43 protein-coding genes (2 of these 43 running past the window's edge) are annotated in these 57,671 nt (G+C 60.8%); 28 read left to right on the forward strand and 15 right to left on the reverse strand.

Going from position 1 to position 57,671, the window contains the following annotated elements:
- Positions 1 to 1,097: the 3' portion of a glycoside hydrolase family 172 protein gene (locus tag ACZ5B4_RS04465; protein ID WP_464913230.1), read on the forward strand. Its footprint begins 271 nt before the window's first position; the window shows 1,097 of its 1,368 coding nt (coding positions 272–1,368); its start codon lies beyond the left edge, outside the window; the stop codon is at positions 1,095 to 1,097.
- 52 nt (positions 1,098 to 1,149) lie between these two features.
- On the opposite strand, the gene ACZ5B4_RS04470 is transcribed toward ACZ5B4_RS04465, so the two are convergent.
- Entirely contained in the window at positions 1,150 to 2,469 is a 1,320-nt protein-coding gene (locus ACZ5B4_RS04470; RefSeq protein WP_464913231.1) for a hypothetical protein, read from the reverse strand.
- 541 nt (positions 2,470 to 3,010) lie between these two features.
- On the opposite strand from ACZ5B4_RS04470, the gene ACZ5B4_RS04475 reads away from it, so the two are divergent.
- The 3 genes from ACZ5B4_RS04475 (at position 3,011) to ACZ5B4_RS04485 (ending at position 7,556) form a co-directional block, all read left to right on the forward strand.
- On the forward strand, positions 3,011 to 5,911 hold the full coding sequence (locus tag ACZ5B4_RS04475) for a glycoside hydrolase family 38 N-terminal domain-containing protein (RefSeq protein ID WP_464913232.1): 2,901 nt from the start codon (positions 3,011 to 3,013) through the stop codon (positions 5,909 to 5,911).
- 68 nt (positions 5,912 to 5,979) lie between these two features.
- On the forward strand, positions 5,980 to 6,711 hold the full coding sequence (cmk, locus tag ACZ5B4_RS04480; protein ID WP_464913233.1) for a (d)CMP kinase: 732 nt from the start codon (positions 5,980 to 5,982) through the stop codon (positions 6,709 to 6,711).
- 137 nt (positions 6,712 to 6,848) lie between these two features.
- Positions 6,849 to 7,556: a lysophospholipid acyltransferase family protein gene (locus tag ACZ5B4_RS04485; protein WP_464913234.1), complete on the forward strand. Its 708-nt coding sequence runs from the start codon at positions 6,849 to 6,851 to the stop codon at positions 7,554 to 7,556.
- A gap of 150 nt (positions 7,557 to 7,706) precedes the next feature.
- Here ACZ5B4_RS04485 and ACZ5B4_RS04490 read toward each other — a convergent pair whose 3' ends face one another.
- The gene (locus tag ACZ5B4_RS04490) at positions 7,707 to 10,304 is read right to left on the reverse strand and encodes a peroxiredoxin family protein (protein ID WP_464913235.1); all 2,598 of its coding nucleotides are present in this window, start codon (positions 10,302 to 10,304) and stop codon (positions 7,707 to 7,709) included.
- Positions 10,305 to 10,834: 530 nt separating this feature from the next.
- On the opposite strand from ACZ5B4_RS04490, the gene ACZ5B4_RS04495 reads away from it, so the two are divergent.
- Entirely contained in the window at positions 10,835 to 12,079 is a 1,245-nt protein-coding gene (locus tag ACZ5B4_RS04495) for a Gfo/Idh/MocA family protein (RefSeq protein ID WP_464913236.1), read from the forward strand.
- Positions 12,080 to 12,271: 192 nt separating this feature from the next.
- On the opposite strand, the gene ACZ5B4_RS04500 is transcribed toward ACZ5B4_RS04495, so the two are convergent.
- Positions 12,272 to 12,826, reverse strand: a complete 555-nt coding sequence (locus ACZ5B4_RS04500; protein ID WP_464913237.1) for a magnetosome magnetite crystal formation protein family — start codon at positions 12,824 to 12,826, stop codon at positions 12,272 to 12,274.
- Positions 12,827 to 13,070: 244 nt separating this feature from the next.
- Here ACZ5B4_RS04500 and ACZ5B4_RS04505 point away from each other — a divergent pair, with 244 nt between their 5' ends.
- The gene (locus ACZ5B4_RS04505) at positions 13,071 to 14,093 is read left to right on the forward strand and encodes an ATP-dependent 6-phosphofructokinase (protein WP_464913997.1); all 1,023 of its coding nucleotides are present in this window, start codon (positions 13,071 to 13,073) and stop codon (positions 14,091 to 14,093) included.
- Between the two features lie 58 nt (positions 14,094 to 14,151).
- Here ACZ5B4_RS04505 and ACZ5B4_RS04510 read toward each other — a convergent pair whose 3' ends face one another.
- Positions 14,152 to 15,147, reverse strand: coding sequence for a magnesium transporter (locus ACZ5B4_RS04510; protein WP_464913238.1), 996 nt, complete (start codon positions 15,145 to 15,147; stop codon positions 14,152 to 14,154).
- Between the two features lie 467 nt (positions 15,148 to 15,614).
- Positions 15,615 to 19,304 (reverse strand): glycosyl hydrolase, encoded by a 3,690-nt coding sequence (locus ACZ5B4_RS04515; protein ID WP_464913239.1) that lies wholly within the window; start codon positions 19,302 to 19,304, stop codon positions 15,615 to 15,617.
- A 468-nt stretch (positions 19,305 to 19,772) separates the two neighbouring features.
- Between ACZ5B4_RS04515 and ACZ5B4_RS04520 the strand changes: the two genes are divergently transcribed.
- Together ACZ5B4_RS04520 and ACZ5B4_RS04525 are read left to right on the forward strand one after the other, a co-directional pair.
- Positions 19,773 to 21,260: a beta-galactosidase gene (locus ACZ5B4_RS04520; RefSeq protein WP_464913240.1), complete on the forward strand. Its 1,488-nt coding sequence runs from the start codon at positions 19,773 to 19,775 to the stop codon at positions 21,258 to 21,260.
- A gap of 159 nt (positions 21,261 to 21,419) precedes the next feature.
- Positions 21,420 to 22,181 carry an SDR family NAD(P)-dependent oxidoreductase gene (locus tag ACZ5B4_RS04525; RefSeq protein WP_464913241.1) on the forward strand — a complete coding sequence of 254 codons (762 nt, stop codon included), beginning with the start codon at positions 21,420 to 21,422 and terminating at the stop codon, positions 22,179 to 22,181.
- A 199-nt stretch (positions 22,182 to 22,380) separates the two neighbouring features.
- Here ACZ5B4_RS04525 and ACZ5B4_RS04530 read toward each other — a convergent pair whose 3' ends face one another.
- Both ACZ5B4_RS04530 and waaF read right to left on the reverse strand, forming a co-directional pair.
- The gene (locus ACZ5B4_RS04530; protein WP_464913242.1) at positions 22,381 to 23,229 is read right to left on the reverse strand and encodes a glycosyltransferase family 2 protein; all 849 of its coding nucleotides are present in this window, start codon (positions 23,227 to 23,229) and stop codon (positions 22,381 to 22,383) included.
- A 13-nt stretch (positions 23,230 to 23,242) separates the two neighbouring features.
- Positions 23,243 to 24,298 (reverse strand): lipopolysaccharide heptosyltransferase II, encoded by a 1,056-nt coding sequence (gene waaF / locus ACZ5B4_RS04535; RefSeq protein WP_464913243.1) that lies wholly within the window; start codon positions 24,296 to 24,298, stop codon positions 23,243 to 23,245.
- Between the two features lie 650 nt (positions 24,299 to 24,948).
- Between waaF and ACZ5B4_RS04540 the strand changes: the two genes are divergently transcribed.
- The 6 genes from ACZ5B4_RS04540 (at position 24,949) to ACZ5B4_RS04565 (ending at position 32,844) form a co-directional block, all read left to right on the forward strand.
- Positions 24,949 to 25,485 carry an NADH-quinone oxidoreductase subunit NuoE family protein gene (locus tag ACZ5B4_RS04540; protein ID WP_464913244.1) on the forward strand — a complete coding sequence of 179 codons (537 nt, stop codon included), beginning with the start codon at positions 24,949 to 24,951 and terminating at the stop codon, positions 25,483 to 25,485.
- Complete coding sequence (locus tag ACZ5B4_RS04545) at positions 25,482 to 28,664, forward strand: NADH-ubiquinone oxidoreductase-F iron-sulfur binding region domain-containing protein (RefSeq protein ID WP_464913245.1); 3,183 nt, start codon at positions 25,482 to 25,484, stop codon at positions 28,662 to 28,664. Before ACZ5B4_RS04540 ends, ACZ5B4_RS04545 begins: the two co-directional genes overlap by 4 nt.
- A gap of 121 nt (positions 28,665 to 28,785) precedes the next feature.
- The gene (locus ACZ5B4_RS04550) at positions 28,786 to 30,558 is read left to right on the forward strand and encodes an NADH-dependent [FeFe] hydrogenase, group A6 (protein WP_464913246.1); all 1,773 of its coding nucleotides are present in this window, start codon (positions 28,786 to 28,788) and stop codon (positions 30,556 to 30,558) included.
- Positions 30,559 to 30,759: 201 nt separating this feature from the next.
- Positions 30,760 to 31,407, forward strand: a complete 648-nt coding sequence (locus ACZ5B4_RS04555) for a hypothetical protein (protein ID WP_464913247.1) — start codon at positions 30,760 to 30,762, stop codon at positions 31,405 to 31,407.
- Between the two features lie 302 nt (positions 31,408 to 31,709).
- On the forward strand, positions 31,710 to 31,931 hold the full coding sequence (locus ACZ5B4_RS04560; RefSeq protein WP_464913248.1) for a carbon storage regulator: 222 nt from the start codon (positions 31,710 to 31,712) through the stop codon (positions 31,929 to 31,931).
- 199 nt (positions 31,932 to 32,130) lie between these two features.
- A complete protein-coding gene (locus ACZ5B4_RS04565; RefSeq protein WP_464913249.1) occupies positions 32,131 to 32,844 on the forward strand; it encodes a phosphatase PAP2 family protein in 714 nt (237 codons plus the stop codon).
- Here the strand turns inward: ACZ5B4_RS04565 and ACZ5B4_RS04570 are convergent.
- A complete protein-coding gene (locus ACZ5B4_RS04570; RefSeq protein ID WP_464913250.1) occupies positions 32,819 to 33,490 on the reverse strand; it encodes a metallophosphoesterase family protein in 672 nt (223 codons plus the stop codon). The genes ACZ5B4_RS04565 and ACZ5B4_RS04570 overlap by 26 nt on opposite strands.
- A gap of 273 nt (positions 33,491 to 33,763) precedes the next feature.
- Here ACZ5B4_RS04570 and ACZ5B4_RS04575 point away from each other — a divergent pair, with 273 nt between their 5' ends.
- From ACZ5B4_RS04575 to ACZ5B4_RS04595, 5 genes are all read left to right on the forward strand, one after another.
- A complete protein-coding gene (locus tag ACZ5B4_RS04575) occupies positions 33,764 to 34,378 on the forward strand; it encodes a class I SAM-dependent methyltransferase (RefSeq protein WP_464913251.1) in 615 nt (204 codons plus the stop codon).
- Between the two features lie 195 nt (positions 34,379 to 34,573).
- Complete coding sequence (locus ACZ5B4_RS04580) at positions 34,574 to 34,855, forward strand: hypothetical protein (protein ID WP_464913252.1); 282 nt, start codon at positions 34,574 to 34,576, stop codon at positions 34,853 to 34,855.
- 611 nt (positions 34,856 to 35,466) lie between these two features.
- Entirely contained in the window at positions 35,467 to 36,453 is a 987-nt protein-coding gene (locus tag ACZ5B4_RS04585) for a BON domain-containing protein (protein WP_464913253.1), read from the forward strand.
- 567 nt (positions 36,454 to 37,020) lie between these two features.
- On the forward strand, positions 37,021 to 38,028 hold the full coding sequence (locus ACZ5B4_RS04590) for a DUF1573 domain-containing protein (RefSeq protein WP_464913254.1): 1,008 nt from the start codon (positions 37,021 to 37,023) through the stop codon (positions 38,026 to 38,028).
- A 49-nt stretch (positions 38,029 to 38,077) separates the two neighbouring features.
- Complete coding sequence (locus ACZ5B4_RS04595; RefSeq protein WP_464913255.1) at positions 38,078 to 40,009, forward strand: hypothetical protein; 1,932 nt, start codon at positions 38,078 to 38,080, stop codon at positions 40,007 to 40,009.
- A gap of 138 nt (positions 40,010 to 40,147) precedes the next feature.
- On the opposite strand, the gene ACZ5B4_RS04600 is transcribed toward ACZ5B4_RS04595, so the two are convergent.
- Positions 40,148 to 40,327 carry a hypothetical protein gene (locus tag ACZ5B4_RS04600; RefSeq protein ID WP_464913256.1) on the reverse strand — a complete coding sequence of 60 codons (180 nt, stop codon included), beginning with the start codon at positions 40,325 to 40,327 and terminating at the stop codon, positions 40,148 to 40,150.
- Between the two features lie 575 nt (positions 40,328 to 40,902).
- Here ACZ5B4_RS04600 and ACZ5B4_RS04605 point away from each other — a divergent pair.
- Complete coding sequence (locus tag ACZ5B4_RS04605) at positions 40,903 to 41,139, forward strand: hypothetical protein (RefSeq protein ID WP_464913257.1); 237 nt, start codon at positions 40,903 to 40,905, stop codon at positions 41,137 to 41,139.
- A 267-nt stretch (positions 41,140 to 41,406) separates the two neighbouring features.
- Positions 41,407 to 42,285 (forward strand): hypothetical protein, encoded by an 879-nt coding sequence (locus ACZ5B4_RS04610; RefSeq protein ID WP_464913258.1) that lies wholly within the window; start codon positions 41,407 to 41,409, stop codon positions 42,283 to 42,285.
- 43 nt (positions 42,286 to 42,328) lie between these two features.
- Here ACZ5B4_RS04610 and ACZ5B4_RS04615 read toward each other — a convergent pair whose 3' ends face one another.
- Together ACZ5B4_RS04615 and ACZ5B4_RS04620 are read right to left on the reverse strand one after the other, a co-directional pair.
- A complete protein-coding gene (locus tag ACZ5B4_RS04615) occupies positions 42,329 to 43,600 on the reverse strand; it encodes an N-acetylglucosamine-6-phosphate deacetylase (protein WP_464913259.1) in 1,272 nt (423 codons plus the stop codon).
- A 114-nt stretch (positions 43,601 to 43,714) separates the two neighbouring features.
- The gene (locus ACZ5B4_RS04620) at positions 43,715 to 44,224 is read right to left on the reverse strand and encodes a nitroreductase family protein (RefSeq protein ID WP_464913260.1); all 510 of its coding nucleotides are present in this window, start codon (positions 44,222 to 44,224) and stop codon (positions 43,715 to 43,717) included.
- Between the two features lie 506 nt (positions 44,225 to 44,730).
- On the opposite strand from ACZ5B4_RS04620, the gene ACZ5B4_RS04625 reads away from it, so the two are divergent.
- The 7 genes from ACZ5B4_RS04625 to ppk1 all read left to right on the forward strand — a co-directional run bounded on the left by ACZ5B4_RS04625 (position 44,731) and on the right by ppk1 (position 53,874).
- Complete coding sequence (locus ACZ5B4_RS04625) at positions 44,731 to 45,498, forward strand: (Fe-S)-binding protein (RefSeq protein ID WP_464913261.1); 768 nt, start codon at positions 44,731 to 44,733, stop codon at positions 45,496 to 45,498.
- Positions 45,499 to 45,583: 85 nt separating this feature from the next.
- Entirely contained in the window at positions 45,584 to 47,050 is a 1,467-nt protein-coding gene (locus ACZ5B4_RS04630; RefSeq protein WP_464913262.1) for a lactate utilization protein B, read from the forward strand.
- Positions 47,047 to 47,700 carry a LutC/YkgG family protein gene (locus tag ACZ5B4_RS04635; protein WP_464913263.1) on the forward strand — a complete coding sequence of 218 codons (654 nt, stop codon included), beginning with the start codon at positions 47,047 to 47,049 and terminating at the stop codon, positions 47,698 to 47,700. The genes ACZ5B4_RS04630 and ACZ5B4_RS04635 overlap by 4 nt, the downstream gene beginning before the upstream one ends.
- Positions 47,701 to 47,750: 50 nt before the next feature.
- Positions 47,751 to 48,440, forward strand: coding sequence for a bacillithiol biosynthesis deacetylase BshB1 (gene bshB1 / locus ACZ5B4_RS04640; protein WP_464913264.1), 690 nt, complete (start codon positions 47,751 to 47,753; stop codon positions 48,438 to 48,440).
- A 425-nt stretch (positions 48,441 to 48,865) separates the two neighbouring features.
- Positions 48,866 to 49,855: a CHAD domain-containing protein gene (locus tag ACZ5B4_RS04645; RefSeq protein ID WP_464913265.1), complete on the forward strand. Its 990-nt coding sequence runs from the start codon at positions 48,866 to 48,868 to the stop codon at positions 49,853 to 49,855.
- 245 nt (positions 49,856 to 50,100) lie between these two features.
- Positions 50,101 to 51,576 (forward strand): Ppx/GppA phosphatase family protein, encoded by a 1,476-nt coding sequence (locus ACZ5B4_RS04650; protein ID WP_464913266.1) that lies wholly within the window; start codon positions 50,101 to 50,103, stop codon positions 51,574 to 51,576.
- A 189-nt stretch (positions 51,577 to 51,765) separates the two neighbouring features.
- Complete coding sequence (gene ppk1, locus ACZ5B4_RS04655) at positions 51,766 to 53,874, forward strand: polyphosphate kinase 1 (protein ID WP_464913267.1); 2,109 nt, start codon at positions 51,766 to 51,768, stop codon at positions 53,872 to 53,874.
- 12 nt (positions 53,875 to 53,886) lie between these two features.
- Here ppk1 and ACZ5B4_RS04660 read toward each other — a convergent pair whose 3' ends face one another.
- The 4 genes from ACZ5B4_RS04660 to rnc form a co-directional block, all read right to left on the reverse strand.
- Positions 53,887 to 55,041 (reverse strand): hypothetical protein, encoded by a 1,155-nt coding sequence (locus tag ACZ5B4_RS04660; RefSeq protein WP_464913268.1) that lies wholly within the window; start codon positions 55,039 to 55,041, stop codon positions 53,887 to 53,889.
- Between the two features lie 131 nt (positions 55,042 to 55,172).
- Entirely contained in the window at positions 55,173 to 56,258 is a 1,086-nt protein-coding gene (locus tag ACZ5B4_RS04665; RefSeq protein ID WP_464913269.1) for an ROK family protein, read from the reverse strand.
- A gap of 184 nt (positions 56,259 to 56,442) precedes the next feature.
- Entirely contained in the window at positions 56,443 to 57,444 is a 1,002-nt protein-coding gene (locus ACZ5B4_RS04670; protein WP_464913270.1) for a hypothetical protein, read from the reverse strand.
- On the reverse strand, positions 57,441 to 57,671 hold the 3' portion of the coding sequence (gene rnc, locus ACZ5B4_RS04675) for a ribonuclease III (RefSeq protein WP_464913271.1). It continues 594 nt past the right edge of the window; 231 of the gene's 825 nt are visible here — the last part of the coding sequence; the start codon falls outside the window, past its right edge — the gene reads right to left on this strand; the stop codon is at positions 57,441 to 57,443. The genes ACZ5B4_RS04670 and rnc overlap by 4 nt, the downstream gene beginning before the upstream one ends.

The following is a 57,671-nucleotide window of genomic DNA, read 5'->3' on the forward strand; positions in this document are numbered from 1 at the left end:
TCCGATCCGCTCGCATTCAAATCACCAATGAGAGCGACAAGCCATTGAACGCCTTTTATTACCAGATCGATTTCACCCGTTTCGAAAGCCTGCCGGAAGACACGTTGTACTTCTGCGCTCAATACCGCCAAGAGTTTCCCACCGCGTCCGGGAGGGATTACCTCATTCTCGATGCGGAAGGCCGTGGGCAATACGTGGGCACAGTCTTGAGCGTCCGCTCACGCAGCCCGGAGTGGTTCGGGGAGGGAGACGAGAAGTTCTACATCGACGGCGAAAAACACCCCAGCATTCAAGGCACGGGAACGGAAGATTACGCTTTGAATGCGTGGGGAATGGGAACGGGGACCTATCCCTATTTCGGCGTTTCCATTCTGGAAGGGGAATGGGGCATGGTCGGATACCGGACGACCGTCTATCGCTGGCACATCCCGGACGCCGTCCGCTTTTCACGCTCCCTGCGCGTGGAAATCGAGGACGCCGGTTGGATCAGCGAGGATGAATTGGCCCCCGACGTGCATCGGGGATTCGTGGAGCGCAACGACGATTTCGCATCCGTCGCATTTTGGTATCAGCAAGGCCAACCCAAGCGATTTGCGAGGCTTCCGAGTGCTCAGGAGCGCAAGCTGCCGGAATTGGACCAAATCACCGAGGGTAAAGAGCTGGCCGCCTCGGCGAAAATGGAGGGTGGGGCGATCCACGTTCAAAAGGGCTATCTCTGGACGGGGGAGGGGCAGTTATTCTTCGACAATCATCAGGGGCAGGGGGCCTGGTTTTCGTGCGCCTTCCACGTGGCGCAGGAAGAATTGACCCAACTCACGCTGCGTGTAACCTACTCCTACGATTTCGGAATCTATCGCATCCTATTGGATGGCGAGGAAGTCCGCGCGCGACAGGACTTCTTTTCCCCCGAAGTGGAGGTCCGGGAGTTGAATCTAGGCCAAAGGAGACTGGCGACGGGCGAACACACGCTTCGCTTCGAGTGCCTGGGAAAGGTCCAGGACTCTCGGGGGACCAAATTGGGAGTCGATTCCGTGAGACTACGCAAGCGATGGCAGAAGTTACGCACCGCCCCTCAGGATCTGACACCGAGGCAATAACGCCGGAACTCAGACCGCAGGAGTTTGCACTTCGGAAGCGTGCCGTCGTTCACTATAAACCGTCGACGTCTTCGACCGTATCCGCTTTCACGCCCGGGATGGGAATCGGCTCATTGCCGAAGGGTTTGTCTTCGTCCTTCGGCGGGGAAGGCGATGACGATTCGCCATCCGGCAGAGCCGGGCCGATACCGCCGACGTCGCCGCTCACGGCTCCACGATCGTTCGGCATCGCGGTTCTTCCCAATCGCTTAGCCAGCTCGGACGGGATGGGCATCTCCACGATATCTTGCGTCGGAATGATGAACTGGAACTGCTTTCCTTGTACTCCGACGGGATCGCCCAAAAGCGTGCAGTAGAGGGTTTCGGCCTGTTCTTTTGGCGGGGTGAACACCAAAACGTCTCGCAAGGTATCCCCCGGGGCCAACCGCGAGGGCCCCACGCTACCCACGACCTCCACGGTCGCCGGAAAGACGCGCAACTGTGCGACCGGCGGCCCGGTCGGCGACACGGAAAAGTAGGCCGTCTCCGGCCCACCCTTCCAACCCCGATAGTTGACGGCCGATGTTTCGCCGACATTGCTGATTGCCAAGGTGACGACGAGCACGGGCGAGGGCGGCCACGCTCGGGCGCCGCCTTGCCGCAACTCAGGATACCCTTGCTCGACCTTCTCGATCACGATTCGGACATTCCCGATCTGATCGGCATGTTTTCGCAACGATTCGCCGAATGCGGCCGCCGTGGCCGCGAGGTCGGCATGCCGGCCGGACCGCTCCGCGGGGCTCGTGCCGGACCGGGGCAGAAGGCTATCCAGGTCACTCGTGTCCAGCGGTTTCAGTTGCTCCGACGCTCGATCGCCCATCGTACGCCGAGGCCCATCGGCCGGCTGAGGCGAGGCACCGCCTCGGGGCCGCAACACCACCGCCAAAAGCACTGCATTGGCGAGGAGGAAGCCCCCCACCAACGCCCGAATGAGCTTTCGGCGACTTCGCTTCTGCAATAGTTTTTTGCGGCGAATGTCGGCCGAAACGGTGGACTGATGGGGATCGTTTTCCGTCTCGACGCCCAAAGGAACGGGAAGCGGAACGGGAGCCGCATGGGCCGGCGGAGAAGCGACCGAAGGCGAACGCTCGACGCTGGGGGCGGGCGGAACGGCCGGTCCCGCGTTCTGCATACCGGTCGGCGAAGCACTGAGCGGCTGGGGAGCTGCAAACAAACCGCGAACGTGAGAGGCGGGATACCATGGGCCCTCCGCTGACTGGGCCACCATGTCATGGGGGCCGACGTGCCCCTGCTCCACCAGATTCTTTAGGTCCCTGCCCGATATCGGACCAATGGCTCGGCCGGTCGAGACTAAACGGCAATACCATTCCACCGGATCGTCCCTCCGTAGTGAAGCCCTTGCCCCAAGCTGCCGCCCTACATATCCTACGAATCATTGTAAAACGGCTTGCCGAGGTTATCAGCCGAGACTACCGGCGGATGCGGCCGCGTGGCGGTGAGAATGGCGTGCTTGCTTCGGCCGCTCCTTCGGCTGCACCGACGCGCGGTAATCGACAGGCCTGATCCGGGGATGGACGCGCCGAGAAGGACTCCCAGCGGGGCCGACGCTCCGTAGAACTGCCGCTCTCGGGACAAAATGGGCTATAGTGAAGACGTGCCTGAGGGCGGTGTCGAACGGCGCGAAGCGGGCACGGAGAACTGGGCCGCTTTCCGCGGAGCAATTCGTCCGACCTGGACCGGCGAGAACGTCTTCCGTCAAGTCGGCCTGCCATTGCCCTTCGGCTTCCGCATGGCAACCGTCCGAATCCCAACGCCCGCATTGTGGGAGCCAGGCACGGTCGCCCGGGAAGTCGCCCCGAATCACATCGTCCACCGCAAGTGACATTGACCTCTTTGCGAAAAAGCCCCCATTCATGACAATTCAACAACTCATCGTGTTACTTCCCTGTTACAGCTTGGAGGATTTCCAACTCGATCGCGGCGATGAAGACGCGGAGCAATTGCTCTCCGCGTGGACGACGCTGTATCACCCCGTACTCCTCCATGCGGTGCGATTCTTGCCTCGCTGGGAGCGGGCATACGACCCGCCGAGTGATCCGGACAACGCCCTGATCACCCTTCCTGCCGTATCGGAGACCTGCCTTCCGCCGAGCTGGATTGAGAATCTCAACCCCGAGAGAGTGATCTTGCTCCGGAATTTCAAAGATCAAGCCGAGCTAAGGCGACAATTGGAAACGGCGTGGGCTGAGCCGTGGCCGCAGCTCGACGAGTCCATCGTGGCTCAGTTTTTCGCCCTGGGTTTCGCCCACCTCCAAGCCGAGCTGATGACCCGGCAGTTGCGCTATATGAGCAATCTGGACGAGATTCGCTTCCGCGAGTCGGCGTTGAAGGCGGCGGAGGCGGCATGTTCCGGAGACCCCGATAAGGTGAAATCGCATTTGCAGCGAGCTTTCGACCTCTTGAGCGAATCCCGCGAATACTTTTATCCGGTTCAGAATCACCTGATCGACTTGACGTTGACGGCCGACACCACGTTGGGGGCGGGACTGTTGCGCGAACTGCGGGAGGGCGGCCGCATCAATCTGGAAATCACCGGTAGCTTGGTGGCAAAGCTTGCGAAAAACCACCCGGACACGCTATCTGAACTAAAGAAGGCCCTCGCGGAAAATCGCGCGACGATTGTTGGGGGCGAGTATCACGAAGGCCCCTCGACATTGCTGCCGCAATCTCTTTGGGTAAGGAATTTCCAACGAGGTCGCGAAGAGTACGAATCGCACCTGCAAACGACTCCGGTGGTGTTCGGCCGGCGTCGATACGGGTTGTCCCCTCATCTTCCCGGCATTCTGGCATCGGGGGGCTTTACCGGCGCCCTCCATTTTGCTCTCGACGACGGCGGCTTTCCCGTAGGCAACCAGAGCAAATTCCGTTGGGAGGGCGAAGACGGTCAAACGGTCGACGCACTTGGCCGCATCCCACTCGACGCATCTCGCGCCGGCACATTTTTGAAATTGGCGGACACCGTGGGGCGAATTCTGGACCTGGACCATGCCGCCACGGCCGTTTTTGCTCATTGGCCCGATGCGGTGAGTCCGTGGTATCGATTGCTGCGTATCACGGCAGGCTACTCTCCCGTTTTAGGGGCTTTCCGGCTTCTGCCCGAGTATTTTCGCGATACGCAATACGTGGGCGCCCGAACGCAACACCCGGCCGAACGCTATAGTTCGCCGTATTTGAAACAATGGGTCGCGGACGGTCTTCCCGATGCGATCAGTCGGTGGACGCAGCTATTGCGTCTTGTCGTCAAAGCGGATTCCGCCGTCAACGTGCTTATCATGCGGGCCCTGGTCACCGGCCGTTGGGACCAAAAAGCTAGCGAAATTCGTTCCGCGGCGATGCGCCTCTTGGAGGAGGCTACGTACGAAGCCGAAACAACGAGCGACCATCAGGTTATGGCCGCCCGAGTTGCGGAATGCGACCGCATACTGGCCGACGCGATCAGCCTTTTTGCGGAGAATCTCTTCCAATCTGCGGCCGCGACGGATACTCGGGGAACCGGCCACATGTTTTTGAATCCGCATCCCTTTTCGCAGCGAGGGCCGGCCTTTCTCCCTGGGACGGAGTTTCCGCCGAAGACCGAAAGGCCCGTCGTGGCGACCGGAGAAAAAGGGAATGATCCCGTGGTCGTCGAAGTGCCGCCCTTCAGTTATTGGGCGGTACCGCGGAACGATGAGCCGCAACAGGCCGAGGTCGAAAAGAGGCGAGGCCTGTTCTCGCGGCGAGCGAGGGACGAGCCTCCCCTTCGAGTGGAGGGCTTGGCCGTTCAGAATGAGTTCTATCGGTTGAAAGTGGACGAGACGTCGGGCGGCATTGCGGCCTTTGCAGCGGCCCCGGTAGGAAGGAACCTTCTCGGCCAGAAGCTGGCCCTGCGATTGCCGATCCCATCGGATCCCGACGGCGGCGAGCTGGATGATCCGGAACGCTTTTACAGCCGGATGATTGCCGAGTCCGTCGAAGTCGTTTTTCCCGGGCCGCCGACGGCCGAAATCGTCTCGCGGGGACGTTTGGTCGACCGCGCGGGTGATCTGGTTGCGCGCTTCGAGCAGCGTGTCATCGTCGTGCAGCGGATCCCGATCGCCAGAATCAAAATTCATTTGCAACCCGAGCGTTTGCCCGACGGCTCCCCCTGGGCCGACTATTATGCATGTCGTTTTGCCTGGAACGATGAGACGGCGGAAGTCCACGGATCGTCCGGGTGGTGCCGCGTCAAGACCGAAGCTTCCCTCTTGGAAAGCCCCTGGTACGTTCATCTGATGACGCAAAAGCACGCCTTGACGTTTCTTACTCCGGGATTGCCGTTTCACCGCCGCATCGGTTTGCGACGATTGGACACCCTGCTGATCGTCAAGGGAGAAACGGCCCGGGAATTCGAAGTGGGAATCGGCTTGGACCTGCGCTACCCGTTACACGCGGCGTTGCAGCTAATCGAGCCGCCGGCGGCCGTGCCGATCGTTTCGACCTTGCCGAACCCGGCTTGCGCGTGGATGATCCATGTAGATGTTCGTAACGTCCTCGTAACGGGAATGTCGCCGCTCATGGAAGGGGATCGGCTTACCGGGCTTCGTTTGGAACTTTGGGAGACCGAAGGCAGGGCGGGAGATGCCGTGATTCGATTCTGTCGTCATGTGCGTTCCGCCTATCGGCTGGATTTGTGGCAGCGCGAAATCGAGCCGCTGGCGGCCGCCGAGGACGCCGTAACGGTCCATTTCGCTCGCTTCCAGCGATGTTCGATCGAGGTCCGCTTTCGAGATGCTTGAGGGCGACGAAGTTTCGCGTGGTGGAAACCGGGAGATCGCTTGTCCCGTCTTGCGACATTCTTGGTGCTATGCGAGTGACGGCCGAATCGCAGCGGGAACTGGGAAACGATGGTGCCATCGATGCCATGATTATCACGATTGACGGTCCCGCCGCGGCCGGAAAAAGCACCGCGGCACGATTGCTCGCCGCGCGGTTGGGATTCCGCTATCTCGATACGGGCGCGATGTATCGGGCGGCCGCCCTGGCCGCCATACGGGAGGGCATCGACTGGAAGGACCCCGCCCAACTCGAATCCTTAGCCGACCGCATTCGGCTGGAGTGGCAAGGCGAGCGTCTCTTTCTCGACGGTGAAGATGTGACCGACGCCATCCGTTCACCGGACGTGACGGAAGTGACGCGGTTCGTCGCGGACAGTCCGAAACTTCGGGAGAAGATGGCTGAATTGCAGCGGGAAATCGGTAGCACGTGCAATTTGGTCACGGAGGGACGCGACCAAGGCTCGCTCGTGTTTCCTCACGCCGAGTGCAAGTTTTTCCTATCGGCGGACCCTCACGAGCGGGCCAAGCGCCGTGTGGCCGACTACGCGGCACAGGGCAAAGCGATGACATGGAACGAAGTCTTGCAGGCCATCCTGGAGCGAGATCGTGCGGATGCGTCTCGCCCCGTGGGGGCCTTGCGATGCCCGCCCGACGCCGTCGTAATCAGCACGGACGGACTGACGGTGGACGAGGTGGTCGCCAAGTTGGAGGCCGTTGTGCGTGAAAGACAGGCGGGGTTGTCGCAAGCCCGGAGCAATTGACGGCCGGTCGCGGGGAACGCGCGGCAAGCCGATTGAAGCGCCGCCCTTGCGAGGGCTCTCGCTTTCAAGGCCGCACCTCCCGGCGGCCTGAGGCAAAGTCCGGCAAGTTAGGTTTCATAGGGAGCAGAGTGACGCAAATGTCGCGAGCGTCGGCAAGCCGTGATGCGGCCCAGCAAGGCGAGAGGCCAAAGAACCGCACGCCCCCGAAGTACGTGAACCGCTGCTGGTACGAGTTCAGTAGGTTCGTGGTGCGAGCGGCGGCCGCGCTGTTTTTCCGCATCCGGTACTCGGGCAGTGAGGGGATTCCGCGAACAGGTCCCGTGCTCATCGTCTCGAATCACCAAAGCCATTTGGACCCGCCGCTGATCGGGGCCGGCGTGCCGCGAACCATCAGTTACTTGGCCCGGCAAAGCCTGTTTCGCTCCCGCTTTTTTTCGGGCTTGATTCGATCCTACGGCGCGATCCCGTTGGATTTGGACGGTAACCCCTTGCCGGGGCTGAAGGAAAGCCTTCGCCGTCTGAAGTGTGGGGACGCGCTCCTGATCTTTCCAGAAGGAACGCGAACTCCGCATGGCGAATTGCAGCCGTTTGAACGCGGCTTTACCGCACTGGCCCGGCGGTCGCAGGCCGTGATCGTACCAGCCGCGATCGAAGGCGCTTTCCGGGCGTGGCCGCGCCGTCGCCGATTCCCTCGACCCGGACGGGTTCGGGTTCACTTCGGGTCGCCCTTGACGCCGGATGACTACCGCGACTGGTCGGAGGATCGCCTGGTTGCGGAAACCGAGGCCCGGGTGAAAGAATGCCTCAATCTGTTACGGCTTGGGAGTGAGATTCCGCCGAAGTAAGCCCGTGCCGGCGTGGCCGGCCCGGCCGTCGCCTTCCGCACGAAAAATATGCGGGGCGAGGCAAGTCCGAGTTCGCACGCACGGGCGACACGGCCGCTTTTCGCAATCCTCAACGCCGACCGGTGTCCGCGGCGGAATGCAAGCTTCGACCTATGGAGCGGCCTCCCAGGACCACGCCTCAACGGCCGTCGGATGTGCCACGAGGATGATCGGCTTTCCGTCTTTGCGCCCGACGGCCAGCCCGGTCAACAGCGCGCCTGAGTTGAAACGATCAACGAGCGTGCCGGTCTTATCCAGGACATGCACCGAACCGTCCGCGGCGGCGAGAACCCACTGCTGCTGATTCTCGCTCTCGAGCGGTCCCCAGGTGATCTGTTCCACAGGGAACTCGGCCATGCCTCGCGGCAAACGGTATTTCCACAGTTCTCGACCTTCCATATCGAAACCGAAGGCTTCGATTTGACCATAATCGGTGACGTCCAAGCCGCAGAGTTCGGATCGGCCGTCGCCGTCCAGGTCGGCGGCCGCCAACCAAGTAATGGTTCGACCGGGGACGACCACCTCTCGCAGCCGTTCGCCTTCCAGGCTCAATTCCACGGCGCTGCCGTTGCTGGTGTTCGTGACGAGGATCGTCTTGCGGCCGTCTTCCCCAAGCACTTCGCTCATGCGAAAGGCGACGGACACGGTTCGGTTTCCCCAGAGCCGTTCACCCCCGAGCGAAATGCCGTGCACACCGCCGATGCCCAGGTAACTGACGGCCAAGTCGGACTTGCCGTCGCCGTCCAGGTCGAGAAGCCGCACATCGGCAAGGCCTTGGTGCGATGGAGCGTCATCCGGCGGAAAACGCAGCACCGGTTGAAAGTTTTCGTCGAACACGAGTAGTTGTCGCCCGCCCATGCCCCACGACGCGAAAAGCCTTTTGCCCGCCTCATCCTTGGCGGTCCGCAGAAAGTCCGCGACGTCCGGCGGGGTCGGCTTCAAAACATAGCGTGCGACGATTTGGCCGTCCCAGCCGATTTCGGTCGCGGTGTTGGCGTCTTCCACTACCAAGACCCGGGAATCCGCCGTGCTTGAGCCGTCGCCGGTCGAATCGAAAACCAGCAAGTTGCCGGGCGACTTGAGGCTCTCACACCGGAAGACCGGCGTCAGTCGATGCCGTTCCGGTTGCGAGACGGGAGCCGCCTGCACCGATGCCTTGCCGACGATCTCCTCCACCGGAAATGTGTATAACCCGTTGCTTTCCGCTTCCCGGATCAATCGCCCCAACTCATCTTTCATCTTCTGGAAGCTGTTCTTTTCTTCCTGGGCCAGGTCGACGCCGGAGAGAATCTTGTCCAGCGTGGCGCCGAGGCGCTCGGCCAAGTCTTGAACCGAACCCAGGTGATAGGTTTGCACGGTTCCATCGGGCCCCAAAACCGCCATGGCGGGAACCGTTCCGCCTTGCGGACGAAACACCGCCGAGAAACATCGCTCGGCGTCGTTCTTGGGATCGCGGGCAAGCGGGATATCGACCTGCCAGCTCTTCAACAGGTCTTGCAATTCCTGGTTGGAAACCGCGCGACTGTCCAGCCCCTCCGTCACGTGATCCACACTGACCGCCCAGAACTGCACGCGATCGCCGTATTCGGGAACGAGCGTTTGAATCTGCTTCAGCGGATATTGCGAGTACGGGTCGTTCCGGGCCCAAAACTCCAACACGGCGGGTTTGCCCGCCAGACGCTGCAAATCAAGCGGTCCGCCCTGCGCATCAACAAACTCGAAGGGTTCCGGCTGTTTTCCCAGGTATTGGTAACCGTGGGGACGCAATTCATCGACGATCTTGGCTTCGGCGGGCACCTCGAATTTGAAGGCCGCCGGATCAATGGTGACGTTCAGGCCGGCACCCACGAATTCCGCGTAAATCACGAAATCTCGCATCTGCCCGGCACCCATCGCCCGTCGAATCTGCTCGACGGGGTATTCCAAACGCATGAGCAAATGCTCCTGGCGATCGATCCAAAAAACGGCATTCCCATCCGGTCGCGTTACGCGAATGCGGTCGCAGGTGAAGCTGCCCAACGTGCCGGGGGGCAGCAATTCCGGCGGCCCGGCTTGGTACAACAGCGTCTTCAAGGGGTCCTGCGCAAGCAGTAGCACGAGCGGTGGGGGAATCAAAGAGAAACCTTGCGTCGGCCCTTGCATCAGTCCGTTGGCCAGGACGGTATCCCGCATCAGTTCTGTCAGCGTCCACTCCGGCGGAGCGGGCAGCCGCAAAACTTGATTGGGCAAAGTCCGCACCGCCGCCAACACTTGCGCGCCGTCGGAAACAAGGGAGCCTTCGTAACAGATCAAGCGGAGCTTATTGGGGCGTTCCCAGGCCGTCACGTATTCCATCTGGCTTTGGACGGGCTGGTCGTTGAACATACCACGGATGATGATCTTGCCGTTATCGGCGTAGCTTTCCGCCTTGCGGTAGGCATCGATCATCGATTGGAGGATTTCCTCGGGAGACTGCGTGCTGACCGGCGGCGAGCTTTCGGCCGCATCAGCCGTTCCGGATTCCTCGCTTTTTGGTGGCGATTGCGTTGTTGCCCCGGACGCACTTCCGTCCGCCGTGGTATCGGAACTCTGTTTCGTTAAAGAGGCATCCTCCTTGGCGGCCTCCGGTTTTTGCGACTTGGCGCAACCGCAAGGAACGGTTGCCAGGACCACAAGCGCGGCCCCCGCCAAAAGCGATCCCAGTCCTTGCATCCTCTTCAATGAATCCATGAGCCTTGTCCTTGCAGGGAGCAATAACAATACCGCTCGGCCATCCTCCATGGGGAAGTCACAGCGCGACGTCGTTGGACACTTGCGGTTCGCTTTTCGGCGGCACAAGCCACACGGCAAAAGTTCCGCGAATAAGCTGAGATGCCAACGTGGCCCTCCCGAAGTCGCACAAAACGCATTATTTGCAATTTGTGGTGAACGGTAAAGCTCAGCTTGCCAAGCGGAGCACCGAAGAAAGGCGAATTGCGAAGTGTGGCGGGGGGGTAGGATTTCCGCTGACTTGCCCCTCGTTGTTGACAGGAATGGTTGCCTTGGGAAAAGAGGAGCGATTACAATCCCGGGCGGTCGGCGAGGATTGCGGCTCTCGTTGAGGTCAGCGCTGTCCGCGACCTCCCCCACGGCGGGCGTGAAGCAGCAATCGCGAGGATTGGGTCGCGGAGCCATGACGCTCGTCGCACGGAAAGCCGGCGGCAGTTTATCGGATGGCGGTCGACGATTTCGGGTGCGATTTCGCAGGAGCAATTGCCACAATGTCACACGAATCGAAACGGTGGAATCGGATCGGCGGCGTAGGGCGACGTGATTTTCTTGCGGCTTCGCTGGGGGCCGCGGCCATGACGGCGGCCGGACGACTTCGGGCGGAAGCCCCGGCCGTGATCGGACGGGCCGTAAAGAAAATCCGCGTGGGAATCGTCGGCAACGGAGGGCGAGGAAGTTGGATCGCCAAGCTATTCCAGCAGCACGGGGGTTACGAGATCGTGGCCACCGGCGACTACTTCCCGGAAGTGGTTCAACAGTGCGGCGAGAACCTTGGAGTCCCGCCGAATCGCCGCTTCTCCGGCTTGAATGCCTACAAGCGCGTGATCGAAAGCGGTATCGACGCCGTCATACTTAAAGTTCCGCCCTGTTTCTTCCCCCAACATGCCGCGGCCGCGGTGGAGGCGGGGTTGCACGTCTACATGGCCAAGCCGGTCGCGAACGATGTGCCGGGCTGCATCACCATCAGCCGGTTGGGGGCGGAGGCGGCCGCCAAAAACCGTGTGTTCTTCGTCGACTACCAAATGCCCACCGATCCCCAAAACCAGATCGTGGCGGAAGCGGTGCGCGCCGGCAAGCTGGGGTCGCTCGCCCGCATCTCGACCGTCGGAATCAACGGGGGAAGGGCGGACCCGCCCAAAGGGCCGACAATTGCCGACCGGCTTCGCAACTTAGTTTGGGATAACGACATGGAGATCGGCGGCGGCTACATCGTCTCGTACGACATTCACGCGATCGACGCCGCCGTATGGGTCTTGGGACGCCGTCCGTCTTCGGCAGTCGGGTTCTCCCGTACCATGCGTCCGGATCCGCATGGAAGCAGCCCCGACGTGTTTTCGGTCATTTTTCGCTACGACGACGGCTTGATCCACGAACATTTCAGTCAGGCCCTTCCGAATCGAGTGGCAGGGGAACTCTCCGTGAAGTTGTACGGCTACAACGCGCACGCCGTGATCAATTATTGGGGGAACTCCTGGTATGAAGTTCGCGGCGAAAAGCGAGTCGAAGGGGAAGTGAAGAATCTGTACGACAACGGCGCGCAGCGAAACATCGCCCAGTTTCACGAGCTTGTCAGTCAAGGTCGATGCGACAATTCAACCGTGGCCCGAGCCGTGGATGGCTGTCTCACCTGCATCCTGGGGCGAGAGGCGGCTCTGCGAGGCAAGGAAGTCACGATGCAGCAGGTCTTGGACGAAAAACGGAGTCTGGCGCCGGATTTGACCGGATTGACGGCCTAGTGGGCACGCAACGTTTACAAGCAAGGGAGTGCTCCTCCGCCGAAACCGGGAAATGCCGCGGCAAAGGACGGGCCGATCGTTCGGCGCGAATCGGCATGGTATAAACGGCCACGGCGAATCCGGCCCCACGCCGGGCGATCATCCTGCCGCCGTCGTTCGACGTCGGCTCGGCACGCTAAGTCGCGAACGGGTTTACCGAAGAAAGCGATAGACCAACGGGTACCGCCACTCTTGCCCGCGATGCGCTTTAACGGCGGCTATAATCGGGAGGACCACCGCCGTCACGGTCAAAATGCCGGCGATGGCTCCCAATACGAGCCGGACCGACAGCGTTCCCAAGGGAAAGATCCAGCCCGCGGCCGTGACGGCTCCGCCAATCACCAGACACAAGCCGAACGCGATTCCCCAGCAGATCAGAAAATTGATCACGTTCTTGCCGTGGCGATCCACTTGAGGGAATTTCTCACGGAGCCAAAGCCAGATCAAGACGGGTGCGGCGAAGCCCAGCGGCATCATCACGAACCCCAACAATAGCGAGAGGTGAACGGCGGTGGTCCAAAACCTCGCTTGCGCCTCGGGCGTCTCCCCCGTCAAGCCGCCAAGTGTCGCGAAAAATCCCCGCGCCGGCCGGGCGTTCGCCTGTTCTCCGGCCAAGACGCGCTGTTTGGCGGCCGCATATTCCTCGTCGGAAAGGGCACCCTCTTGATGCAAACGATGAAGGCGTTCCAACTCTTCCGAAACGGTCATGCTTGCGTCCCTCTCCGAATCAGTTCGCCGGACGAAACTCGGAACACGGCCGTGGTACGACAAACCCGAGCAAGGCGCAAACTTCGAGCACGGCTCGCCGGCTCCGTTAGCATAACGCACCGATTCGCCCGACGCATCATCAACAGCGTTCGGGAGTCTCACCGGGGATTGCCTGCCCGGTTTCCTCGTGCGCCGTCTTCGGATACGCTGAATCGCTGGATGATTCTCCCGGAGTATCGGGGTGATGTTCGCGAGACAATTGGGAGGGCGAGGAGCGATGAGGATCGGCGTGTTTACCAGCGGAGGCGATGCTCCGGGCATGAACGCGTGCATTCGCGCCGTAGTTCGATCGGCCTTGGCGGCCGGACATGAGGTGGTGGGCATTCAACGCGGTTATAGCGGCCTTTTGGCCGAAGATTTTCTGCGGAGCGAAGAGGGCGGCGATTGCATGACGTTGCGCAGCGTGTCCGACATCGCGCGGCGCGGCGGGACCATTCTGCATACAAGCCGTTCTCAAGAGTTCCGCACTGAGGCCGGTTTGCGAACGGCGGCCGACATCCTGCGGAAGCACAAGATCGACGCCTTGATTCCTATCGGCGGCGACGGCACGTTTCGCGGGGCCTCGGCCTTGGCCCGATTCTGGGACGGCCGAATCGTCGGATGTCCCGGCACGATTGACAACGACTTGCTGGGCACCGACTACACGATCGGGTTTGCTACCGCGGTCCAAACCGCGGTGGACGCCGTGGATAAGCTCCGCGACACGGCCGACGCCCATGAGAGGATGTTTCTGGTGGAAGTGATGGGGCGGCACTGCGGGAGCATCGCGTTGTTCTGCGCCATCGCGAGCGGGGCGGAAATTGCTGCCATCCCCGAAACACCTACCCGCACCGAAGACATCGTCCGCTTGCTCCATGAATTCGTGCGGCGTCGCAAGACCTCCGTCATGATGATCGTGGCCGAAGGGGATGAACAAGGCGGCGCTGCGGAGCTTCAACGTCAGCTTCAAGAACTCGGTTGCCCCTACGATACTCGCGTGCTGGCGCTCGGCCATCTTCAGCGCGGCGGTTCCCCCGTCTTTTTCGATCGCATTTTAGCCTCGCGGTTGGGGGATTTCGCGGTGCAAGCCGTTCTCGACGGAAAAACGGGCGTCATGGCGGGAGAGGTCGGCGGGCGACTGATCTTGACGCCGTTCGAAGAAACCTACGCGGCCCACCGACGGATCGATCCCAGGGACGTGCGGCTGCTGGAGATCATGGCAACGTGAGATTTCCCGCCGGGATACACCGCGGCAAGCGGGGAAGACCGGGCGCCGCCGGCTGCCGTCAGGGCATGATCAGCAATCCCACCAGCAAATAGGTCGTGAGGGCCGTGACGTCGGTCAAAGCGAGCACCACCGGCCCCGCGGACGGCCGGGCGTCGCGTTGCGCCAACCAAAACAATAGCGGTACTATGGTGCCGATTACCGTTGCGATCACAAGGCCCAGGGTGATGCCCGCCGCGATCGTCGGGAAAAGCCGCGGTTGCTGATCCCAGAAGGCGGCAAATCCACCCACCATGGCGCCCAGCGTGAGTCCCAACAGGATTCCTGTGAGCAATTCGCGCTGAAGGAAACTCAGGATCCGCCTTCCGGAAAACACACCGAGTTGTTGTCGGTCGAGAGCGAGCGTGAGCGTCTGAATACTTACGCTTTCGGCCAAGGCCAATACCACAGGCAGAAACAAGGCCAGCGCCACGGCCCGGTTCAGCAAATCGCGAAACAACCCGGCCAGCACGGCGCAGAACAAACCTCCGGCCAAATTGCTCATCAAGAGCACGAGTCGTCGTTGAAAAATAGCGAAAGGACTGCCCCGCCGGATCTCGGAGAGCGTGAATCCGATCAGTTGGAACAGTTCTTCGCTCCAATTTTCCTCGGAGGAGTCCGCCAAGCGAAACATCTCATCGCTATAGACGGTGGCCTCCACAACCCCCATCATCCGCTTTTCTTCATCCACCACCGGTATTGCCAGCAGGCGATGCAGAATGAACAATTCGCAGGCATCTTCGAGCGAAGCGCTCTTCGGCACCGCCACGACCCGCCGCTCCATGATTTGCGACACCGGCGTCTGGGGAGGATTCAGCAACATGCGGCGAGTGGGAACGACCCCGACCAAACGCCCCTCTGCGTTCACGACGTAAAAATAAACCGCCCGCGACTTGAATCCCGTTTCACGCAAGCGAGCCAGAGCCGATTCGATGGTCTCCCCTTCCAATAGTCGTGGATATTCCGAATCCATGAACTCCAAAACGCTTCGGCGAAGATGTTCCTCTGAGGGCAGCATTAGGAATATCGGCTCCTTTGGGCTAAGGCATCGGCTCGATCGTCCAAGGTGAAAAGCGAACAGCGCCGAGGTGTCCGCGAAGGCATCGGCTCGCATCCGTACCCGCCCGGTGCCTCAGGAGAAAAAGGCGGACACGACGAACCGCATTCTTCCGGAAGACGGGCACGTCGCACCACAAAATGGGACTCCTCATCGTGATCCCTCGTCGGGAGCCTCGGCCGCATCGTTGGGGGCGAGCTTTTCCGTCCATCCTACGTTGAACGGTGGAAAACGGGAACCCCTTCCCGTTGATTCTCAACAAGAGCCGAGCCCCGCAGAAGAAAGCCCATGCGATCGTTCGATTCTGTCGAAAAAAGACTCTTCCCGACTTGGGTAAGCCCCGAGACGGACGTCGATCGGCGAAGCGAAACCGCCTTCGAAGGCCGCGGACGTCGATTTTGGGCCCGGGACCCCGGAGCGGTAGCACCTCAATCGGCCGGGGTTCGTACCAAGACCTCAAATGGTTCGAACAGTCCGTAGGAAACCGTGTCGTAGGCGGCCCCCGGCGGCGGCCCTTCCTTGGGGCCTTGGGCGAAGGCGTGCGGCCAGGCAGAGCCTCTCATGGTGCCGGCATGATGCGGGCCGAGGAGATTCTTGGGGGTACCGGTGACCACAACTTCGATGACATTCTCGCCGTTTTTCAACGCCGGAGTAATGCGGCATTCCCAAGGTCGCCGATATATGTGGCCGATCGACCGACCATTGACCACGACCTTGGCGACCGCTCCATTCCAGCGATTCAATCGCACGTAATAGTCGCCCGACGCGACCTCCTCCACCAAAACGCGCGTGCGATAGGCGACATCTCCCGCGTAAAACGGGCAGCCTTGCAGGTTCCAGCCGACATCCATCCCCGACCCATCGACGACGTGGGCCGCCCGCCGCCCAAACCCTTCCGCCAACTCGCTGGAGGCGGCGGCGACGGACACTCCGGCGATCTCGCGTTCTTCCGCCGCGGTCGCCTCGAAGAAGCGGACTTCGGACAATCCCACGAAGGCATTGTCGGGGGCTTGCGGCGTAGCCGGGTAAACCACGCCCGCGTGATTGGACCGGACCACCAGCTTCAAAAAGCGGATACCGTCGGCGGCAACGGGCAAGGTTTGAGGAAACGGCGGCTGCTCAGAAGGCCCGGTGTTTCCGCTCACCGCCTGCACCAACGTGAATCGGCCGAGCGAGCGTCCCGCGGCTTCGGGATCTCCGCGGTCCAGGGCGATCAGCTCAAAATCCTTGACGCCGCGTTGAGTCAAGTTCACCTCGTTATAATTCCAGATTCTGACGGACCGTAAATCGACCGGCCGACCGAGATCGAAGAGCAGCCACGGGGCGTAATCGTTCGTGGAATTGGGCCGGAAACCGACACCGGACGAAAGCCACATGGTCCCGTTCGGTTCGCAAACGTGCCCGAAAGGCCGTGCGTCCGTAAACCCCAGCCCCTGCGCAGGTACCACCTCGAAACCCTTGGCGACGGAGACCAGGGAAAAGTCGCCCAGCAGATAGGCGGGAGCAGGTTCGTGCCACATGGTCATGGGCGAGGCGGTGAGCGTTACGATGTTTTCACCCACCTTCGCCGCCCGGCTGATGTCGATCCGATGGAAGGCCCGATCCAACCACCAGTCCTTGCCCGCCGTCAGCGGCTGCCCGTTGCACGCAATCTGATATAGATCGCCGCGTTCCACGACGATCCAAAGCGGATTCGGCACTCGTTCGCGCACCGTGAATCGGTATCCTAACGTGAAACCGCTATCGGCCGGAAACCGCCGCGTGATCAACTCGTCACGAAACTGCACGGCCCGATCCCAGGGATTGCCGGGCAATCCGTGCTGCTTGAAAACCCAATCACAAGCCTCGAAGAAATACACGGAAGGACGGGTTTGCTCGCCGACGGTCACATCCATGTAGTCCAGGGTCAGGACGTTCGGTTGCAGTCGCCGAGCTTCGATTCCTCCATCCGTCGCCACGACGCTTTCCGACCATCGCGGCCTATCGATGCTGGGAAGCTCCCTGGCGCTCAAAAAGAGGACCAAGCTGCCCGCCGGAGCAAGCGTGAATTCGCACTCACTGCCGGAATCGGTCCGAAGGAAGGGATAAGCCGCCGCGTCGCCCGTTTCCAGATCCCAACGCTGAACGCCGAGGTAGCGCGACTCGACGGTGCCGATGGCGGATTGCGTGAGGGAGGTATTGACCAAAAACAGAATCTCACCGTCGGAAAGCTGCCGCCGCTGGTGCAACAAGATACCCTGCCGAGGCTCTCGCCAATGAACGCGCACGCCGGGATCCTGTCGCTTCAGCAGCCGTGCCGACAGTTCCGCGGGCGACAGTGAAATCCAACCCGGCAAGGCCGCTAAGCTCGCAATCTCCGGCGAGGCGGCGCCGTCCGCAAGCTCCGGCACGTCGCCGCAGCAAAGGACCGTTCCGCCGTCTTCCAGAAAGGCTTTGAGAAGCCGCACGGTTTTCGTTTCGAGATTCCGACAGAGGGGCGGGATCACCACCGTATGATACGCTCGATGGCCGACGAGCAAGGCCCCGTTCTGTGCCTCGCCGTGCCGCCCCATGACGTCCTCGCAACCCATGTCGTACTCGACTTGATCGTACTCGAGGGTTTTGACCAAATCGAAGAACTGATCCCCCAGCCGGCGCAGTTCATCGGCGGTCGTGCCGTCGCCTTGATAAAGCCACGCGGTGGAAGTCGGCTCCAGCAAGAGAATCTCGTTGCGTCGCTCTCCCGCCGAGAGGACCAGGGACAAGCGAGTGATGTAACGAGCCATGACGTGATAATCATTCCACCAGGAGGCATGATAGGAGAACGATTGGGGGTGGTCCATTTTCCGAGCGCCGCGGATCGTGATATAAGAGAGATGCTCGTCGAAGGTATTCACACCCAGGACGCCCAGCCAATCCGCGATCCTTTTCATGTCCTCGAACCGCAGATCCCAACCGCCGGCACCGTAGATTTCGCACAGTGTTCGCCGCCTCCCCATTTGGTCGGCGATGCTGGAAAGCTCTCGCACGGCGCGGATATTGCCGAATTGGGCGTGGGTGTTCTCGGCGTATTGATTCATCAAGCAGTCGATCGCCGGACGCTGGTGCCAAGCGTACATCGCCATGTTGTCCGGGACCGCGCCGCAGTTGGGCCATTCGTGTTCCCAGTAATGTCCTGTAAATTCCAGACCGTGATCTTCGCACCACTGGTAATACGGCTGCGCCCAACGCTCGATGAATAATTCCAACAATAATCGGTAATAGTCGTGCCTGACTTTTTGCCAGTCACCCAGGGGATAGCGAAGACTGGGGAGATTGGCGAGCAGGTCGTAGCCCATTCGGCGCTGAAACTCCGCCGCCAAATCTTCCGTCCAGGTCAAGTTTCCGGCGGAGAGCAGCCGCGGTTCATCGGTAAACGAGCCTGGAACACGTTTCCCGAATTGGTCGCCGATCTCGCGTTGGTAGGCATCCAGCGTGATTTCCAGAAACTTTTGAGTTACTCCGGGATAAAGCAGGTCGACGTAAAAACGATTTCCGTACCAGGGTGCGGTGCCCGCCCGCTCCAGCACCGTGGCGAGATAGCGGCCTGCCGGCAGCGGCTTGCCGGCCTTAATATCCGCCGTAACGTCCTCGTAGCGGTCGTCAAACAAACGATGGACGGTCACCGCTTCAGCCGGTACCTTCATCGGGTCGTCGGTCTCGATCCACTTCAAGCCTCGGCCCCGCGATTCAGGCATCTCCTCCGGCACCCAACCGCCGGCGAATCCGGAAGGATAAGAGTTCTCGTCGTAGATCCACACGTTCATGTCGAGTCGTTCCGCCGTATCGAGCGCCAGCCGCCAAAGGCGAAACCATTCCGGCGAAAGGTACGGCGTCATCAGGCCGGGGCGAGGGTGAACGAATACCTGTTTCACGCCTTGAGAAGCCAAATCCTCCAGCGTGGATACGATTTGCTCGTCGCTGAGCATGTCGTTCCAGACCCACAACGGAGCAGTGCTGAATTCTCGCGGCGGTTGTTTAAAAATCGCTAACACCTGTTCGGAAGAGCGTAACTCGCTGCCCGAAAAAGCCGCGGCCACGGAAACCATAACCGAACCGATTAGGCACCCGCACACGCCGGTCAAAAACGGATGCTTCATGGCAATCGTCTCCTTGAAAGAGGATGTCCCCCGGAATCTTGCCAGACCTTTGGTTTCGGTATCACCGTGCCCGGGGCCGGGAATACGAGACCCGGGCTTGCGAATCCGTCGCCTTACGGGCGATTGTCCCCTAGAATAACCGCGGTGTCCGTCGGCGGCAACGGCCTGGAATGTCCTAGTTCCTTGGGCTACCATTTAGCCGGCGCCGACGCGAAAGGGAATGCGATGAAAGACCAAATTCCTGAAGCGATGCGATCCTTGCCTGTGGGGGTACGCTCCGACAAGTCCGCCTGCCTGTTCCGGCAAAGTGGGGCTTTCCACGGACGCACCGCTTCGTCTTCGCAGAAATTGCTTCAGCCAAGGTCGGGCGGCTGCTTCCCGTCACGGTAATCCGCGGCGTTTCGTTCCATGCAGGCAATCGAGGGGTTCATCGCAATCCACCGCAAGTCGATTTCAGGGACATCAACCATGGCTATCAGGACAGGTGTACCGGGCGTCTTGAGGAACGGCATCAGGTTTGCGCTCTTGGTTGCAATGGCGCTTTTCTGGGTGGAACCCGCCGTGGCGGCTCAGGACGCTGCTGCATCACCCTTGCCGCGAGTGACCGTGCAAGCCGGCAAGTTTGTGCTACCCGACGGCAGCCGGTTTTTCCCGGTCGGAGTGAATTACTTTCGGCCGGGCACGGGCTGGGCCCCGCAATTGTGGAAAAAGTTCGATGAACAGGCGGTGGAGCGCGATTTCGCCCTGTTACGGCAATACGGCGTGCGTTGCGTGCGAGTCTTCCTCACCTTGGGCTCGTTCTTCAGCCGACCGGATCGCCTCGACGAATTCGGTCTGGAGCGACTGGATCGGATGTTGGCGATTGCGGAAAAAAACGGCATCTATCTCCATCCGACGGGGCCGGATCACTGGGAAGGCATCCCCGATTGGGCACGGGGGGATCGCTATTCGGACGAGCGGTTGCTGGTCGCACAGGAACGCTTTTGGCAACTGCTGGCCGACCGATACCGGGGGCGGACGGCGATCTTCGCCTACGACTTGTTGAATGAGCCGGCCGTTCCCTGGGAAGGTCGCGCGTTGCGTGAACGCTGGAAGGCTCACTTGCGGCAACGCTACGGGGACCGCGAGGCGGCCGCCGCGGCCTGGGGAATCGCGGCGGACGATGTCAACTGGGAGGACCCCGGCCCGCCCGACCCCGCCAAGAGCCCAGCCGCTCAAATTCTGGCCTACCAACACTTTCGCGAGGAATTGGCGCGGCAATGGGTGACGCGACAGGCGGCATCCATTCGAAAGGCCGACCCCGAGGCTCTCGTAACGGTCGGACTGATCCAATGGAGTGTTCCCGTCATTCTTCCCGAGGTTAGGACCTATTCCGCGTTTCGCCCGGAGCGGATCGCACCCGACCTGGACTTTCTGGAAGTTCATTTCTACCCGCTGGCCCGGGGATTCCTCGATTATCAGCGGTCGGAAGACATCACCGCCAATTTGATCTACTTGCGATCGACGGTGGCGGCGTGTGCGGCGGTCAAGCGTCCCGTGGTCCTGGCTGAATTCGGCTGGTATGGCGGCGGCCGGCTGACGATCAATCAGGGCCGTCATCCGCCGGCAAGCGAACTCGAGCAGGCCGAGTGGTGCCGTGCGGCAATCGAGTCCACCCGCGACCTGGCGGACGGATGGTTGAACTGGGGAGTGTTCGATCACCCGGAGGCAAGAGACGTCAGCCAATTGACGGGTTTATTTACCGTGGACGGCCGTCCCAAGGAATGGGCGAGAGTCTTCCGCAATATCAGCGACCTGCTCGCCGACGATGCGAAAGCCGCGCAATCGATGCAGGCAGGGACGGTACGCCTTCCCATCGCAGAGCCGGATTGGGACCAGGCCATCGTGAATCCACAGGTTGGCCGACACGCATTGGAACAAGCAATTCAGGCTTGGGATCCAGCGTCCCCGGAGTAGTCGGCGTCGGCGGTTAAACCATTGGGAACCAAGTCTGCTTCACAGATTCGTGGTTTCTGCGGTCCCATGGCGGCACGCGAGCTATTTGGCTTGTCGTGTAGGCCGTCTTTTTACCGATCGTGTACACTTTGGGCATTTCAGCATAGAGGATTGCGGAAAATGAAGACTTCGTCGGCAAAGGTGTCGCGACGTGTGGCGTTGATCACGGGCGCGGGGAAAAAGCGGGTGGGGTATCACATCGCCCAGACATTGGCCGACCGGGGATTCGACCTGGCGATTCATTACAATCGGTCCCGGGAGGAAGCGAGGCAAACGGTGGCGTCGTTGATCGAAAAAGGCGTCCGTGCCGTCGCTTTTCAGGCCGATGTAAGTAAACCGGCTTCCATCGATCGTATGTTCGCTCGAATCAAGGAGCGGTTCGGACGGCTGGACTTGCTGGTGACGTCGGCCTCGATCTGGGATCCCAAGCGACTGGAGGAGATGACTCCGGATGACGTGCGGCGGCATTTCGAAGTCAACGCCTTGGGGACGTTCTGGTGCTGTCGAGCCGCGGGACTGATGATGGCCGAGCAACCGGAAGGCGGGGTGATTGTGACCATCGGCGATTGGGCGGTCGAACGCCCTTATCTCAACTATCCCGCTTATTTTGTGTCCAAGGGTTGCATACCCGCCATGACTCGCATGTTGGCCGTGGAGTTGGCGCACCGCAACCCGGCGATTCGCGTGAACTGTGTGCACCCCGGGCCGGTCATGCTGCCGGCCACCTTGTCGAAACACGAAAAATTGGAAGCGATTCAGGCCACGCTTCTTAAGAAGGAAGGATCACCCCAGCATGTCGCCAAGGCCGTGGAGTTCTTTTGGGACAACGATTTCATTACCGGCGCGTGCCTGCCGGTAGATGGCGGCCGAACCATCGCATAATCAGGGGGCATCGGTCGTAGGTCCTCCGTACACGACGGGAACACGATCCCAGCGATGCGAGCCTTAGGCTTGCAGAATCGCCGCCGAAGCCGGGCTTGCCGCTGCGGACCATCGCGGAGTTCACCGAGGAACGACCCTGAGCATCCGGGCAGTCTGATGAACTCAAACGCAGCGCAAGGGCGATCGGCGGAGGTGCACGTCAACTCGCAACTTGGGCAACCTCCTGTACCGGATCGCGCTGATGCTCGTCATCGACTGCGAGCAGCTCGGGCGGTACATTTTTCAACTCCCAAAGCTTCGCGTACTTGAGGAACGTCCCGAAAGCGTCGTCCATGCTGATAATCAGGCCCGGAACGCCGTCGAGAAAGCCTCCATACCACAGATAGACGCGAAGGAAACGGAGGAGCGGCCGGAGGAACAAATCTCGTAACGGCCGTACCGATTTTCCGCATGCCGCCAGTTGTTCCGCCCCCAGCGTGGTATAGAGGTTCTTCTTGTCGATCCAGTGTTGCAACGAGCGATAGGTGTGGTGTTCGACGGCAGATTGCAGCTTGCCGACTTCGCCCGATGAGAGAATAAGTCCCTCATGGACTCGTCTGTCATTGAAGCGGCATTGCGACTTTAGCATCAAACGAATGGCATAATGGCGGTTCCACCCACAGCGGCGAATGGGACGCCCGAAGAAGAATGTTTGGAATCGAACACGGTAACCCACGTACGGAGAATCGTGCGAAAGTGTCGTGTCGATTTCCTGCTTGATTTCCCGGGTCAATCGCTCGTCGGCGTCGAGATGCAACACCCAATCATGCCGTGCCTGGTCCATGGCCCAATTCTTGAAATCGCCGTAACCGACGAATTCGCGTTCGATCAAGCGGCATCGTTCGGGGGACCTGCGACAATAGCGATCCACGATCAACAACGTGTCGTCCGTGGATCCGTTGTCCGCAACGAGAATCTCGTCGGCCCATTCCCAGACGGAATCGAGACACTGAGCGATGTGCCGCTGCTCGTTCTTGCAGGGAATCACGACGGTGATGGGCGGTCGCATGCTACACTCGTCCTCAAGCGGCTCGGGCCGAAGCATCTCGCAGGAGAAACGGCCTCAAGCGTTCAAAAACCCATTCCGGGGTCATGTCTCGCATGCAGCGATGATGTCCCGGCTCGCAATTCCGTTGCAGGCAAGGCGCACATGGAAGAGGCAAACGCAGATTCAGGCCCTCGACACAAGGGTTGTCAATCAGCTCCTCCGGTGTGGGGCCGAGCAACGTCACCACCGGTACGCTCAATGCCGCCGCCACATGCCGCGGACCGCTATCGTTCGAAATGCACAGCCCGCAGCGGCTGATGCAACTTTTTAGCAGGGAAATATGCAGCGGTTGATCGGCCAGGGAAACGACGCGCGGGTCTCGAACGCTGCGCACAATCCTGCGCACGACCGATCTTTCGCTCGGACCGCATAGCAGCAAAACCGCGTGATCGGTATTGCGAACGATCAGGCGAGCCAGCTCTTCGAAGTACTCCGAGGGCCAAACTTTCGCGGAAGCTCCGGCGCTACCCACATGCATGGCTACGGTCCTTCCGTCGGTTGGGAGCCGCAAGTCATCCCAGACGCGGGCAGCCAAACCTTCACCCTGCGGCGTCGTTCGCAATTCCAACCGAGGCGACTCGGGCCGACAGCCTAAGGTCTCGGCCAATCGCAGATAGTACTGTACCATGGGGACCCGCCAGCCATCCTCTCGGGAGTGCTCCCAGGCGAGGGCGTGCGTCAGAAACTTGTTGCGGTGATGTCGGCCGTAGCCGATCCTGACGGGAATCCTCGCCAGCCAGGCGACGAGCGCGGACCGCCAGGAATTGGGAAACAGTACAGCCGCATCCCACTTTTCCGCCGCAAGACGCCGCACCAAGGCGCCGGTTTTCCAGCGGGGATCATCGCCCCTCGGATGGTAGCACCACGCCTCATCGAGCCAATCCGTGCCGTCCAAGACGCCCGACAAATTGGGACGCAGGATGCCGACGAGGCGGGCTTGCGGGCCGGCCCACTTGCGGATCGCGCGAATGGCGGGTGTTGACATCACCACATCGCCCAGCCAATTCGGGAGAAAAAGGCAGATGTTCACGGCTTTGGCCTCCGTGCCGGAGTGGTGCGGAGATGAGGTCAACAGGTACTCTTTAACACCTCCGCCGCGATTGTCTCTTTTCGTCAAAAGTTAGGAAAGGCCAATTGCTCCAGAACTGCGCGAGCAGGCGGATGGGTACTGCTTGCGGATGCAGCGGATAAAGAGATTGGCAACGGGGAAGGTGGCTCAGCGACAGAACGGAATGACGAGAAGATGAGAGGCCGATTGCCCGCACGGAAACAAAAACCCCCCACGAGGGTCGCTTCGCCCAACTGCGGGGAGGCGGAGCAGTCGCGGCAGCGGACTCTCGGAGGGGCTTAATCTATTTTATTGCCGCCCTGCCGGTGTGTCCACGCGGTTTCCGCCGCGATAACGCGATCCCCCGATAGATGAGTCTTCGTCGGCCGGGTTCTCGCTGGGTAAAGGGCTCCCAAAACCGCAGTGAGCGCAATTTTTCCTAGAAAAAGTGTCGCTCTAGTCGAGCTTTACGTTATTTTTCAGAGCCCTGTTCTGTGCCGCGGAGCTGCCATGAGGTAGACTTGAGGGTTGACTGTGGGGCGAGTGACGAAGCAAGTGCCGCATCGTAGGCGGCCTGCCGGATTGATGGCATCCTTCGAGAATTTCTCGCCTCTGGGATAAGGGAGAGCGACATGGAGTCGCCGAGTTCGACCGGTTGTGCCTGCAATCAGGTCACAGAACAGGATCAAATTCGCCAATTGGACGATATCCTGAGCGAATATCGTTCCGTCCCCGGCGGCTTGATCCCCGTGCTCCAGATGACGCAGGCCATCTTCGGCTACTTGCCGGAAACGGCCCTACGGCGTATTGCTCGTGCGTTCAACAAATCGTACAGCGAAGTCGCGGGGGTCGTCTCGTTCTATTCCTTCTTCAATACGGTACCGCGCGGCAAGCATACGGTTCGAGTCTGCTTGGGGACCGCCTGTTACGTCCGCGGAGGAAAGCAAATCTTGGCCTCGCTTAAGTCGCACTTGGGCGTCGACGTCGGCGAAACCACGGCGGATATGAATTTCACGCTCGATGTGGGCAGGTGCTTCGGAGCGTGCGGGCTGGCTCCCGTCATCATGATCGATGATGACGTCCATCAACGGATCAAGGTATCGCAGTTGGCCCGATTATTGGACCAATACCGCAATGGTCCTGCGGCGCACAAGGAGGACGGGGAATGATTTCCGATGGCACGCCGTACCGTCGTATCGAGGACCTGGAAGCTCTTGCCGCGTGGCGTGAGAGCTTGCGGCAAAAGCGGCATGAGGCCGCGGCTGCGGGACAGCGTGAGATTCGCGTTTGTACGGGAGCCGGATGCATCGCGTCCGGTTCCCTTCAAGTGCTGGCTGCGTTGCGGCAATCGACCAAGGATCGGGGAATCGCCGAACGATGGCGGATTATCGGTACCGGCTGCATGGGGCCCTGCTTCGGCGGCCCGGCGGTCATGATCGACGACGTGCTTTACGAGCACACGCGGCCTCAAGATGCTCCTAGCATCGTGCAGGAGCACTTGATCGGCGGCCGGGTCGTCGAGCGGTTGGCGCACCGCCGTCCGGACGGTCGGCCCGTGCCGCGCGTCGGAGACATCGACTTCTTTCGCCGCCAAGTAAAAATCGTGTTGAGAAACTGCGGGCGGATTGATCCGACTCGCATCGAGGATTACATCGAGCAAGACGGCTATCGTGCGCTCGGGGAGGTCCTTCAGCGACGCGATCCGGACGCCGTGATCGAAACGCTCCGGCAGTCGGGACTGCGAGGACGCGGCGGCGCGGGTTTCGCCACCTGGAAGAAATGGTCGGCAGCAAGGCAAAGCCCCGGAGACGTGAAATACGTTGTTTGCAACGCCGACGAGGGCGACCCCGGTGCTTTTATGGATCGCAGCGTGCTGGAGGGCGATCCGCACAGCGTGATCGAGGGGATGGCCATAGCCGGCGCCGTGATCGGCGCATCGTGCGGGTTCGTCTACGTGCGAGCGGAGTATCCCTTGGCGGTCGAACGGCTGAAAACCGCCATCGGCCAAGCGCGCGACGTAGGGCTGCTCGGGAAGAATATCTTGGGTACGGGATTCGATTTCGATCTCGACATTCGCATGGGCTCCGGCGCCTTCGTGTGCGGCGAGGAGACGGCGCTATTGACATCGATTGAGGGGAATCGCGGCGAACCCCGGCCGCGGCCGCCGTTTCCGGTCCAGAGCGGTCTGTGGGGGGCGCCCACGCTGCTCAACAACGTGGAGACCTTCGCCAATATCGCTCCCATCGTGTTGAACGGCGGCGATTGGTATGCCCAATGGGGGACTCCCAAGAGCCGAGGCACCAAGGTTTTTGCCCTGGCCGGTGGAATCCAGAACTCCGGTTTGGTGGAGGTCCCGATCGGCATGCCGCTGGGCGATCTGATCTACGACATCGGCGGCGGGACCGCTTCCGGCAAGAATTTCAAGGCCGCACAAATCGGCGGGCCCTCCGGCGGCTGCATCCCCAAACAGTATTTGAGCGTTCCCCTGGACTATGAATCCCTGGCGGACCTGGGCGCGATCATGGGGTCCGGCGGCCTCATCGTGATGGACGACGATAGCTGCATGGTTGATGTCGCTCGCTATTTCCTGGAATTCGTGCAGGACGAATCGTGCGGCAAGTGCGTTCCTTGTCGCGTCGGAACCAAGCGAATGCTGGAAATCATGGAACGCATTTGCGCCGGCAAAGGCGAGGAAGAGGATATCGAGCGGCTGGTCGAATTGGGCGAGATGATCAAGGATACGTCCTTGTGCGGGCTGGGCCAGACGGCGGGGAATCCGGTCCTCTCTACGATTCGCCATTTCGGCCAGGAATACATCGAGCACATTCGCGATCGTCATTGCCGGGCGGGCGTTTGCCCGGAGCTGGTGGCCGCTCCCTGCGAGAGCGCTTGCCCCGCCAACGTGGATATTCCCGGTTTCGTGGCCCTGGTGGGCGAGAAACGCTATGCCGAAGCCCTACGGCTCCACCGGGAGCGTAATCCGTTTGCGGCGGTCTGCTCGCGAGTCTGTTTCCATACGTGCGAGGACAAGTGCCGGCGTTCCACCTTGGACGCTCCGGTGGCGATCCGGGCGGTGAAGCGGTTCATGGTCGATCAGGAAGTGACGTTGCAGGTGCCGGAAATCCGTGAGAATCCCAGAAACGCCAAGCGCAAAGTCGCCATTGTGGGAGCCGGGCCGGCGGGGCTGACCTGTGCGTACTTCCTGGCCCGTCTGGGTTACCGCCCCGAGGTCTTCGAGGCGGAACCGCGCCCCGGCGGCATGCTGGTGCAGGCCATCCCCGCCTATCGTCTGCCCCGGGAGGTTGTGGCCCGGGAGGTTCGGATGATCGAACAGATGGGTGTGGAGATTCTCACCGGGCGGATGTTGGGCCGGGACTTTACCCTCAGCTCGCTCCGCGCTCAAGGGTACGAGGCCGTATTCCTCGGCCTGGGTGCGCCCCAAGGTGCCGGCCTGGGCGTCTCCAACGAGCGGTGCGAGGGCGTTGTGGATGCGCTGGCCTTCCTGCGGACGTATAACATCCGCGGTTCCGTGCCCGTCGGTCGTCGCGTGGTGGTGGTCGGCGGAGGGAACTCGGCCATCGACGCGGCACGGACTGCCGTGCGTCTCGGCGCCGAGTGCGTTACCGTGGTCTACCGCCGTAATCGGGAGGCCATGCCGGCCTATGAAGAAGAGGTGCTGGAGGCCGAACACGAGGGCGTCCATCTCCAATTGCTCACAGCGCCGGTGGACGTGCTCGTGGAAAACAATCGCGTGGTGGGCTTGAAGTGCGTACCCGTCCAACTGGGAGAGTTCGATCGGTCGGGCCGGCGTCGGCCGAGGGAGATCGGGGATGCTTTTTGCATCCCTGCCGATCAGATCCTGGTCGCCGTGGGGCAGGTTCTGGACCTGGAAGCAGTTTGTCCCGACGTCCCTTTGGAAAAGAACGCACGTGGTTTTTTGCAGGCCGATCCCGTCACCGGCCAAACATCGCAACGCTGGGTATTTGCGGGCGGAGATGCCGTCAGCGGGCCTGCCTCCGTGGTCGAAGCCGTCGCGGCGGGGGAACGCGCAGCCGTCGGAATCGACTACTACCTCACTGGCGAGACCCACGCGTTTTGGCGGCAACTGCGGCCGATCGATACGGCCTTTGATCCGGAAGCCGATCCTTCCGACGTTCCCAGGGAACCGCTGCGACTACTGCCCCTGGACCGAAGGTGCCACAATTTCGACGAGGTGGAGTTGCCATGGCCCGAGCCGGTCGCCGTCCGCCAGGCCAAGCGGTGCCTTCGCTGCGACTACGGGCGCCGGGAAAACGTATCAAACGGATCTCCGCAGGTCATTGTGCTCCAACAAAGCGGAGAGCTTTGACGGCATGATGGTGATACTCCTCGTCGGTCGGGGCGTGGTGGCGAGGGTGAAAGGCGGAATGCCGAGGCAAGTTCGAGGTCAAGCCAGGATACCCGCAAGGAAAGCCGGATAGGATCAACCCATGGTCAGAGCCTGGATCAATCTTCAGGAGGTGGAAGTTCCGGAGGGGACGACGATCCTCTGTGCGGCCAAGCGGCTCGGCATTCGCATCCCGACGCTGTGCTACGTGGAATCGCTCCGTCCGATCGGTGCTTGTCGAGTCTGCGTCGTGGAAGTGGAGAATTGCCGCAATTTGGTCGCGGCTTGCTCCACGTGCATGACCGAGGGGATGAAGGTCCGCACGAACTCCGCGCGCGTGCGCCGTGCAAGAACGACCGTGGTACAGCTCTTGCTCTCGGAGCATTGCGGCGAGTGTCAGACCTGCGACCGCAACGGTCAGTGTGAATTGCAAGATTTGGCCGCCGAGCTGGGCATCAGGGAAATCGAGTTCCGCGGCGAAGCGGCGCGCAAGCGGGTGGACGTTTCGACCCCCGCCCTGATGCGGGATAACGGCAAGTGCATCCGTTGCCGTCGTTGCGTCAGCGTGTGCAACGAGATCCAAGGGGTCGGAGCCTTGTTTCCTCAGTTTCGCGGTTTCAATACGGTGATCGGTCCGGCCTTCGGACAGGACTTGGCCTCGGTCACTTGTGTGCAATGCGGGCAGTGTGCCGCCATCTGTCCCGTGGGGGCCATTACGGAGCGGGACTATGTGGAATCCGTGTGGGCGGCGATCGATGCCCCGGATCGTGTCGTCGTGGTCCAAACGGCTCCGGCAATCCGTGCCGCCTTGGGCGAGTGCTTCGGTTATCCGCCGGGAACGTTGGTTACCGGGAAAATGACGGCCGCGCTCCGGCGACTCGGCTTCGACGCGGTTTTCGACACCAACTTCGCCGCCGATTTGACCATCATGGAGGAAGGTACGGAGCTGTTGATGCGGTTGAAACACCATTTGACGGAGGGAAACGGCGCGGCCCTGCCGATGTTCACCAGTTGCTCGCCGGGCTGGATTCAGTATTTGGAGGCGTTCCATCCGGAACTCCTGCCGCACTTGTCCACCTGCAAATCGCCGCAGCAGATGTTCGGCGCTCTCGCCAAGACTTACTACGCACAAAAGATCGGCCGTCGCAAGGAAGAAATCTTCGTCGTCTCGGTGATGCCGTGTACCGCCAAGAAGTTCGAGGCCCAGCGCCCGGAAATGACCGGCGGAGGCGGTCCGGATGTGGATGCCGTGCTCACCACACGAGAGCTGGCTCGTATGATTCGCGCATCGGGTATCGACTTCGGCGCCCTCCCGGACGAGGAAATGGATGCGCCGCTAGGGATTTCCAGCGGGGCGGGCGTTATCTTCGCCAATACGGGCGGAGTCATGGAAGCCGCCTTGCGTACCGCCTACGAAGTCGTCACCGGGAGGCCGCTGCCAGTTCCGAATCTTCATGTGCCCAACCTGATCGGCCTGGAGGGCATCAAGGAAGCGGAGATCACGATCGAGGACCCGCTCCCCGATTGGCGATTCCTGGACGGAGTGACGCTGCGGGTGGCCGTCGCCCATGGCCTAGGCAACGCGGAAAAAGTCATTCAAGCTGTTTTGTCCGGCGAGCGATCCTACCATTTCATCGAAGTGATGACTTGCCCGGGCGGGTGCATCGGGGGCGGCGGCCAACCGCGATTCACCGACAACCGCGTCCGGCAAGCCCGAATCGCCGCTATCTTGAAGGAAGACGAGGGCAAGCCGATTCGCAAGTCGCACGCGAATCCGCAGATTCGGCAGCTCTACGAGGAGTTTCTGGGATCGCCGCTGGGCGAGATATCGCATCATCTGCTCCACACGACCTATCAGCCGCGCGAAAGAGTCTAACGTACTGCTTCCGGGCGGTCGGCCGGACCGGCGGAGGCGAAGCCGTTTGTCGGCGATTCTCGTGTGTGCTACCATAATTATCTGCGGCGGCGGGCCGTGGGGCGCACCGTTCCCGACTTTGATCGCGGGGCGCGGGTTGCGCCTGCCGGATTCTTCGCCTTACTCCGGCTTTTTTCGACCCAGTCAGGAAGAGCATCTCCCATGTCAACGTACCAGGTGGTGTTGATCGACAAACCGCGAGATTGGGCGCCTCGTACCAGTGACGATCTGCCGCTGGAGGTAGGAGTGCCTCGCGGCGAATTGGGAGAGTTCCCCCAGCTCTTCGCGGCTCTTCGCGGCGCCGTGGAATACAACGAGCAAAGCAAGTCCAAGGAGGGGGCACAGTGGGCCGTCGTTGTTGAAAAAGGCGCTATCGGCAAGATCTGGCAGGGGATGCGGATTTGCACACCCTTGGAATACAAGATCGCCGCCATTTGGTGGCCCATGGGATGGGAACCCGATTCTCCTCTGGACGTGCCGCGCTGTGTGTGCAAGGCCCAAGGGGCCATTCAAGAGGAAGTGATGACCTACCGCCGGGCGATTGCCGCGATGGAGGCGTTGAATCGCCAGGCCATGGACGGGGTCGGTAACATGTGGTACGTGATTTTGGCCGTGGAGTACGAACCAATATCACGCACCATCACCTACGACCCGGCCGGGCTGCAAACCTCCGTCGAAATCCGTCGCGTTCACGTCGTGCAGCCGGCAGGTTCTGCCGGATTCGGCGACTGCTCTCACTGCCCTGCCCGTGCCATGGATTGCGCTTGGATGACGGAATCGCTCAACGAAAGCGACTCCATGTGTCGATGACCGACCGTCCTTCGTGTTGCTCACAATTCGGCCCGACGCCAAAACGGCGATTTTCGGGAGTTGCGTGGAGCCTCTATTCTTGCACCGCATCGGATGAAGTATTTCGGTCTGGGAAAGGCCGCAACGGTGCGTTCTCTCCAATCGACGGGAATCATGTCCCGGAAGCTGCATGAGACCCATCGCCGGAGCCGGCTCTTGGCACACCTTGGTGTGGATTCGGCCCTATGGCTGCTACTCTTGTCGCCTTGCGCCCGTAGAATGGATGCGGTGCATGCCTCCGTGGCTAGAGGTTTTGGGCAAACATGCTGGTATTGTCGCGCAAAGTGAGCGAGCAGATCATCATCGGAGAAGACATCATCTTGACGGTGGTGTCGATTCGAGGCTCCGTGGTGCGTATTGGGGTCGAAGCTCCGCCCGCCGTGTCCGTCCACCGCGGACAGACTTGCACCTCGAAGAAGCAGACTCCGTCCGCGAAGCTACCTCTCACCGCCGATCCAACTCATGAGGGCGGCAAGCTAAAGTAGCGCCCTGGGACCTCCCCCGGAGCGCAACCTTCGCGCTTTCTTCCCATGGTCGGTTATTCTTAGGGTTTGCATGTTTTTGCCTTGTCGCAGGTCGGAAAAGCTCGGTACACTGTGGGAGCATCCGGCACTTCTTACCGCTTGCGAACGCCGGCTGCGAATCGGGGCTTGACGCATTGTTCGAAAAAATGAAGGCCGGCGGATGACGGGCGACATCCTGGGAACACGCACTTCATCTCCCGCACCGTCGGGGATCCCACTTTGGCCGGCCGCGGTATTCCTGGCCCTGGGGGCTTTGGCATTCTTCGTCGATCTGCCCGTCGCATTATGGTTCCGGCATCACGAATTGCCGCGCCTCATGCGGGAACTGATCGAAATGAGCGAGGCCTTCGCTCATGGCGCGAGCGTAGCGGTAATTCTGGCGGGTTTTTACACTCTCGACCGTTCGAATCGGAAGCACACTCTCCGCCTGCTTTTGATGGCGTACGGAAGCGGGTTGATCGCAGATCTCGTCAAGCTTACGGTGTCGCGGACCCGGCCGCGGGACTTCTCCTTCGTGGGCGACGTTTGGGACACATTTCAAGGCTGGTTGCCTTTCGCTACGCACACGAGCAGCCAATCGTTTCCGTCTTCTCACGTCGCGGTGGGCGTGGGGTTGGCCCTCGGGTTGGCTATGGTTTACCCCCAGGCTCGCTGGTATTTTGCGATGTTGGCGGTGCTGGCGTGCTTGCAGCGATTGCAAAGCGGAGCCCATTATCCCAGCGATGTCCTTTTCGGAGCCGGCCTTGCTTGGGGATTTTGCTGGTGGTTGAACCAATATGTCCTTGCTTCGCAGCGCGGCTCGGCGATCTCGGCACCCGGCCAAGCCGCCTCCGCCGGCCGGCCCGGACTCAAATCCGACGAAACTCCACATTGATTCTCGGTTCCGCCCCCGCAGCTTGCAGTTCAATCGCTAATCGGGCAAAGTGCCCGGCCTTTGCGGCGCCGCAGTTGACGACCAAAGTGCTTCCCAATCGCTCGATCCCCTGCGCCTCGTGAACGTGCCCGCACAGGAGGAGGTTGGGTTGTTCTTTTTCCACGATTTCCCGCACGGCGCGACTACCGACGTGACCGCCCAGCCAAATTCGGTCGAGCTGGGTCCCGTAAGGCGGAGCATGCGTTACGCCCACGCGAATACGGCAATCCGCCGTTGCCGCCGCACCGGCACTCAAGCGAGTGAGCAAGTCCTTTTCGGGAATGCAGTACATGCGGGCTTGCCAGGGCGGAATCCCGGATACGCCGAAGAAACCGACCTCACCTACCCGAACGCCCCGACCAGAGAGCGACGCTCCCATATCTTCCAAGGCGGCATCCACGGCGGCGCTGTCGCAATTGCCCGCCACGCCGAGAACGGTGGGAGTAACACGCCGGGCCTGCTCCAAGATGCTTTCCGCGTCCGCAGCGCTCCCGAAGTGCGTCAAGTCGCCGGGGAACACGATGACGTCGCCGTCCGCCGAGTCTCGCAACATTTCCTCCAGCACATCCCGCCGATTGTGAAGATCGCTGATGGCAATGATAATCATGTTTTTCGTGGAACCGCGAGATTCGTTTGCCGTCACCGAAAGACCGAACAGCGGCGGCGAGATTCTTGTCGTTTTTCCGACGCACGGACTTGCATAGCAGATGCGTGAGCTTGAAATTATAGTTGCCACGCCGGAGGAGTAGGACCGTTTCGGCGGGAACGAACTGCCGTCTCCGGCCGCGTCATGTCTCGTCTCGATTCTTTAGCGGAACACCCGCTCGTCGGGAGTTCGGGGGGGTACCGTCACATGAACGGATTTGCGGGAAGACGTGGAATGTCGGCGATGGACTGGGACGTACTCTATCGAGAAACCCTGCCACCCTGGGAAGTCGGCTCCGCATCCCCTGAGCTAGGCCGCATTCTGGAAGAATGGCAGTTTCCCAAAGGCACGCTCCTGGATTTGGGCTGCGGTACCGGCGCCGACGCCGTCTTTCTCGCCCAGCACGGATTCGACGTGACGGCCGTCGATTTTTCACCCACGGCCCTGGAACGAGCGCGAACCCGCGCGCAGAACGCGGCGACCAACGTCTGCTTCGTCTTGGAAGACGTCTTTCGATTCGGATTTCACGGGGGAGTGTTCGACCTGGTTTACGACAGCAGCTTTTATCAGTTCGTGCGGCAATGGGAGCTGAGCCGCTTACTGGACTTGCTTTGGCGGATCACCAAACCGGGTTCGTACTACGTTTGCATCACGAAAACGACGCCTCAAAGTACCAACTCGGAGTTGCCTCAGCTCAGCGAGGACGACCTGAAGTCGGAGCTGGGGCGTTTGTTCGAATTGGTGCAGATTCGCCAATTCACCTTTGAATCGCGCGTGGTCCGCAAGACTTTCTCGGGGATATCGGCGGTGATGCGCCGGCCCGTGCCAACCTCCACGATCAGGAAATGAGGCGCGGATCGCACCGGAGTACGGCCGGGCGACGGAGGGCCTCCGGTTCAGGCGGCGACAGTCTTTGGTGTTTTCACGAAATCCCGAAGGTTGGGGTAGAATCAACCTTTCTCAACTTCGAAAAGTCGGCTATGCTGTGCCGATCTGCGGGCACACCGGGATTGAGCATTAACCGACCGCTACGGAGCTATTTGCTTGCTGATACCAGTTGCGCAGAACGAAATAGCGACGCTATTCCTTTGGGGGATTCAGTCTTTGGGAATCCTTTCCGCAATCGCGATTCGACTGGTTCGGCGTCCGCGGTGGGCCTCCTTCACAGAGTGGGCATTTCGAGGCAGCTTCGCCATGTTGACCGGCATCGCTTTGGCCGCGGGACGCTCACCGAGCGTGTGGCTGTCCTGTGGCGTGACACTTTGCGGCATGATCCTGGTGGTGATGGCTGACTTTCGCCCCCAGCGAGAGCGTTATCCGCAGTAGCCGGCTCGCCCTTTTTCCGCCGAGATTCACCGACGCCGCCTACCCCCGCGGATCGGAGGATTTTCAGAAACGCAAATGCCGCAGCGACTTGCCGGTTCTCTTTCCACCTAGCACTTCCGAGACCGCACTGGCTGGTAATTTAGGCAAATTCCAAAGAACATTCGAAGCCCGGACTGGGCTTTGGAAGGGTTCCCGGAAACCTCCGCGCGTGCGTTCGCCTGAAGGTGTGTGAGCGGCCTAATCTTCGAGGAGTTCAAATCTGGGAAAGATGCGTTAAGATTGCTATCCCCAGAGTAATCGGTTTGCCCAGTTTGAACGCCAAAATCGAAAAAAAGCTCCCTGAAGTCCCCCGAATCTACCGAAACCTATATCTAGGTAGCCTTCGAACGCGATTCGGATACCGGCCGAGCCGCCCTGCTTGCGATCCTCCAAGTCGTACGGCATGAGGCTTTTGCGGGAAGCCGAGTCGAGCAGCGAAGGCGGAGATCACCGGAGGATCCGATTTACCACAACAGGTCGCGAACGCAGAAGCAATGGGGGGCGTCAGCCGCCGCAAGTCGAGCGAAGTCGGCGCCAAGCTGCGGGAATGGATTCCAGACAGGAGGAATGGCATGCGAGGTTTCTGCTTGAAGTGGATGGTTGCGGCAGCCATCGTACTCAGTCCTTTGACTGCGTTGGCAGGCAACCAAGAGGTCGCGGAGCAAATCGCCGCTTCGCTTAAGGAGAGCGGGCAATTCCGCGGATGCAAGATCGGCATTCGCTACTACCAGGACGGGACGGCCAGCCTTCGCGGCACGGTTTCCGAATCCGGCCAGATCGCAACCGCAGAGCGAATCGCACGGCAAGTCCCCGGCGTGACCAACGTGGTCAACGAGCTGACGGTGGCCGGCGTCGCCGAACCGCAACGGACCGTGCAGCAACCGACCGGTGCCTTCGCCCCCGAGCGACTAGCGCAGGGCGGTTTTGCCACGGGATCGAATCAAGAAGCGGGGAGCAGGCTGGTCTCGCGCTTGCCTGTCACGCAGACCGCGGATCCCCTGCCGGCCGAGTTTGTACCGGCCCCGGTCCAACGGACTTCAGCCCTCGCGGACGGTCCCGATCTGATGCCGCCGGAAGTAACGCCGACGGGGGCCAACGAGGTGGTGGGGATGCCTATCCCGGCTCAACCGGCAACGCCGACGCCGGCCCCTGCCGCGCCCAAGCCGTTGCGTCCGATCCCGGTGGCAATGGCTCAGGACGTAGCTCCGCAGCAGGCGGCTCCCATGGAAGTTCAAAGTGTTCCCATGAATCGGCCCTTGCCCATGTACGCCGGTGCTGCCGGCGGGGCGGCTCCCGTCCGCTACGATCAACCTGCCATGCCTAACTACGCTTGGCCCAGCTACGCGGCTTATCCCAACTACGCCGCGCTGACCTATCCCAAGCAATACTCGGCCACCGCCTGGCCGTACATCGGCCCCTTCTACCCCTATCCGCAGGTCCCCCTGGGATGGCGGAAGGTGAGCTTGGAGTGGCACGACGGATGGTGGTTCCTCGACTTCGATGACGGCTCGCACAAGGGACCTGTTTCCGGTTTGTTCCGAGCAATTAAGGGTCATTGATTCGGGCGGATTGTCGCGAGTTTCCTTCTGCCATGGAAATCGGGTCGTTGCCTCGTCTCGGGCAACGGCCCTTTTCTGTTTCTTGCCGCCAGAGTTAATTCGAGATCAATCGATACAAATTCGTTTTCCCCCGCACTCTGATCGCAGCCTTGAGCAGTGGCAAGTCACAAGTCGTCGTTCGATAGCCCGGCCTCCGACTGCCCTCGCCATCACGCTCTTCAGGTCCCGAGTGCGTGTCGCGGGCCGGGGTCGTTCGGGAATTCCGCCCGACCACGGGCAATCGCAACCGTTAGGCTCGTCACCATCCGAACAAGAGACGAGCAAAGTCCCTCCGATATTCCGCCGTGTGATGCTGAAGGAAGGCAACACGATCTATATTTCTCTCGGCGGATGGTTGATTTTCGGCAGCACGTCGGGTGCCGCCGATTTCTCAATCCGAAACTGCCGAACTGCGCGACGGGATGGGTCGCTTGCGACCCCTTACGCTGCCGCCCGTTCGATCGGCGTATAATGATGATGCACGGCGAGGTTCGGCGGTCATTTCCCCTGCTGAGAGGAGGGTTATCGATGCGTCGCCAAGCAAGGGTCCTCTGGATCGGTTGTGTCCTGACCGCTTTAGGAGTCGGCCCCGCGGCCGCCCAGGATTGGGCAACCAAGATGTTTGAGATCCGAGAGCACAACTTCGGCGTCGTGCCTCGTGGTGCCAAAGCGGAATTCCGTTTCGAATTCAAGAACATCTACACGGAGGAAATTCACGTCGCCAACGCCAGGTCCTCATGCGGCTGCACGTTGGTCCGTGTGGAAAACCCCAACGTGAAAACATACGAAACCGGAGCGATCGTCGCGACCGTCAATTCTCGAGCTTTCTTGGGGGCGAAAGGCGCGACCATCACGGTCACTTTCGACAAGCCTCAGTACGCTGAGGTCCAATTGAGGGTGCAAAGCTACATCCGCAGCGACGTCGAGTTCGAGCCCGAGTGCGTCCGCTTCGGCACCGTGGAGCAAGGCGCGGAGGCGGAGCAAACCGTGGTCGTCAATCGGATCGGCCGCGGTGATTGGAGGGTCCTTGAAGTGAAGAGCGGGGTTCCCTATCTTTCAGCCGAGGTTCTGCCGCCGGAACGCACTTCGAACGGGATCAATTATCCGATCAAGGTGCGTCTGTCGGGCGACGCGCCCGCCGGATCGCTCCATGAGTACCTGACTCTGATAACGAACGATCCGCAGCTTCGCGAAGTACCCCTCATGGTAGAAGGGAACATCGAGGCCCTTGTGACGGTCACGCCGACGCTCCTATTCTTGGGCGTGGTCAAACCCGGTCAGTCGGTGTCCCGACAACTTGTTGTTCGGGGACGGCAACCTTTCTCCATCGTCGGCACGGAGTGCTCCGATTGCCCGTCGGGGAGCTTGCAATGCCAAATCCCGACCGGCTCCGAACCGCGGACTTTGCACATCGTAGCTGTGAAGTTCACTGCCGGCGATCAGGAAGGGCGCGTCAACATCCGCTTGCACATCCGTAGCGACCGCGAAGACATGCCTATCCCCGAAACCACGGCGGTGGCATTGGTCAAGAATTGACTTTCCACCGTGATAGTGGAACGGTCCCGACGGCGGACTCATGCCATTGATGATGGCCGACCAAGAATGCAACGGCCGCGAGGACGTCGCTCGCCACCAGAGCCGGGCGCTGAGAGTGATGCTTGCCGCGCTGTGGGCAACCATCATGATTCCGCTGGTTGCCCACGGCGGTTTTGTCTGTGATGACTGGATGGTGCTTTCGCACGCCGTCGAGCATCCGATGTGGCGGGAGAACTTTCGCTCGTGGTTCACGCTTTTCGCCGCCCGTCCCTTGGCACCGGCCTTGTTGGCAACCACGTCGACACTTTTTCCCGCCCTTCCCGCCGTTTACGTGATCTTCCATTTGTCTCTTGTTGCGTCGGCGATGGGGGTCGTCGCCGGGATTTGGCGCCGGTTCTTCGGTGCGGGCGCAGCGGCAGGCTTCTTCATCTTGGCCACGCTCCCTAGCGTCGCTTCCACATGGATTTTTTCGCCGGGCATGCAGCAGCTCGCTTCCGCTGCGTATTTGATTTGGGCGGTCTCCATGTACTTGACGGCAGCCGCCGCGGAAGCGAAAACTCTCGTTCGCCGCATCGGCTTGGCAACGGCAGTCGCCGCACTTCTGCTGGCGGGACTGATCCTGTACGAGATATTTCTTCCGCTCCTTCTGATCCAGTGGGCACTGCCGCTGGCCCTGCGTTGGGAAAAAGTTGAAAGAAGAGCGGGGGAGTCGGTGCGGACGCTGGCGGCGGGATGGCGGCAAGACGCGATCTTCTGGGCGGTGGTGCTCGCCGTGCCCGTCGGTGCCGCGGTGATCCTTCAAAAATGGGTATTTCCCTCGTTTGCGCCGGATATGTCCCGACTTCAATTCGCCGGATTGGGAATGGCGGCGCGCGCCGTCGTCTACTGGTTCACGGCCGTACTAGTCCAGCTTCCGCTCCTGTGGACGGAGGGCATCGTGCGATTTTCCGACGCATGGGATTGGTGGACGTTGATCATGGCCGCCGCGTTCTTGCTTGTGCTCGGTCGCTCCGCGCAAGTCTGGGTAAGCGGAGACCGTCCCGTCTCCCACAGCCGAACCGTTTGCGCAGAAGCATCTGCGGCACGTCAAGGCCGCAAGGCCGATCAAGCGGGCCGCCTCCTGCAAATCGCATGCTGGGTCGCCGCGGGCAGTTCGATCTTTTTGTTTGTCCTGTCGAATTCGTACGCCGCCGTGTTCGGATACGACAATCGGAAGCTCTCGAGTTTTTGGGTAGCCTGTGCGCTGGCCGTCAGTGCCTGCCTGGGGCGTAACCCGCCCATGTTCTTACGGGGCGGTATCTCAGCGGGATGGGTGCTCTTCTTGTGCATCTTTGTCCTGAACACGACGTCGTTTCTCATTCAGAGGAACCATTACCTACTGTCCTGGCACATGCAGCAGACGATTCTTGAGGATATGGCAAGCTCATTGCCGCCCGATCAAGGTCGTCCCATCACGGTCTTAGCGGCGGTTCCGGCCGTGGTGCCCCGCAACTACAACGACGAGTGCGTCTTCACGCGGCCGTGGGACATCGGCAATGCGGCGCGAATGCGGACGGAGGGCCGAATCGGGGACGCCGCGCCGATTTATCCCTGGCTCATCCGTCAGGACCGAGTTCGCTTTTTGCCGAACGGCATCACCATCGACGATTTGTGGGCGGCACGCTACGGCGAAGATTTTTGGCTGTTTGGGTGGAAGCTGTCAGCCGCCGAAGTCCGGCCCGTGGGGCGCAATTTCCTCGGGATGCCGCTACTGCCGGCTTCCCGTTACCCCACGCTTGATGCGGTTGCCACATGGATTCCCATCGACTCGCATGAGCGGTTGCAAGCCGCGTTGAACGATTGGTTCGAACATGAAGTGTGCGCGAGCGAAATGTCGCGATCGGCGGTCGTGACACAGACGGCTGCCGAATGGTTTCGCGAACGCTTTCTGGGCAAACCGGCGACGGACCGCGGAAACAGGACGACAAAGCCTGAGGGCTAGAACTTGGAAACAGCGTCGTCCCGTACTGTCACCGCTCAACGGGCACCCTAAACTGAACCGCCCGCCTAATCGGCGGGCGGTTCATTCTCGTTATTGTTCGCTACGGCCGCGGCGAGTTTCCCTCGCGGGCGTCTGTGATCAGGCGTTCGCGGGGGGCGGGGCTTTTTTTTTGGCCGGCGCTTTCTTCTTGGCCGGCGCCTTCTTAGCGGGGGCCTTCTTTACAACCTTCTTGGCCGGGGCCTTTTTCGCCGCCTTCTTCGCCGGGGCCTTCTTCGCGGCTTTCTTTACCGCCTTCTTGGCCGGGGCCTTCTTCGCCACTTTCTTTTGGGCCACCTTGGGGACCTCCTGTGCTGAGCCTCTCGGCGTCGTCCGCGCGTCTCTACTGCCACGTGAGAAGCTGCCGACTCCGCCTTTCCTCGAAAAAACCGGAAACCACGTACCGGCGCCGCATCCGCAGCGGCATTGTCTCGTCCGTCTTACCGTGCATTCCTTGCATGTGACGTTTGCAGGTGACAATCCTTGCAGCAACTCTGCGACACGTCCGACTTCGCACGATAACTTATGCCATAATGTTATCGTCTTCTTCAAAACTTGCAAGTTGGCTTTTGCACGATTGCCGAGTTATGCGACGAGAAAGCCGCATCACGAGCGGTCAATAGCAACGCGCATAGCCGACGATAGCCGCATGCCGCGTGCTCACCGCGTCCGTCATCGAAGGTCAACATCTCACGGCGAAACGCAAACAACGCTGAAAAAAGGCGGTTTTCAACGCACAAAGGGAAATGATCTCCACCGGCTCGTAACGCATCCGGTACCACCGTTGACGCTCGTTCACAACCGTGACAAGATTGAGTTTGCAGTTCGATAAGCGATCCCTTCGAAGGCGAACAGCGATGAATACTCCGCGGAATCTTCTCTGGATTCTTACGGCCGGGCTGGTCTTCTGGCTGATCGGTCTCGGGGCCGTTCTCTCCGTGTCGTCGGTCTTGCACGCGATGGGCGACGCCTCGGGCGCGGTGGTCGTGCGATATATCGCTTTGGGTGTTGCGGTCCTGGCAATCCTCGACCTTCTGATTCTCGTCATCCTGCTGGCCTTGCTGCACTTGGCGCGGCCCGACGGCGATACCTGAATCCCGGCGATTCTTTTCCCCGGGGCATTGTGATCCGTGATCACATTTCGAATGGGGCGACGCGAGGGATCTCGCGAGGAAACTGCGCAGCCCTTCTTCATATTCCTTCTTTTGACGGCAAGCCCGTCGATATAATCAACGGAAGGGGCAACTCGTTTTTCTTCCCGTCGGGCCGTGGCAACTCCCCAGGCTTCGACGCTCTGCCCGGTGACAAACTATCTGGAAACGGAGCGGCTCTTGAGTTCGGATCGTGCGCACGAGAGGACGATGCACCAGCCGAAAGGCCGAGCCGTGCCGCCGCCCTTGCCGCGGGAGCGGCGATCGACCCAGCCGCGCGAACCCGCCGCCACCCCGCAGCGCGTCGAGGAACCGATCGATTCCACGAATCATGCCGATCCGGTTGCGCCGGTGCCGGCCGTTATTCTTGAAGACTCGGCTGCGGTGGCATTAGCCGCTTCGCCCATAAGTCGGTCGCTCGGCACTACGCAAGCTCCTGAATACCTGCTCGTCAGCCGGCGAAGGATTCAAGCTTACGTCCTGCTGTTGATGGGAACGGGTTTGGTTGCATTCTTTTTGGGGCGGGGGACGGCCGGTTCGCGCCGGATCGATTCTGCGGCTTCGTCCGGTTCCGGAGCGAAAGCTCCCGGTGATCCCGTCTTGCTGCCGGGCAACGTGTATTTCGCGGGCAAGGGAAAACCTTTGGCACCCGATGCCGGAGCCGTCATCATTGCCTTGCCCCTGGAGACGCCTCAAGAACGTGTGGCCGTCGAGGGGCTTCGCCCTTGGACTACCAGCCTCGTTTCACGGAAAGAGGCGGCGGATCAAGTCGCGAGCCTGGGAGGGGCCTTCGCACAAGCGGACGCGGACGGTAGTTTCCATGTCGTGCTTCCACGCCCGGGCGAGTACCGCCTCCTCATTATCTCCAACAATCTGGCGCGGCCCGCGACGATCACGGCTCGGCCCAACCGTGGGATCGACGAGTTGGACGTGAGGGGAATTGCCCAATACTGTGATCGCCCCGCCGATCTGATCGGCCCGCAGGCCTACCTCTGGACTCGGGTTGAAGTCCGACCGGGAATGACACCCTTGCGGCATGTCTTTCAGGAGGGGGATAATCTGGGATTGGATCAGATAGGCTTACCCTGAACGGCGGTCCGGCTCGCGGATGCAGCGATCACGCGGCAAAGATTCATTCATCCCACCGCCCGCGGAAATCACGGAAGAGAACCTCGCGCACCACGAGTTCCCGCTGCGGCAAATGTTCCGCCGCAGATGCCTTGGGGCTCCCTGCTTCGGCCTGCGGCCGAACTTCAAAAAGGACCAAGTCGAGTTCGGAACCCGCCTCGACTCGAGCCGGTGCAAGGGCCAACAGTTCCGCGGGATGCTCCACGGCCATGGCCAAGGCATCGCTCAAGGAAATGTCGGCAAAATCCATGATGTTGACGATGCCTTGCCCGATCGGTCGCGACGCCCCGGCAAGCAGCGTCCTCTGACCGGCGATGACCAAGCGTCCGTCATCCAGAACTTCGAGCGGGCAGAGGTCGGTTTGGTACCGCCCGGGGGGCAGTCCCGCCATGCCCGATAGATCGCTGATCAGGATGCAGTTTTTCGTCGATTTTGCTCGGACCGCGACCTTCACGAAGGCGGGAGGCAAGTGGCAGCCATCCACAATCAAGCTGGCCCGCAGCCGATCTTCCGCAAGCTGATCCCACAGGTAGTTGGGGTGCCGTGGCATCACCGGATGAGCACCGTTGCCCAGGTGAGTGCTCAAACCGGCCCCCGCATCGACCGCCCGCGCGATCTGCGCTCCATCGGCGGCCGTATGACCGATGGCGACCACGATTCCCGTCTTCACGGCGCGTCGAATGAATTCCGGGGCATTCTCGTACTCGGGTGAGAGCGTGATCAAACGGATGTTGCCGTCAGCCGCGTCTTGCAGCCGGGCAAACTCTTCCCAGTCGGGAGCGCGAACATGCGGCAACGGATGAGCGCCGCGCGGGCCGTCTTGCGGGCTGATGTACGGGCCTTCGAGGTGCAGGCCGGGAATGCGCGCTCGCAGCAGAGAATCCTGAGAGACGGCATCGCTGAGCACTCGGCAAGCGTGAACCAGAACATCATACGATTGCGTCGTCAATGTGGGCAAGAACCGCGTGGTGCCGAACCGCCAAAGCGACTCGGCAATGCGAAACACATCTTCCGCTTCGAGCCGCGGCGAACTGAACTCTCGACCGCCGAAGCCGTTGATTTGGATGTCGAAGAACCCTCCCGAAACGAACAGGGAACGCTCGCGCGGCAGCCCCGCCGTCCGGGTGTGCCGGGTGCCGGGAGTGGCGTCCAGGCCTTTTGACGCGGTCGCGGCGTCCTCCACGGCGACGATGTGCCCCCGGTCGATGTGGACCAACACTTCTTTGCGGGAGGTCGGCAGCACGGCAGCAAGGGAAAACTTGGAATCAGCCTTCATCGGATGGCACTCGACTCGGCGTCAAAGCTTGTCTAACGCGAAGAATACCCACAGTGATTGCGTCTTCGGGCATCCGGGAACACAAAGGCGGCGGGTATGTGAAGTTTGTTTGCTTCACCAACGGTTGCGGTGAACGCGGTCGGGCTGATAGCGGCGGACCTCGGGTGGTGATTCCGCGGGATAACCAAACAACAACAAGCTGTGTGGAATCACATGCTCCGGGATCGCCAACAGCTCCCGTAGCCCTTCCACCCGTTGCTCGCGGGGGTACACGCCGGTCCATAGTCCGCCCAGACCCAAGGCATGGGCCGCGAGCAGCATGTTTTGTGCCGCGGCGGCGCAGTCGATGACCCAGTACCCCTTCGACAACTCCAGCGTCAAATCGCCGCAGATGAGGATGCCGAGGGGAGCGTACCGGGCGGCGTCGGCATTGGGGAACCGCCCCGCGATTTCCAGCAGGATGGGCCGCTCATCGATGACGATGAAATGCCAGGGTTGGGCATTCCTGGCACTCGGCGCAGCCATGGCGGCTTCCAAGAGTCGTTCGAGTGCGTCCGGCGGCAGACTACGTTCTGCGAATCGGCGAATACTCCTTCGCGTCAAAATGGCCTCGATGGCGTCCATGGTGAAGCGCTCTCCCGGGAATGGATGAGAATGCCGGCGTTGTGAATAACGGTATCGCTGATCCTTTCGTCGATAGCATACGTAGTAATAGGGGTAAAGTGTAGCCGTACTCGGCCGGCTCCCACATTTCCAGCAGCTCGCTCTGATCGTCGAGAGGTCCCCGGGCAACGAGCAAGTGCGCATTCGGCGCAATGCCGGCGGCGAACGCAAGGCACCGGTTGCTCCTGGTTTGCACGGCATCCAGAGTTCGGTGAGCTGCGAAGGTCGAATGCGATCGGGAACGGCTTACGGAAAGCCGGAGAATGATGGCGAGGTACGGCGGCAACGGCCTGCCCAAAGGCCTTTGCGTCGGAGGCCTGTGGCGACGGTTTGCCGAGAGGACTAGAATTGCCGGAGTCGCCCGACGATGGCGGCAATCCGGCGATGCGATCGTTCGCTGGATCCCAAAACGACGAGCGTTTGGGCGATCTGGTAAGTATTCCCAACCGGCAGGAGCAGCTTCCCTTATGATCCACCTAACCAACGGGTTGCCCGACGGCAAGTATCCCAGTTACGACCGGGGTGAGAAGGCGGCGCTGTTTATCCCGTGCTACATCGACCAGTTTTTTCCCCAGATTGCCGAGGCCACCGCCACCATTTTGAAGAAGTTGGGAATTCCCGTTGTTTTTCCGGAGGGCCAGACCTGTTGCGGACAGCCTGCCTTCAACTCGGGTTATTGGGAGGAAGCGGCACGTGTGGTGCGGCATTTTTGCGATGTCTTTCGGCCGTACCAGTACATCGTATGTCCCTCGGGTTCGTGCACGGCGATGTGTCGGGTTTTCTTCGAGCAGGTGGATCCCGACGAACGAATCGTCTCCGTCGGACGCCGCGTGTTCGATCTGTCGGAGTTCTTGGTCAATGTGGTGGGCGTTGCCGATTTGGGCGCTAGGTTTCCGCACAAGGTGACGATGCATAGCGGTTGTCACGGTCGCCGCGAATTGGGCATTTTGGATCAACCCCTCACGCTTTTGCAAAACGTGAAGGATCTTGTGTACTGCGAGCTGCCGAACATCGAGGAGTGCTGCGGGTTCGGCGGCACTTTCAGCGTCAAAATGCCGGGCACGTCGATCGCCATGGGTGAGACGAAGGCGGCCAACATCTTGCGGAGCGGTGCCGACGTGGTGACCTCCGTGGACATTAGTTGCCTGATGCACGTGGGAGGCATTCTGAAGAGGAATCCCCAGATGCGACATATTCGCCCGATGCACATTGCCGAAATCTTGGTTCAAAGCTGACTGCGGCCGGAAACGGCCGAAACCGAATCGAGCCGTTGGGTCGGAAAGAGCCGATCCAATGATCTCTTAGGAGGCACGAGATTTCATGACGTCCCCAGGGCTTCATCTATCGGGCGCTCCGTTTTTGAGAAAAGAAAACAAGGGGCTGGCCGAACCTCGCGGCTCGCGTGCGCTGGGCGAGTCCGCGGAACGTTCAAGCAAGCACAACCGGCAGGTAACCCTGTCCGTGCCCTATTGGGAGCAGTGGCGAGAAGAGGCAAATGCGGTTAAGCGGTTTTCCATCTTCAATTTGGATAAGCTCCTCGTCGAGTTCGAGCGAAATGCGGCGGCTCGCGGCGCAGTCGTGCTGTGGGCTAAGGACGCGGAAGAGGCGAATCGGCACATCCTGGAAATCGTCGAACGGCACCGGGTCAAAACGGTCGTCAAATCGAAGTCCATGGTCACCGAAGAGATGGAGCTGAACCACGTCCTGGCCGCGGCCGGGGTTCGCGCCCTTGAGACCGATCTCGGCGAGTACCTAGTGCAGTTGGCCGGCCAACGCCCTGTGCACATTGTGACGCCGGCCCTCCACTTGTCGGCCGAGGATGTGGGGCGGCTATTCGCCGAAAAACTCCAAGAGCCTTATACGAGCGAACACGAAAAGCTGACGGACATCGCGCGGCGGCATTTGCGAGAGGAGTACCTTCGAGCCGATATGGGTATTTCCGGCGTCAACTTCGCCCTGGCCGATACAGGATCGATCTGTATCGTCGAGAACGAAGGCAACGCCGGCCTCTCGATTGCGGCGCCGCCGGTGCACGTCGCGGTGATGGGCATCGAAAAGGTTATTCCCGGCATTCGCTATCTCCCGCTGTTCCTCAACTTGCTGGCGCGAAGCGGTACCGGCCAAAAACTGACGACTTACACCCACATTGTGCATGGAGCCACGCCCGGCCGGACATTCTATATCATCATCTTGGATAACGGGCGGTCCAACGTTCTGCGCGACCCTGCCGCCCGCAGTTCCCTTTTTTGCATCCGTTGCGGTGCGTGCCTGAACGCCTGCCCGGTATATCGCCGCACGGGCGGCTGGGCCTATGGCTGGGTCTATCCCGGTCCTATCGGTGCGATTATCACGCCGCATTTGGTGGGCATGGAGGATGCCGGCAAGCTGCCGTTCGCGTCGTCGCTATGTGGGGCTTGCGGCGAGGTCTGCCCCGTCAAAATCGATATCCCGCACCAATTGGTTCACTTGCGACACAAGGCGGTTAATAGTCCCTCCCCGGTCCGCTCTCCCTTCGAGCGTTTGATTTGGAAGGCGTGGTCCTGGGCGATGGCCGGGCCGTTACGCTATCGCCTTGCCATGACCACGGTACGCTTGGGCGTGCGCTTGGCGAAATTTCTTCCGTGGCATCCTGCGCAATTGGGCGCCTGGACCCGCGGGCGTGAATTGCCGGAGGTGCCGGCCTACACCTTCCGGGCCTGGTGGCGGCAACGCGGACGAGAGTTTGCCGAAGATGACGATAAATCCGGCGTCGTCCCGCCTGCTATGGGAAAGGAGGTTTCGGCATGACAAGCCGATCGCTCATACTGCAAAGGATCCGAGAAAACCTAGGAGGAGCGACGTCGCCGGAGGTTCCTCCCGTGCCGGTGGTTTGGCCGACGACGAATCCCACCTCCGCGGAGCTGCGGGCACGCTTTGTCGAGGAACTGCGATCCGTGCACGGAGAGCCCATTGCGGCTGCCAATCGAGAGGAAGCCGCCGTTATTCTGCGGGAATTGGCGCAGGCGTCCGGTTGGAACCAGGTCTTGGTCATGGACCGTCCGCTTGTCCGGGATTTGGTCTCCAAGGCCGATCTTCCTTGGGAGACGGTGCTTTTGCCGGAAGATCCGCCGGCGCGCGATTTGGCGGGCATCCCGGTGGCCGTCATTCAGGCCGACTATCTGCTGGCTGATACCGGTTCCAGTGTGGTCGTCTGCGAACGGCCGGGCGAGCGCCTCGCATGCTATCTTCCCCCGGCGTGTATCGTTCTGGCCGAGGGCTCACAACTTCGAGAGCACTTGCCGGCCTTGTGGAGCGAGCTGGCGACGAAGGCTGCGGAACCGGATCGCCGCGGCGAATTCGTCATTATCACTGGTCCGAGCCGTACCGCCGACATTGAAAAAATCCTCATTCTCGGCGTTCACGGCCCCAAACGACTGGTAGTCCTGGTCGTAGGCTGAAAAGTACGGTCCGATCTTCTCCTGCCGACTTTGTGCGGATTACTTGCCATATGCTAGACGTCTTGATCATTGCTCCGCATCCGGACGACGCGGAGTTTGCCATGGGCGGCGCAATCCTGAAGATGAAGGCGGAGGGACTTCGCGTCGGTATTCTGGATTTGACCGATGGAGAGCCGACGCCGTTCGGCAGCAGAGAGATTCGCCGACAAGAGACCGAAGCCGCCACAAGTGTCTTGGGCTTGGATTGGCGTTCAAATCTGGGGCTTCCCAACCGGTCGCTCGAGGCCACGCTCGAAGCGCGAGCCAAACTCGCCGGCGTTTTTCGGACGACTCGTGCTCACGGCCTCTTTTGCCCTTATTGGGAAGACACGCACCCCGATCACACAGCGGCCACGCAGCTCATCGAGGCGGCCAGGTTTTGGGCAAAGCTGACCAAAACCGACTTGCCGGGAGAACCATTCCACCCGCGACGGGTGATCTATTATTTCTGCACCCACATCCGAAAAATCCCGGAGCCGTCGTTCGTCGTGGACGTGAGCGAATATTGGGAGAAAAAGCTTGCCGCCGTGCGATGTTACGCCAGCCAGTTGGCGAATTCACCCGGCGGATCGACGGCCGGTCTGGAAGAGCAGATCGAGTATCGCGGTCGCATGTGGGGTTGGACTGCCGGGACGCGTTACGCGGAACCTTTCGCGGTTCGAGAACTTCTGCATGTGGGCGACTTTCGGGCGATTCTCTGAGATGCTTAACGGGTACCCCAGACGACCCAAAACGCCGTTGCCGCGCCGATCTGCGCGGGTCGTTCCTGTCAATCCGACGGTTGGACACGAATTTCCGCAAACGGTGTCGTGGCTTGCGGTCTCGCCTGCGTGAAATGCTGCCCCCCCTGCATGGGTGGATGATCAGGGGACGGTCGGTCTCCTTCCAAATCTCCCCTCTTGAAGGTGTAACCTTCGCTACACTTGCTTCTCGCCGATTGGTACCTGAGCGAGATATAACGCTTGGCACGATGCGAAGGGCTGCCGTAACGGGCGGCAAATCCGGCGACCGAAGATTACAATAAAGTCCGGGAGTGTCCACATCAAAATCTGTTGGGCGGGGGATACAACTTTTAAGGTCTCCCTCGATCCGTCTTGTCTTGATGAATGCCGTTTCGGAGGAGTCGATGTTAGCGAAGCCGCCGGCTGACGTCTCCGTGGTGACTGCGGTGCGTTATTTGGGCCGAAATGTTCGTCGTTTGCGACGGCATTTGGCAGGCGTGCCTACGGCACGGGATCCGGAGTCGGTCCATCAAGTTCGAGTCGCATGCCGCCGACTCCGCGCGGGAATTCGCGTTTTTCGGAAGCTCTTGGGAAAAGAACGCGCAAACCGTTGGCGGGCGGCGCTCCGCGACCTGGCGTCCGGACTCGGAAAGGCAAGAGATACGGATGTTCAAATCGCCGCCATGCTCGGACGACTGGGCGAGAGCGATGATCCCGAAATTCGTCGTGGGATTGTATTTTGGATCGCCGGATTGGAAAGAACACGTAGCCGGTGCCAAGTGCAAGTCCGCCGTGCGATTCGACGTTTCTTGCGAACGGGGACGCTACGCCAGATAAGAGAGTGGTTGAGCGAAGCCCAACGGACGCTTGCCACCGTCGTCTGCAAATCGGAGGTTCCCCCCGCCGGATACGAACGGCGCTTGCTTCGGCGGATGGGGCAATTTCTCGAACTCGGCGATTCGCTGCAGGATGAAATGGGTGTCGCGCGGCATCATGAGTTTCGGATCGCGGCCAAGAAGTTTCGCTACACGCTGGAGATCTGTGCTCCGACGCTCGGGGCGCAGTTCGAGGTGGCGTTGGAAGCAGTGCGAGAAATGCAGTCCTACCTAGGCGAAATTCATGACTGCGATGTTTGGGTCGCGGAGTTGGAGGCCGCCGTTCGTCGGCTCAAGGTCGGGGATAAGTTGCTTCCGGGTTGGATGAATCAAGAGCGGTGCGTGGCGGGACTCGAATTCTTGCAAGAGGCATGCCGGGTGCGGCGCCGGCAACTGTTCGCTGCAACCTGCGCTTTCTGGCAGGATGAAAAAGTGGCGGCTCTGTGGCCCCGAATCGTCGCGGCCCTGACCAAGTCGGAACGCATGGAGGATTCCGATACGGTGGGGCTCCCCGTGTAGTTTCGTGCCGACGGTGCTCGCCGAACCGCCCGTGGTGCAGACGGTCCGTGCAGGGATCGACGGAAACAATGGCGGCGAACGCGTGCCGAACTCGGTGAACTGAATTCCGGAACTTATGGACACACGCCTCTCTCGCCAAAATGAATGATTTTTCGCAAACGAACGCCCCTTCTCCGTATTCGGGATCGAGCGGCACGGCGGGAAATCCGGTAGCCGTCATCGATATCGGTACGAATGCCATTCGGATGGTCGTGGCCCAAGTCCTCGAGGAGGGACGGTACGAAGTCCTCGAACGATTCCAGCGCGCGGTGTGGTTGGGACAGGACACGTTCCGACGCGGTCGCATCGGCGCACAATGCATGCGGGCCGCGGTCGAGATTCTGCGCGACTACATGCGAGTCTTGCGCGAGTACCGAATCGAGAAGGTTCGCGCCGTGGCCACCAGCGCCCTGCGCGAGGCCGCGAATGCCGACAACGTGCTCGACCGTATCTATCTGGCCTGCGGGTTGAACATCGAGATCATCAGTATTGCCGAGGAGGGGCGGTTGACGGTGGCCGCCGTCCGAGAGGCGGTGGGCGATTTGTCCGAGGTCAACCAAGGGCATTCTCTCGTCGCGGACGTGGGCGGAGGAAGCACGATTCTTACCATCCTCGATGAGGGTGAGATCGTGAATTCCGTGGGCGTACGATTCGGCGCCGTCCGGCTCTTGGAGATGCTATCCGCGCGTTCGGAGCCGACCGATAAGCTGAGCGAGCTGTTTCGACAACACATTCGCATGCAAGTGGCCTCCGTCAATCGCACCTTGCCGCTGTCGCACTGCGACACTTTCGTGGCGGTGGGCGGAGACGTGCGGTTTGCGGCCCGAGAGGCGGGACGCCCGACGCACTCGGAGGACTTGCTGGAGGTGCCCAAGGATCGCTTCGAGCGCTTGATCGAACAATGCGTGCGGTACTCGCCCGAGGAACTGTGTCGCCGCTTCAATCTCACCTTTGCCGAGGCGGAAACCCTCGTTCCGGCCTTGCTGATGTATTGGGAGCTGCTGGCCCACACCCAAGCCACGCGACTGCTGGTCGCCAAGGTTTCCATGCGCGACGGCTTGTTGGCGGAACTGGCCCGGGAGACGAGCGGTTCGGAAGACCGGTCCATCCGCGAGGGCATTCTGCATGCGGCCTACGCCATGGCCGCCCGCTATTGCGTCGACCTCGAGCACGCCCGCGTATCCTCCGAAATCGCCGTACGCCTTTTTGATTACCTGCAAAGCGACCACGGATTGCAACGGCGCCATCGTTTTCTGTTGCAAATCGCGGCCATTCTCCATGAAGTAGGGGGATTCATCAGCCCGAGCGCTCACCATAAACATAGTTACTACATCATCGCCAACTCGGAGATATTCGGCCTGACGCCGCAGGAGACGGAAATCATCGCGCACATCGCGCGATATCACCGCCGCAGCCCGCCTAAGCCGTCCCACGTCGAATACGCGACGCTGCCGCGCGAGAGCCGCGTGGTGGTCAACAAGCTGGCCGCGGTGCTTCGGGTCGCCGACGCCCTCGCCCGCGGAAATATCCAGTCGGCCGAGCAAGTGGAGCTCGGACACGATGAGGACGAGCTTTTCATTACGATCCGAGGTTTGTCGAAGGTCTTCTTGGAAAAACGCTCCGTGGCTTTGAAGAGCGACATGTTCGAGGACGTTTACGGCATGAAGGTCCGCGTCGAGTGATCAAAGGAGGGGCGTGAGGCGAAGGGGAGACGCAGGGCCGTTTTCGGCGAGTCCGCCCGGGCGGCCGCTTGCAGCCGTATGCGGTTCGCCGATCCCGCGAGAAGCGCGAAGGCCGTCGAAAGCCCCGGCGATTCGGCTGCGTCATCATTGAGCGATGGGGAGATTTCCGTCCTGGAGGCGGGTGACACGATGTCCAAGAAAAAAGCGATCGAGCCGTTCTTCAATCGTGAATTGAGTTGGCTGGAATTCAATCATCGCGTGCTGGCGGAAGGTTTAGCGAGCGACGTTCCGCTTCTGGAGCGGTTGAAGTTCCTGGCGATCGTTTCGACGAACCTCGATGAGTTCTTCATGATTCGCGTCGCCGGCATCATCCAGCTCATCAAGAGCAATTCGAAGAAGCACGATCCGGCGGGCATGACCCCGCAGGAACAGTTGAACGCGGTGCGAAAGCGGGTTCACCGCATGGTGGCCGAACAATCGGCGGGGATTCGCCAGGTGATGACCGCCCTTCGGGAGGAAGGACTCTGCGTGCTTCGACCACGGGAATGGTCCGTCCAGGATCGTCGCTATCTGACCGATTATTTCGAAAAAGAGTTGTCCTCCCTATTGACGCCGCTCGCGATCACCACCCTGGAACCGCCGCCCGTGCTGGCCGGACTACAGGTCCATGCCGCTTTCCTTCTGGTTCGAGGAAAAGACAAGGAGGGGGCGGAGGGCAGGATCGCCGTCGTGCCCATTCCCTTGCGGCAGAAGCGTTTCGTGGCCTTGCCCGGCGACAAGCCTCGCCGCTTCGCTCTGATCGAAGATGTCTTGCTGGAGTTCGGCGCGAAGCTGTTCCGCGGCTACCATGTGCAAGCGGCGTGCGTATTTCGGATAACCCGTGATGCCGACGTCTCGATTCAAGACGATGACGCCAGCGACCTTTTATCGACGGTGGAGTCGGCCGTCCTGGCACGTCGCCGCCGCGACCCGTTGCGATTGGAGGTTACGCCGAACCCCGATCCCTTGATCGTCGAATCGTTGCGGAAGACGCTGTCGCTATCTAAAGAGGACGTCTATGACGAGGCGGAGATCGTCGGCGCAGGTTGCCTCTGGGAGTTGGTGGGCTTGCCGGGCTTCGATCATCTCCAAAACGCGGACTGGCCGCCGCAGCCTCCCCGCGATCTGCTCGGCTGGGACGACATCTGGCCGGCGATTCAGCATCACGACGTCTTGCTTTTCCACCCTTACGAATCCTTCGATCCGGTCGTGGAGCTGGTGCGTCGCGCGGCGGACGACCCTGACGTCCTGGTGATCAAACAGACGCTCTATCGGACCAGCGGCGATTCCCCCATTGTGGAGGCCTTGGAGAATGCCGCCCGCAACGACAAAGAAGTGACCGTCCTGGTAGAGGTCAAGGCACGATTCGACGAGGCTCGCAACGTGCAATGGGCACGCCGATTGGAAGACGCCGGCGCGCACGTGGTTTACGGCGTCGCCGGGTACAAGACGCACGCCAAAGCCCTGCTCATAGTGCGGCGCGAGGGCGGGCGGATTCGCCGTTACGTGCATCTGTCCACCGGCAACTACAACGACCGCACGGCGAAAATCTACTCCGACCTGGGGCTGTTGACGTGCGACGCCGAAATCGCGGCGGACGCGTCTTCGCTGTTCAACATCCTGACCGGCTACTCCGAAGCCGTAGGATGGAACAAGCTTACCACGGAACCTGGTCTGCTCAAGCAGCGGTTCTTGGAGCTAATCGAACGTGAAACGCGGGTGGCCACCCCGGAGCAGCCGGGCTTGATCATGGCAAAGATTAACTCGCTCCAAGACCGCGAAATCATCTCGGCCCTCTATCGAGCCTCGCAATCGAACGTGCGGATCAAGCTCAACGTTCGCGGAATCTGCTGCTTGGTTCCGGGAGTGCCGGGAGTCTCCGACAACATCGAGGTGCGTTCCATCGTGGATCGGTTTTTGGAACACGCTCGCGTCTTCTACTTTGCGAACGGGGGACATGAAGAAGTGTACCTGTCCAGCGCGGACTGGATGCAGCGTAACCTCGACCGCCGTTTCGAGACCATCTTTCCGGTGCAGTCGGCTGAGCTAAGAGCCAGGTTGCTCCATATTTTGGACGTTTTCTTCGCCGACAACGTCAAGGCTTGGACCCTGCAATCCGATGGGGAATACCAACGGGTTCGTACCGATGGTCCGCCCATTCGCGCACAAGAGGTCTTTTACCGCGAAGCCGTGGCTGCGGTGCGCGATGTGCCCGCGCGAGGCCCCAAATACCAGGTCCTCAAGGCCCCGCAGGATTGATATGTTCGGGAGCTATGGGGATTCGGTCGGTTGGAGGACTTGACGCAAGGCCTCCCACGCCCAAGCGCGAGACCCGTCCGGCCGAATCAGCCAGAAGCCCCGCACATCCTCGGGAGCGCGTACCGGCGATCGGCGGGCTTCGTTGCAATAGATCTGCCAATAGATGACCCAAGGGCATCCCCACTCGACGCTCACCGAAACCACGTTACGAATGAGACGGATAACCTCTTCTTGGGAATACTCGTTCTCGGGTAAGCCGAACTCGCCGACGTAAACGTTCTTGTCCCCGAACGGGGGAGAGTCCGGCGTACGCTCCGCGATGAAGTCCAGGGACCGGCGGAACAGCTCGGGATCGGTCTGAGTATCCCAAGCCGAGTAGGATACCAAGTCGAGATGAACGTTGGGGACGACGTGCGTCAAAACGCAAGGCATTCCCGATTCCAAGGTGGGACGCAACAAATTGACCTCGACCGCATGATAAACGCGGACATCGGAGTCCGGGTTTTCACGGCGAGCTTGCTCCACACCGCGTTGCCGCGCCGCAAGCCAGCGGGTCATTGCTTGCAGCGCTTCCGGCGACGGAGGTTTGTTCCGGTCGAAGTGCCCGCGAACCGCCCAGTCGCCCTCCCAGTTTTGAAATACGAACGTCTTGCCGCTGCCGCGATACGCGCGCATCAAGTGGGCTGCAAGCCGATAGAGGGCTTCATGCTCTTCCCGTTCTTGCTCGGCGCTGATGCCGTTCAACCAGTAACCCGCCGAAACACCGGGCCGATAAACGGTAAGCACGAACACGCGAAAAGGACGTCGAAAAACCTCGCGAAAAGGCGGCGCATCCGCCAGTTCCTCGAGTGTTCGGCAAGGCGGCCAGTCCGTATGATAGGGATACTTCTGAAGCGAGGTTCCGTCGGGGTTCAAGGTCAGGTACAGCTTGATAACCTGTACCCCAAGTGCGGCGACGGCGTCGGCGCCCTCCAACAAGAACGGTTCACGAGTCAGGCAATACTTGCCATCCACGTGCGTTACGCCCAAAGCTTGAGAAGCCCGAGGAATTACCGTCGTGCTGCCGTGAGCACTCGCCGCAGCGGTCTCGGCCGTCATAGCGGGCCGTCCAAGGCCGAAAAGCACCACGAACGTGAGGGAGACCGCCGAGGCAAGACGGGTTGGCATGGTTGGGTTCCGCGGGCAGGTAATGAAGAACACTCGCAACGGTCGCCCGATGCCGTTCTCCGCCGGCGTGCATCGTGCCTTATCCAAGCATCAAGACGTCACCGGCAGGTTCCACGCCCATTGCTCAGGGATTACGAGACTCTCGACTCTTCGTTTTCTCCGTTTTCCTCCTTTTGACTGGAGGATTTCAAGACGCGAAGCTCTGCGTCGGGATATCGCTTGAGCGGGTTGGCGCCGCACAGTCGTGCGGCCAATGCGATTCCGCCGACGATCACGGCATAATCACCGAGTTGCGAGAGGCATACTTCGTCCGGATCCTTCGCGAGCCGCATTTGATCCGCGTCCAGCACCGATCGGATGCGCGGCATCAGAAAGTCGCCGCATGCCTCCATGACGCCGCCGCCGAGGACGATGCGCTGCGGATCCAACAAGTGTCGGACGGAGACGCAAGCCGCACCGAGTACGCTGCCCGCTCGTTCCAGCACACGAGTCACCAGCGGGTCGCCGGCGTTCAGGGCCGCCCTCAAGGCCCGGCTTCGCACAACGGTTAGATCACCGCCGAGCAATTCCGTCAGCACCGTGGATTCGCCTCGGGACACCGCCTCGCGGATATCCCGCTCGATCGCCGTGCGTCCCGCGAGGGCCTCCAAACAACCCGCGTTGCCGCAACCGCAAACCGGTCCGCCGGTTTGCATGACCATGTGGCCGATCTCGCCGGCCGAATAACGAGCACCTCGCCACAGTTTGCGTTTGCGAACGAAGCCGCTGCCGATTCCGGTACCCACGAAGACGCCGAATACGCTGCGGCAATGCCGCCCGGCACCCAACCACGCTTCTCCCAGCGCGCCCAGGTTACAATCATTTTCAAGCACGATCGGAAAACCGAATTGCTCGAAAAGAAATTCACGGAGCGGGGCCTCGGTCAGCGGCATATTCGGCGTCTTCACGATTCGTCCGCGCTTGTAATCCACGACGCCGGGAATACCAACCGCCATGCCCGCAATGTGTCGCGGGCGGAGGCCGGCTTTCTTAATTGCGGACAGCACGGCCGATTCCACGGCAAGAAAGATCTCGAGGGCGCCGCAATCTCGCGGGGTGGAGCATCGATATCGGCCGTATACCGTGCCGCAAGGGTCGCCCACCGCAGCCATTATCTTCGTTCCGCCGATATCTACCGCAACGATCCTTTTCTGGGTCGCCTGTGCTTTACGAACCATGCAACTCACCTCCTCTTGTGTGCGATGCAATTGGGATATCTGTCGGCGTCGCGATCATTTTGCTGGAAGCACGACGGCGATTCCACCGATCACCCCGGCCGTCCGCCACGTCACCGCTCGAATCGCGACTTCGCATGTCTCTCAAATCGCCGTCGGATTGTCGCGGTTAAGGAAAGGCTGCTCATCACAAAGGACGGACCTCGGACAACAGGGGCAGATCGCGGTGGACGGTCACGACCCTGTGACACGACGGCCGGCGGAATTCCACGTCGAATTGGAGGGGGGCCGGCAAATCTTTCTTCACGTATCGGCACAAAATCGCAAGCGCCTTGGCCGGCACATTTTCATCCGTGTTTCCGATGAGAAGCCCCTCCGGTCCGCGAAAATTCCGCGGCACCAAAAGCCGCGATTTCTTCTCCCTTGGCGACGATTCGAACAGCCGCCGCAAACGGTTGTTTTCCACGGCATTTCTGCCCAATACAAGTTTAGTTTCTCCGTCGATACGAAAGTGCCGACCCACGGTCAAAAGTTGAAGATCCCAGACTCCGGCCGACGGGTCGTGATCCACAAGGTCCCAGACGCGCGGTGCGACCAGCTTTTCCGTCAAGGCACAGCCGCCGGCCGCTTCGGGAACGAATCGCATGCCGAACATCCGGGCCAATGCCCGCAAAGGACGCCGCGATCGACCCGCCAAGTCATACAGTCGGGAACGATCGACCAGCCCTTGGCGTTCCATCACCGTAGGCGGAAGGCGCTTTGCCGACAAGGGCCGGAGCACGCGGTCTTGAAGGCCGGCCATGTGAGCTATGATCATCAGATCACGGCGGCGTTGCGAGAACGGGCGCTGGCCGAGGACTTCCCCCGTCACCAAAAAATGGGCGTCAATCTCCTCCATGAAAGCCTTCGCCAAACGGAACATATAGGCTCGGCAATCGAGGCACGGGTTCGCCGCGCGGCCGAAGCCGTGTTTCGGCGCCCGAATCACGTCGATATAGTCGTCGCCGATCGTGCGAGCCGCCATCGAAATTCCCAGCACGGCTGCGCCGCGAAACGCCCGCGCCGTATGGGGGTAGACGGGAAGACGCACGTGAAACCCCACGACTTCGAAACCCTGCGATTGGATGATTCGAGCCGCCAGCAAGCTATCCAACCCGCCCGAGATTAAAGCCACCGCGGTCGTCTTCACAACCGTTCCTCTCGTTGAGCGTCGACGTGCGCGAGCGGTTCCTTTTCCCCTTTCGGCTCCTGCTCGTTGCAAGGCGGAGATTCCGTGTCATCCAATGAGAGTTGATTCAACTCGATGAGTGCATTGCGAGCCGCTTTTTGCTCGGCTTCCTTCTTGCTATGCCCCCAGGCGGGGCGATGCCTTGCGCCGCACAACTCCGCCGCCACGAGGAATGTCTTGCCGTGATC

The sequence above is a fragment of the Thermogutta hypogea genome, assembly GCF_055386265.1.

Coding starts and splice junctions, on each gene's coding strand:
- ACZ5B4_RS04545 (WP_464913245.1), top strand. CDS start 25,482: ATGATTTCCGATGGCACGCCGTACCGTCGTATCGAGGACCTGGAAGCT.
- ACZ5B4_RS04495 (WP_464913236.1), top strand. CDS start 10,835: ATGTCACACGAATCGAAACGGTGGAATCGGATCGGCGGCGTAGGGCGA.
- ACZ5B4_RS04570 (WP_464913250.1), bottom strand. CDS start 33,490: ATGATTATCATTGCCATCAGCGATCTTCACAATCGGCGGGATGTGCTG.
- ACZ5B4_RS04475 (WP_464913232.1), top strand. CDS start 3,011: ATGACAATTCAACAACTCATCGTGTTACTTCCCTGTTACAGCTTGGAG.
- ACZ5B4_RS04595 (WP_464913255.1), top strand. CDS start 38,078: ATGATGGCCGACCAAGAATGCAACGGCCGCGAGGACGTCGCTCGCCAC.
- ACZ5B4_RS04560 (WP_464913248.1), top strand. CDS start 31,710: ATGCTGGTATTGTCGCGCAAAGTGAGCGAGCAGATCATCATCGGAGAA.
- ACZ5B4_RS04520 (WP_464913240.1), top strand. CDS start 19,773: ATGGCTATCAGGACAGGTGTACCGGGCGTCTTGAGGAACGGCATCAGG.
- ACZ5B4_RS04585 (WP_464913253.1), top strand. CDS start 35,467: ATGCGAGGTTTCTGCTTGAAGTGGATGGTTGCGGCAGCCATCGTACTC.
- bshB1 (WP_464913264.1), top strand. CDS start 47,751: ATGCTAGACGTCTTGATCATTGCTCCGCATCCGGACGACGCGGAGTTT.
- ACZ5B4_RS04615 (WP_464913259.1), bottom strand. CDS start 43,600: ATGAAGGCTGATTCCAAGTTTTCCCTTGCTGCCGTGCTGCCGACCTCC.
- ACZ5B4_RS04620 (WP_464913260.1), bottom strand. CDS start 44,224: ATGGACGCCATCGAGGCCATTTTGACGCGAAGGAGTATTCGCCGATTC.
- ACZ5B4_RS04505 (WP_464913997.1), top strand. CDS start 13,071: ATGTTCGCGAGACAATTGGGAGGGCGAGGAGCGATGAGGATCGGCGTG.
- ACZ5B4_RS04605 (WP_464913257.1), top strand. CDS start 40,903: ATGAATACTCCGCGGAATCTTCTCTGGATTCTTACGGCCGGGCTGGTC.
- ACZ5B4_RS04650 (WP_464913266.1), top strand. CDS start 50,101: ATGGTCGTGGCCCAAGTCCTCGAGGAGGGACGGTACGAAGTCCTCGAA.
- ACZ5B4_RS04610 (WP_464913258.1), top strand. CDS start 41,407: ATGCACCAGCCGAAAGGCCGAGCCGTGCCGCCGCCCTTGCCGCGGGAG.
- ACZ5B4_RS04555 (WP_464913247.1), top strand. CDS start 30,760: ATGTCAACGTACCAGGTGGTGTTGATCGACAAACCGCGAGATTGGGCG.
- ACZ5B4_RS04590 (WP_464913254.1), top strand. CDS start 37,021: ATGCGTCGCCAAGCAAGGGTCCTCTGGATCGGTTGTGTCCTGACCGCT.
- ACZ5B4_RS04500 (WP_464913237.1), bottom strand. CDS start 12,826: ATGACCGTTTCGGAAGAGTTGGAACGCCTTCATCGTTTGCATCAAGAG.
- ACZ5B4_RS04575 (WP_464913251.1), top strand. CDS start 33,764: ATGTCGGCGATGGACTGGGACGTACTCTATCGAGAAACCCTGCCACCC.
- ACZ5B4_RS04510 (WP_464913238.1), bottom strand. CDS start 15,147: ATGCTGCCCTCAGAGGAACATCTTCGCCGAAGCGTTTTGGAGTTCATG.
- ACZ5B4_RS04490 (WP_464913235.1), bottom strand. CDS start 10,304: ATGGATTCATTGAAGAGGATGCAAGGACTGGGATCGCTTTTGGCGGGG.
- ACZ5B4_RS04665 (WP_464913269.1), bottom strand. CDS start 56,258: ATGGTTCGTAAAGCACAGGCGACCCAGAAAAGGATCGTTGCGGTAGAT.
- cmk (WP_464913233.1), top strand. CDS start 5,980: ATGCGAGTGACGGCCGAATCGCAGCGGGAACTGGGAAACGATGGTGCC.
- ACZ5B4_RS04645 (WP_464913265.1), top strand. CDS start 48,866: ATGTTAGCGAAGCCGCCGGCTGACGTCTCCGTGGTGACTGCGGTGCGT.
- ACZ5B4_RS04525 (WP_464913241.1), top strand. CDS start 21,420: ATGAAGACTTCGTCGGCAAAGGTGTCGCGACGTGTGGCGTTGATCACG.
- ACZ5B4_RS04630 (WP_464913262.1), top strand. CDS start 45,584: ATGACGTCCCCAGGGCTTCATCTATCGGGCGCTCCGTTTTTGAGAAAA.
- ACZ5B4_RS04660 (WP_464913268.1), bottom strand. CDS start 55,041: ATGCCAACCCGTCTTGCCTCGGCGGTCTCCCTCACGTTCGTGGTGCTT.
- ACZ5B4_RS04515 (WP_464913239.1), bottom strand. CDS start 19,304: ATGAAGCATCCGTTTTTGACCGGCGTGTGCGGGTGCCTAATCGGTTCG.
- ACZ5B4_RS04550 (WP_464913246.1), top strand. CDS start 28,786: ATGGTCAGAGCCTGGATCAATCTTCAGGAGGTGGAAGTTCCGGAGGGG.
- ppk1 (WP_464913267.1), top strand. CDS start 51,766: ATGTCCAAGAAAAAAGCGATCGAGCCGTTCTTCAATCGTGAATTGAGT.
- ACZ5B4_RS04530 (WP_464913242.1), bottom strand. CDS start 23,229: ATGCGACCGCCCATCACCGTCGTGATTCCCTGCAAGAACGAGCAGCGG.
- ACZ5B4_RS04540 (WP_464913244.1), top strand. CDS start 24,949: ATGGAGTCGCCGAGTTCGACCGGTTGTGCCTGCAATCAGGTCACAGAA.
- ACZ5B4_RS04485 (WP_464913234.1), top strand. CDS start 6,849: ATGTCGCGAGCGTCGGCAAGCCGTGATGCGGCCCAGCAAGGCGAGAGG.
- ACZ5B4_RS04625 (WP_464913261.1), top strand. CDS start 44,731: ATGATCCACCTAACCAACGGGTTGCCCGACGGCAAGTATCCCAGTTAC.
- ACZ5B4_RS04635 (WP_464913263.1), top strand. CDS start 47,047: ATGACAAGCCGATCGCTCATACTGCAAAGGATCCGAGAAAACCTAGGA.
- ACZ5B4_RS04565 (WP_464913249.1), top strand. CDS start 32,131: ATGACGGGCGACATCCTGGGAACACGCACTTCATCTCCCGCACCGTCG.